Below are 57,062 nucleotides of genomic sequence, written 5' to 3'. Positions count from 1 at the left end.
AAGGTCCAACCCGGTCATCTCACAGTCGATCCAGACGAGGAGATCAGCCACCGGGACAGCCTACGCGCAGCCCACGCCCCACGGCTGCGCGCTCTGGACCGGACGGACCGCTAGGGTTTCTCAAGTGCCAGCCGAACCCGTCGCACCACCCGCCGTCACCGACGACGATCCCGGTGGCCGTACGGTCCGTCGGCTCGTCGCGATCGTGGCGCTGATCGCCGTGCTGCCGGCGCTCTACCTGCCCGGTCTGGTGCACAACTTCTTCGACCTGAAGATCTACATGTCGGCGATGGACTGGTGGACGGCGGGCCACCCGCTCTACGACTACGTCCAGCCGGACCGGGTGCAGGGTGAGCTGTACTTCACGTATCCACCCTTCAGCGCGCTGCTGCTGTGGCCGTTCGGGCTGATCCGGCTCGGCGCCACCGTGGTGATCTTCACGGTGCTCACGGTGGTGGCCGTGGTGGTGACCACCCGGTGGCTGGTGACGCCGGTGATCGCCCGGCACCACCTGCCGCGAACGTTCACCCTGACCGTGGCCGTGCTGCTGGTGCTGGCGGTGGAGAGCACCCGCGAGACGATCACGTTCGGGCAGATCAACATGCTGCTGGTCGTGCTGATCCTGGCCGACCTGCTGTTCGCCGTACCGCAGGCGCGGCGCTGGGCCGGGGTCGGCGTGGGGCTGGCGACGGCGCTCAAGCTCTTCCCGGGCATCTTCATCGTGTACCTGCTGGCCACCCGACGGTGGCGGGCCGCCGCGGTGGCGAGCGCGACGGCGGCGGCGGCGACCCTGCTCGCGGCGGCGGTCGCGCCCGGGGACTCGTGGCGGTTCTGGACGCAGGAGCTGTGGGACAACGACCGGGTGGGTCGCACCGACTACACCGGCAACCAGTCGCTCTTCGGGCTGCTCAGCCGGTTCACCGCGCCGGAGAAGCCGGACCGGCTGCTGTGGCTGCTGGTGGTCGTGGTGGTGGCCGGTTACGGCCTGTGGCGGGCGGTCCGCGCCGCGCGTGCCGGTGACGCGCTGACCGGCCTGACCCTGACCGGTCTGGTCGGCGCTCTGGTCAGCCCGATCACCTGGACCCACCACATCTACTGGTTCGTGCCGGCGGTGGTGCTGCTCGCCGATGCGGCGTTGAGCGCGAACCGGCCGGAGGAGTTCCGCCGACGGCGGTGGCTCGCCGGGCTCGCCGTGGGCACCGCCGCAGTGATCATCTACGGCGTGGTGTCGTTCCACGACTGGGGGGTGGCACCGGTCCGCACCGACGACCCGGTGGACTTCGTGCTGCGCAACGGCTACGTGCTGCTCAGCCTGCTGCTGCTGGTGGTCCTGCCGGTCCGGGTGGCCCGCCCGATCCGGACTGAGGAAAAGTCGCACCAAATGGACACAAGTCCCCAGTAGCCACCATCGGCGCTAATCTGGACTCACCTACCTCAAGCGTCGCTCGGGTAGCACCGATCCCCCGGTGAGAGTGGCCCTCCGCGTCGGCAGCGCGGAGGGCCACTCGCCGCTTCAGTCCGTCCGCACCGGCCGTGCCGTGGGCTCGGTGCCGGTGGGCGGCCACGCCAGGCTCAACGCCACCTCCGGCGGCCGGGGCAGCCGCGCCGGAGCGTCCAGGTCGGCGAGGGTGACCGGCCGGGCCGGTTCCGCACCGATCGCCGAGCGGGGCCACTCGGCCGCGCCGGAGCCGACCGGGGCGAGCTGTCGCACCGCCGGCAGCGGCGGGGACGACCCGGGATCCCGGGCGCCCAGGCCACTGAGCGACGTGACCCCGAGCCGGCCGGCGAGCACCGGCACCTGGTCCGGTTCGACCACGAAGACCACCTCGCGGGGACGCGGCGGGCGCAGCAGGAGCAGCACCGCGCACGCCACCAGCAGCACCCCCGCCGCCAGCAGGCCCCAGGTGACCGGGCCGACCCAACCCGCACGCAACTCGGCGCGCAGATCCAGGCTCAGGTCGGCGCGACCGTCCGGGCGCATCACCACCAGGCTCATCGACTCGCCGCTCAGCTCGTCGGCGCTCCACTCGAGGGTGCCGACACCCTCGCGTACCCAGAACGGGCGACCGAGCGGGGTGGGGGCCGCACCGGCGGTCGGGGCCGCCGCCGGGACCGCCGGGTCCGTGCGAACCGGCAGCGGACCTCGGGCCAACGCCACCCGGCGGACCGAGGCGTACGGCACGGACTCCAGCCACCGGCGCACCTCGGCGGTGGGCGCCAGCCCCACGAAGGCCGGGCCGTCGGGCGTACGGGCGTCGAGCCGCAGGCGGGTCTGCGCGCCACGCGCGAAGGGCGCCTCCCGCCGCAGCAGCCGGTCGAGATCGGTGACCACGACCGCGTGGCCGGGTGTGCGGACCGTCTCGAACCGGGCGGCGAAGGTCCCACCGGGGTCGGCGTGCCGGGTGACGAGCCACAGCCCGCCGCCGGCGAACAGCGCCGGAATCCCGATGACCAACAGCAGCAATCCGGTGATCACCCGCACGAACCGCATTCGCAGCGTCCCCCTCCGTAGCCAGATACCCGGCCGACCTTACCGACGTACACCGGCTGATCAGGGGATATCCACGGCACGGCCGACTTCGGTCCCGGGAAGCACGCTGGCCCGCCGGATTGTCCGGCGGGCCAGCGGGTGAGCGACGGGGTCAGGGCTTGACGACCGGGCCCCGGCGGGTCCGGGCGAACGCGAGCCCGCCGAGCACCAGACCGGCCAGGCCGGCGACCAGGCCGGCGATGCCGAGGCCGATCGCGGTGCCCTCGCTCTCGTCGTCGTCATCGTCTGCCGCGGCGACGGCCGTAGCGGCCGGGGCGGCCGACGCCGACGGCCCCGCGGCGGTGAGGGTGAGCACCGGAGCGGGCTTCTCCGGCTCCTCGCCGCCCGGCTGCGGCTCGTCGATCCAGCGCACGATGTTGCCGTCCGAGTACGTCTGCAGGGTCTTGAAGACCATGGACTCGACCTTCGGCAGCGGCCCCATGGAGACGCCGAACTCCTGGAACTGGCCCGGCTTGACCGCCGCGTCACCGGTCGCCGTCCAGGTGATCTTGGAGACCGCTTCGGTGAGCTGACTGCCGTGCACGTCGATCGGCGGGTCCACCTTGCGCTTCTCCGTCGCCACCGTCCAGCCGGGCACCGGGATGGTCGACACCGAGCCGATCGGCGCGTTCTCCGGCAGCACGACCTCCAGCTTGGTGGTCGACGCGGTGTCGCTCTCGTTGGGCACCCGGAACGCCACCCGGGCGTAGCCGCCCTGGGTCGCCTCCTTCGGGTTCACCGTCACGTGGGCGGACGCCGGCCCGGCGAAGCCGAGCACGGCGGTGGCGACGGCGGTGAACGCCAGGGCGGCAGCGGCGGTTGCGGTACGCCGGAAACGGGTCATGGGCTTGGGGAACCTCTCTAACGGATGGGCACGGTGGCGGTCACCGTGGCCTGGTCGATGTCGGACGTGCGAACGGTGATCTTCAACTGCCAGTCGCCGGCGGCCGGCAGGCTGATGTCGCCGTAGGAGTGGTTGTCGGTCAGCGGCAGCAGCGGCAGCTCGATCGGCTCGATCCCGGCCGAGGGCAGCGCGGCGGTCGCCCGCCACTCCGCCACCGGCTGCGGCTGGTTGTCCTTGGTGTACGCGTACAGGTGCACCGAGTTGTTGCCCCGCTCGGCCGGGTCCAGCTCGACCTGGAGGGTGAACAGCGAGCTGGTCAGGGTGGTGGAGAAGAGCCCGGCCTGGGTGCCGGACGGCCCGGCCACGGCGGTGCGGGCGGGCGTGGTCTGCACAAGCGTCGCCGACAGCCCCAGCACCACCACTGTGACGGCCAACTCGACCAGGACCGCCCGGCGCACCGGCGCCGGTCGCTGGGCCGCCGTGCGTCGACGGACCAACTGCCGGGAGTACGCGGCCACGGCGATCACGATCGCGAACAGCCCGATCTTGGCGAGCAGCAGCCGCCCGTACGTGGTGTTGAACAGGGCGTCCGGGGTGGCCACCTCGATCAGCGCCTGGACGGTGCCGGCTAGCAGCAGGGCCGACACGGCGAGCGCCGCCCAGCGTGACCAGATCGGCAGGATCGCGCCCAACTCCCGCTCGTCGGCCTGGTGCAGCAGGAAGACGGCGAGCATCAGCAGGCCGCCCAGCCAGACCGCCATGCTGCCCAGGTGCACCGCGTCGACCACCACGGAGACCGCCGGCGCCGGGGAGGCCGCCGGGTGCCCGGCCAGCGGCCAGGTCAACAGGGCCGCCCCGCCGAGCACGGCCAGGATGATCGCGTCGGCCCGGCCGGCCGGGCGGGCCAGCAGCGGGCGCAGCAGGAACGCCGAGGCCGCCAACAGGCCGAGCCGGACCAGGTGGGCGGCACCGAAGGCACTGCCGAACACGCTGCCGAACCCCTCGCCGGTCACCTCGAAGAGGCCACCACCGGCGGTGTAGGGCACCTGCAACCACAGGTCGGCGAGGGTGGCCACGGCCACCAGCGAGAGACCCACCCAGGCCAGCCGGGTGGGACCCCGCCGGGAGAGCCGGCGCGGCCACAGCGCGGCGAGCACCAGCGCCGGCCCGACCAGCAGCACCAGGCCGGCGTAGCCGAGGAAACGGGCCACCTTCACGGCGTTCTCCACCACCGGGTCGGCGCGACTGTCGTTGCCGGAATCGACCGGCGGCGCCGACGGCGCGCCCACCGAGTAGGTGAACGCGCCGGAGACCGGGTGGCTGTCGGCGGAGATCACCCGGAAGGTCACCAGGTAGGTGCCGCGCTGACCGGCCGGGTCGACCGGAATGGTGACCACGGCGCCCTCGAAGGACGGCTCGCCCCGGTCGGCCCGGGCGCCGTCCGGCGCGATGACCCGGATCTTGTCGGGGACCTTGCGGACCGACTCGCTGAAGGTGAGCACCACCTCGGCCGGCCCGCTCGGCACCACCGACGAGGCGGCCGGGCTGCTGCTCGACAGCACCGCGTGGGCGCTGGCCGGGGTGGCTGGCGCGATCAACAGGGCGACGACGGTGACCAGGAGGCCGGCGGCGGCGGCCAGCCGGGCGATCCAGCGGCGGGGTGCGACAGTCATGCCGGCCATGGTCGCCGACGGACCTGGATGTCGGCGACCCGAGGCGGAGGATCGGCTCACCTGCGGCCAGCCGCCAGCGCCGCGCAGGAGAGGTCGCGTGTCATGAGCAGGTAGTCGGCCGGCGGCGGGGAAAAGTTCCCGACGTGGCGCAGACCATCCAAGGGCCGAAGGACCCTGACGTCACACCCGGCGGCGCGTAGCCTGGTGTGTCGTGATCCCCGTCCCGCGTGACTCCGGTGCCGCCGGTGCGACAGGTGACGTCGCCCGGGACCCGGCGACCGAGTCGGCCCTGAGCGCGCGCGCCGGTGACGCCGCAGCCCAGGCCGTGTTCGTCCGGCTGACCCAGGCCGAGGTGTGGCGCTTCGCGGCCGTCCTGGTGGGCCCGGACAGCGCCGACGACCTCACCCAGGAGACGTACCTGCGGGCGTTTCGGGCCCTGCCGGCGTTCGAGGGCCGGTCCAGTGTCCGCACCTGGTTGCTCGGCATCGCCCGGCGGGCCTGCGCCGACCACCTGCGGACGGTGATCCGGCGTCGCCGTCTCGACGAGCGGCTGGCCGCGAACGCGTACACCGACCGTCCGCATCCCGACCCGGCCGGGCAGCTCGGCGCCGCCGACCTCGTGCGCCGGCTGAGCCCCGAGCGACGGGCGGCGTTCGTGCTCACCCAACTGCTCGGCCTGTCGTACGCCGAGGCCGCCGACGTCGAGGGGGTGCCGGTAGGCACCATCCGCTCCCGCGTCGCCCGGGCCCGCGACGAGCTGGTCGAGGCCGTCGGCGACGCCCTCACCGGTTGAGCCCGGAACTTCCGGAGCAGACGGGACGACAAATGACCATGACCGCACCCCCCATCCGGGCCGGCCGTTGGGCGGCCGTGCGCCCCTGGCTCAGCACGGCGGCCCGCCTCGGCCTCGCCGCCGTCTGGTTGGTCGCCGGGGCGTCGAAGGTCGGTGACCTGGCCGCCTCCGGCCGGGCCGTGAACGCCTACCAGGTGCTGCCGTACGACGTGGCGACCGTGATCGGCGCCGCGCTGCCGTTCGTCGAGCTGGCCCTGGGCGTGCTGCTGCTGCTCGGTCTGGCCACCCGGCTCAGCGCGGCCATCTCCGTCGCGCTGCTGCTGGTCTTCATCGCGGGGATCTCCTCGGCCTGGGCGCGTGGCCTGGCCATCGACTGCGGCTGCTTCGGCAGCGGCGGGCAGCTCGCCGAGGGACAGGCCCCGAGTTACCTCCCGGAGATCCTCCGGGACCTGGGATTCTTGGTGCTGGCCGGATTTCTGGCGATCTGGCCGCGTACGCCCGTCTCGGTGGACGGGTGGCTGTCCGCCGAACCGGCCGTGGAGGACGAGGATGAGTAGTCGCAAGGGGCAGCGGGACGCGGCCCGGGTGGTCCGCGAGCAACTGGCCCGCGAACGACGCCGCCGCCGTACGCTCTGGGTCTCCGCCGCCGCCGTCGCCGTGCTGGTCATCGCCGGCCTGGTCGGCTGGAGCGTCTGGTCCAGCCAGCGCTCGGACACCTTCACCACCCCGCCCGGCGTCAACGAGGCCGGCACCGGCATCGTCACCGGCGGCGGGCCGGTCACCGTCGACGTCTACGAGGACTTCCTCTGCCCGGTCTGCAAGCAGTTCGAGCAGAGCAGCGGCGCGACGCTGGAGCAGCTGGTGGCCGAGAACAAGGCGAAGGTGGTCTACCACCCGGTCGCGTACCTCAACCGCTTCTCCACGACCGAGTACTCCACGCGCTCGTCGGCCGCCTCCGGCTGCGCGGCGGCCGGCGGAAAGTTCCGCGAGTACGCCAAGGCGCTCTTCGCCAAGCAGCCACCCGAGGGCAGCGCCGGGCTCAGCGACGACGAGCTGATCGACACCGGCGTCGGCGTGGGGCTGGACCGGGGCTCGTTCGGGGGCTGCGTCTCCGATGGCACGTACAAGACGTGGACCGAGCACGTCACCGAGGAGGCCAGCCGCAGCGACGTCACCGGCACGCCCACCGTCCTGGTCAACGGCCAGCCACTCGCCGACCGCAGCCCGCAGGGCCTCACCGCGGCCGTGGCGGCGGCCGGCAGGTGATCCGTACCCTGCTGGCGGGCGCCACACTGATCGCCGCCACCGCCTGCGCGGCGACCCTGCTCAGCGCGGCGCCCGCCGCCGCGCACGGCGCGGACGCCCCGGACGGCTCCGACTACCGCACCCGCGTCATCGGCGTCACGCCGGCCCGGCCCGGCCTGACGGTACGGGTGATCGAGGCGGGCGCCCGACTGGAGCTGACCAACCGCACCGGCCGGGCGATCGAGGTAATCGGCTACTCCGGCGAGCCGTACCTGCGGGTCGGTCCGGACGGCGTGTACGAGAACAGCCGGTCCCCCGCCACGTACCTCAACCGCACCCTCGCCGGGGACACCGCGCTGCCGGCCGACGCGGACCCGGCCGCCCCGCCGTCCTGGCGGCGCGTCGACGACGGGGCCACCGTGCGCTGGCACGACCAGCGGGCCCTGTGGCAGGAGTCGGCACCACCCGACGCGGCACGCGTCGCGCCGGAGCGTGAGCACCGGGTCCGGGACTGGACGATCCCGCTGCGCGACGGCGCCGACCCCGCGCAGATAGCCGGCACGCTGGACTGGGTGCCACCGCCGGACGCGTACACCTGGTGGGCGGTGACCATCGTCGGTCTGCTCGCGGTGGGCGCGCTCGGCCTGCTCGCCGCCGCCTCCACGGCCGGCGCCCGGGCGCTGTCCGCGGTCGGCGTGCTGCTGGTCGTCGGCGGCGCGGTCGCCGTGCTCTACCCGGTGGGGCGAGAGCTGGACGCTGGCGCCCAGGGCGTCGGCGGAGTGCTCGCCGGGCTGCTGGGCGGTCAGGTCTGGGCACTGCTCACCGGCCTGGGCGCGCTCGCCGCCGGTGGTTACGCGCTGGCCCGCCGCCCGGCGGCCGACTTCGCGGTGGCGCTGGCCGGCGCCTGCCTGGCCCTCTTCGCGGGCGTGGCGAACGCTGCGGTGTTCAGCCGGTCGGTCGCCCCGGTGCCGTGGTCACCCGAGGTCGCCCGCGCCATGGTGGCCGCAGTCCTGATCACCGGCGTCGGCGCGACAGCAGCCGGAGTCCTCCGCCTGCACGCCGCCTCCCGCGCCGCGACACGATCAGCCGAGGCGGCGGACGCCCAGCGCGGGGCTACGCCCGCGGGGTGAAGCCGTAGGGGAGTTCCAGACGGTGGCGGGCCAGCAGGGGCTCGTTGCTCAGCAGGTCGACGGTGGGGGCGTCCGCGACGATCCGGCCGCCGTCCAGGATCACCGAGCGTTCACACAGCTCCGCCGCGTACGGCAGGTCGTGCGTGACCATCAGCAGGGTCACCGGCAGGCCGCGCAGGATCTCGGCCAACTCGCGCCGGGCCGCCGGGTCCAGGTTCGACGAAGGCTCATCCAGCACCAGGATCTCCGGGTGCATGGCCAACACGGTCGCCACCGCCACCCGTCGGCGCTGCCCGAACGAGAGGTGCTGCGGCGCCCGGGCCCGATGCTCGCTCATCCCGACGGCGGCCAGCGCCTCGTTCACCCGGGCGGCCAGCTCCGCGCCGCGCAGGCCCAGGTTGGCCGGCCCGAACGCCACGTCCTCCGCCACCGTGGGCAGGAAGAGCTGGTCGTCCGGGTCCTGGAAGACGATGCCCACCCGGCGTCGCACCTCGGCCAGGGTCGCCCGATCCGGCGTGACCGTCAGCCCGCCGACACTCACGCTGCCCTCGGTCGGGGTGAGGATGCCGTTGAGGTGCAGCACCAGCGTCGTCTTACCGGCGCCGTTGGGCCCGAGCAGCGCCACCCGCTCGCCGCGCGGCACCGTCAGGTCCACCCCGTGCAGGGCCACGTGCCCGTCCGGGTACGCGTACCGGACGCCACGAACGTCCAGCGAGAGGGCGGTCTGCACGACACCGATCATGTCAGCACGACGGCGGTCGCGGCGATGGAGGCCGCCACCACCGGCACGGTCGCCGCGACCAGCCACTGCCCGGCGGTCGCCGCGCCGTCGCCCTGCCACACCGCGGGCATCCGCCCCGTGTAGCCCCGCGACAGCATCGCCAGGTAGACCCGCTCACCGCGCTCGAAGGCACGCAGGAACAGCGCTCCGATGCCGGCGGCGAAGCCGCGCAGCTGCCACAGGAAGCGCGGGTCGTCACCCCGCGAGATCCGCGCCACCCGCATCCGTCGCGCCTCCCCGACCAGCACGTCGAGGTAGCGCAGCATGAACGTGGCGATCTGGGTGAGCACCTGCGGGCAGCGCAGCCGATCCAACCCGACGATCAGGTCCCGGGTGGTGGTGGTCGCCGCGAGCAGCAGCGAGGCGAGGACACCGAGGGTCCCCTTGGCCAGGATGTTCCACGCCCCGTGCAGGCCGTCCTCGGACAGCCGCAGCCCCAGCACCTCGACCCGCTCGCCGGTGCCCAGGAACGGCAGCGCCACCGCGAACAGCACGAACGGCAGCTCGATCAGCGCGCGACTGAGCAGCCAACGCGGCCCCACCCGGGCCAGCGCCGCCACCGCGGCCACCAGCAGGGCGTACGCGCCGAAGGCCCAGAACGCCTCGCGCGGGGTGGCCACCACGGCGATCGTGAAGACCACCATCGCGACGATCTTGACCTCGGGCGGGAGCCGGTGCACCGGCGAGGTCGACTCGCGGTACAGCACGTGCCCGTGACCGGCACCCATCCGCGTACCTCCTGCTCAGCCGGCCGCGCCGGCGCGGCGCGCGGCGGTGACCGCGTCGCCCGTCGCGTCGTCGTCGCCGGTGGTCGACACGGTGGACGTGTCGTCGCCGGTGGTCGACACGGTGGACGTGTCGTCGCCGGCGGTCGACGCGGTGGACGTGTCGTCGCCCCTGGTCGAGACGCCGCCCCGGCGGCGCAGCAGCCAGAAGCCACCGCCGCCGATCGCGAAGGTCACCAGCACCCCGAGCACCCCGGAGAGGCCGGTCGAGACGAAGCTGTTCCGGATGCCCCGCACGCCGTAGTCGGCGAGCGGACTGTCCCCCAGCTCGTGCTCACGGGCCTGCTGCGCCGGGCAACTGCCACCGACGATGTTGTCGTCGGCGTCGACGGTGCAGCCCTTGAGCAGGGAGGAGTCCAGGCCGTCCGGGTGCGACGAGGCGTAGTTGCTCACGACACCGGCGAGCAGCAGGGCGACCAGCAGACCGCCGGCCAGGAACGCCCAGGAACGGTTCTTCATCGGACACCTCCGGAGACCGGGACGGCGGGGGTGGCGGGAGTGGGCAGCGCGCGCAGCGCGTACACCAGGTCGGGGCGCACCTTCGCGACGGTGAGCACGGTGGTCGCGGTGATCAGGCCCTCGCCGATGCCGATCAGCAGGTGCACGCCGGCCATCGTGCCGGCCAGGCCGGCGAGGTTGCCGCCCAGGTCGGTGGTGCCGCCCAGCCAGTACTCGACGACGAAGCCCTGGGACGCGACCACCACGCTGAGAAGCGCCGCGACGAACGCGGTGACGGCCAGGCCGGCCCGCGTGCGGGGCAGCACCCGCAACAGCACCGCGATCAGCAGGTACGCCGCGGCGGTGCCGAGCAGCGCCATGTTGGTGATGTTCAGGCCGAGCATCGCCACACCGCCGTCGCCGAAGATCAGCGCCTGCACGACGAGCACCACGGCCACGCAGAGCGCGCCGACCCACGGCCCGACCAGCATCGCGGCGAGCGCGCCACCGAGCAGGTGACCGCTCACCCCGGCCGTGAAGATCGGAAAGTTGAGCATCTGGACGGCGAAGATGAACGCCGCGACCAGGCCGGCCATCGGGGCGAGCCGATCGTCCAGGTCCCGCCGGCCGCGTAGGACGCAACCGGTGAGCGCGGCGAGCGCCAGGGCCGCGAACACCGCCGCGACGGGACCGTCGATGATCCCGTTCGAGATGTGCATCGCCAGTGTTTCCACGCGACCTCCCACGCGTCAGCGGACCCGTTCGGGACCGGCGGGGTCAGCCTATTTCCTAGGAGTTGTTGTTGCCAGACTCTGGCAACAACGCATGGTCTTGATCACCTTTGGCAGGCCCGACGTCGCGGGCCGACCCGTTGATCGACTCGCCGTGCTTGATGTCGGGGGTCCACGTGACCGCATCGGCGCTGCACGCCCAACCGGCCGTCCGCTCCGAGATCTTGGACAGTTTCCGTCAGCGGCTGACGGAAACTGTCCAAGATCTGCTCATGCCGCTGCCACAGGATGGCGCGGATCCGACAAATCGTCCTGCCGGTGCCGGCGAGTGGCGTGCCACGGCTCGGGACCGCCGGCTCACCGGACGGCGAGTCGATCAACGGGCCGGCGCGCGCCGCCGACGCCGACACCGGCATGCCCGGCGGTAGGGTCGGGTCATGACCGCGCCCGACCGCCTCTCCCCCGGTGACCCCGCGCCCGAGTTCACCCTCCCCACCGATACCGGCGACCAGCTCTCCCTGGCCGACCTGCGAGGCCGCAAGGTCGTCCTGTACGCCTACCCGGCGGCGATGACCCCTGGCTGCACCAAGCAGGCGTGCGACTTCCGCGACTCGCTCGCCTCGCTCCAGGCGGCCGGCTACGAGGTGGTTGGCATCTCCCCCGACAAGCCGGAGAAGCTGGCGAAGTTCCGCGACCGCGACGCCATCACCTTCGGACTGGTGTCGGACGTGGACAGGTCGGTGCTCACCGCCTACGGCGCGTACGGCGAGAAGCAGCTGTACGGCAAGACCGTCACCGGCGTGATCCGCTCGACCTTCGTCATCGACGCCGACGGCAAGATCGAACGGGCGCTCTACAACGTCAAGGCCACCGGGCACGTCGCCAAGCTCCGCCGAGACCTCGGCCTGGACTGAACCTGTCGCACGGTCTCGTTACCGTGCGTGAATGGTTCGGTACAAATACGCGCCGGAGGCGCTCGCTCAGGCAGCAGCCGCAGCGCGCAACATCACCGAGGTGATGCGACTGCTCGGCGTCCGGGTCAGCGGTGGCTCGCACGCGCACATCAGCCGGCAGCTCAAGAGATTCGGCATCGACACCTCGCACTTCACCGGCCAGGCACACAACCGAGGCGTACGTTGGCGCCGGCGGTCTCCCGAAGATCTGCTCGTGGTGCTGCCCGCGGGCTCCCGTCGGATCCCAGGCATTCGACTCAAACGCGCCCTGGCAACAATCGGCCTTCCGGAAAGCTGCGAGGTGTGCGGCACCGGGTCGACGTGGCAAGGCGCCAAGCTGACACTGCACGTTGACCACATCAACGGCGACTTTCTCGACAACCGGCCGCGCAATCTCCGGCTGCTGTGCCCCAACTGCCACAGCCAGACCTCCACGTATGCCGGACAGCGACGGCCTGCCCTCGCCGATGACGAGGTGGTCTACGATCCTGAGGCGGTTACTCCCACGGGCTTCCGGATAGGCAGGCGGCTGCCTCATCGGCCAGAATGGCCCTGGACGCTGGTGGAGTACAGCTTCAAGGGGCCGTAGCCCAACGGCAGGAGGCATGCGGTTTAGGTCCGTACCAGTGCGGGTTCGAATCCCGCCGGCCCCACAAAACAACATCGTCGGTGGACGAATTAGCGCCGCTCGATCAGGGCTGGCTGTCGAACGCGTCACGATCATGGGCCGGGAGACTGGCCGCCGGGTCAGGATGGGCGCCGTGAGTCTGCGCTTCGTCCTTGATCCCGAACTGACCCCACGGCTGCGCGCCGACATCGTCGCCCTCTGGGTGGACGTCAGCAACGCCGGTGGCGCGGTGGGTTTCGTACCGCCGGTCACCGCCACCGATGTCCGTACGATCGCCGACCCGACGTTCGCGGGCATCGCGGAAGGGCCGGACCGGCTGCTGGTCGGCTACGACGGCGACCGGCTTGTTGCGGTACTGGTCTTCAGCGACAACCGGTTCGGCCTCAAGGCGCACTGGTGTGTGCTGAAGCGGGTGATGATCCACCCGGACACCCAGGGTGCGGGCCACGGGTCGGCGCTGATGCGCGAGGCCGCCCGGCTGGGTCGGGAGTTGGGCCACGAGGCGCTGCACGTGACGGTGCGCGACGGGTTGGGGCTGGACAATTTCTACCGTCGTCTCGGGTATCGGGAGATTGGTCGGCTGCCGGGCGCGTTGCGGGTGGCGCCGGGCGACGACCGCGACGAGATCCTCATGTGGCTCGACCTGACACCAACCGGCTGAGCGGCCAGCCGCTCCAGGCCGCCAGCGCACCAGGCCGGACAGCCACACCAAGCCGTCCGGCCGCACCACGCCAGTCCGCACCAAGAAGGCACCACACCGGCCAGCCGCACCACGCCAACCGGCACCAAGAAGGCCGGCAACAAGAAGGCCGGTCAGCCGCACCAGCGGGCGGTTGCCCCGGCCGGTCGGGTGGAGGGTCGGTCGGCGACCGGGGTGGCCGGGGCGCTCGCCTTCGCCACCTCGGCCGGCCGGCGTGCCGATGTCGGCGTACCGCTGGGTCGGGCCGCGGGCGGGCGGGCCGTCGCAGGCGGGCGCGACGTCCTGGCCACGACGCCACGCTCGTACATCCGCACCACACTGGACTGCACCTGACCGGGTGCCATCCGGATGCCTGACACGGTGACACGGTGTCCGTACACGTCGCTGACCCGCACGCTGTACGGGCCGGGGCCCGCGCCGGAGGCCAGCAGCCAGTAGTTGTAGTCCTGCCGGGCGGTTGCGCGCCACGGGCCGTCGTCGCCCTGGCGCACCTCGACGGCGCGCAGCGGATTGCCGTGGTTGCCGATCCGGACGGCGAACCAGAACTGCGACGCGCCCTCCTTGATCCGGAAGCTCAGCGGGCCGGGCAGGGGCGGGTTGACCACAGCGCGGTAGGTGACCTGGACGAGGCCCTGCACCGGGTCGGCGATGCGGGCGAACGCTTCCCGGGACAGGTCGAGGTGTCCCGGCTCGCACTCCGGGCACTGGTCCATGATCAGGACACGGACGGTGCCCTTCGGGCCGGTGACGTCGAGGAAACCGCCGCAGGCGGCGCCGGCGGCGTACTCGGTGGGGCCGAGCGCGACGTAGAGCCGGTTGGCTGGCGCCGCCGGGTTCGAGCAGTTGCCGCCGGCGCCCTTCGAGTCGTAGAAGGTCGCCTTGCCGCTGTGGGTGGCGGTGCCGGTGGGTGGCGCGGCGGCGAGCGTCCGGCCGGCGGCGCAGGCCGGGGCGGAGCCGGATCGCAGGGCCAGGGTGAGCCCGAGCACCGCCGCGAGCACGGTGACCCCGGCTGCGACCAGCCAGGGCACCGGGCCGGACGGGGACGCGGGCCGCTCGTCCGGAGCACGGTCCAGGTCGAGTTCGATGTCGACGTCCTTGACGCCGATGGCGGAACCGTCGATGCCCCTGCTGTCGACGCCGCCGGGAGCGCTTCCGTCGGTCACGTCGGCGATGCTGCCGGACCCACGTGCGGCCGGACAAGCCTGCTAAGCCAAAGCTAAGACAGCATCGACGGACGGTGACGGCCGGGACGCTGGCCGGTCAGGGTTCGACGACGACCGGGTCGCCGATCCGCAACGAACCACCGTCGACGGGCACCAGGTGCAGTCCGAAGAGGAGCTTCTGGCGGACGTTGCGGTAGCGGCCGAGTGTGCGCAACGGTTCCTTCGCGCGTACCCCGGTCTCCTGGTCGGTCGTGGTGACCACGCAGCGATCGCACGGTCCGGCGGCGCGCAGCCGCAGGTCGCCGATGCGCAGCGACCGGCCGGCCCAGCCGTCCTCGGCCCAGGCCGGCGCACCGTCGACGACCAGGTTGGGGCGGAACCGGGTCATCGGCACCGGCTCCTCCCCCGCGTCGGCGAGCCAGTCGTTGAGGGCGTCGAGGGAGGCGGCGTTCGTCAGCAGCAGCGGGTAGGTGTCGGCGAAACTCACCTGGTCGCCGGTGTCGTGCTCACGCGCGTCGGTAGCCAAGTGCCGAGCCGGGTTGGCCAGCCAGACGAGCCGGACGGGCCGGTCGAGCAGCGCGCCGAGCCAGGCGTCGGCCGCCGCGCCGGCGGGCAACGCCCGGACCCGGATCGTCCGGCTGCGGAAGGTCCGTACCGCCACCGGGTCGCCGCCGGCCGGCTCCGGCACGTCGAGGTCGGGCTGCCCGTCCACGCGCAGCACCAGGCCGCCCGGGCGCACGACGGCGCGCAGGTTGACAAGCCGCGTGGTCTCCCGCTGCGTGACGCCGACGCCGTCGGCGTCCACCACCATCCAGCGTCGGTCGCCGGCCAGGCCCCACGGCTGCACCAACGCGCCGTCGTGGTCGAGGCGGTGACAACCCTTGACGGGGTACGTGTGAATCGAGGTCAGCCGCACCCGGCCACCATGCCATGCCGATGCCGTCGCCGGGGCACCGGTGGCTGGCGTTGCACTGCCGGCGGGCGGCCAGGACGCAAATGCCCAGTGCCTTGTCGACACCCGTCTCGACCACGTGCGAGGGGCGGGTGGCGCGGACGATCGCGTATCCCGATGCGGCGGGCATAGTGGACCCGCTTGTCGGCCAGTTCGCGCCGGGTGGCCCCCGCGGCGGCCCGCTCGATTGCTGGCGCAGCTCATGGTCGGACTCGATCTTGTCGAGCCACCCGCGGACCGCCTTGACCGGCCGGTCACAGACCATGCTGACGAACCAGACCAGGTGGTTGCGGCTGAATATGGTCAGCTCGTACGTGTAGTTGTGATGCTCACGGGAGGTGGCCAGCCACCGGGCGGAGATGCGCAGCACCTTGGCGTCGTGGCGGGCGACCCGGGCGAACGGCGGCGACCGGCGCGAGATGTGTGCGGGCGATGGCCCGTCGGAGCTTCGTCGCGTCTACGGGTGGGTTCTTACCAGTTCCAACCGGACGATGGCTGGGAATGTCACCGATCGCCGGTCGACGGTCCTCCCACCATCGGCGGGCGTTCCTGGCCGGACGAGGGTACGCGGGCCGGAACGTGAATCAGTAGCATCGCCCCTATGGCGCGTGCAGACCAGACCGCAGAACTCAACCTCCCGACGAACTCGGGGCCGGTCGACCCTGGGCAGCCAGATGGTGGCGAGCAGATCGTTGCCCCGTCGCCGCGGCCCCGGCGGCGGTGGAAACGGATCGTCCTGATCACCCTCGTGGTCGTGGCGTTGCTCGCTGGCGGTGGCGTGGTTGCGAGCGGGCTCTACTTCCGATCCATCAACTCCGACATCGAGCGGGTGGACGCATTCGGCGACGTTCCCGAGGAGTCACGTCCCCAGCCCGTGGCGACCGGCGCCATGAACATCATGATTCTCGGCAGCGACTCCCGCGACACGGAGAACAGCTCGGGCTCCCGATCGGACACGATCATCCTGGCTCATCTCCCCAAGGACCGGTCCAGCGCTCAGCTGATCTCCATTCCCCGCGACACCTGGGTGCACGTGCCCAAGTCGAAGGAGGGGCGCGGCGGCACCGACGCCAAAATCAACGCGGCGTACGCGTGGGGTGGTGTCCCGCTGATGGTCCAGACGGTGGAGGAGTTCACAAACGTCCGCATCGACCACGTGGCGATGGTCGACTTCTCCGGCTTCAAGGAGATCGTCGACGCGCTGGGCGGCGTCGAAATCGACGTGGAGCAGAGCTTCACCTCGACCCACTCGCTCAATCCCGATGGTCGGCGCGAGTTCACCAAGGGCCGGCAGACGATGGACGGGGCCGCGGCCCTGGACTACGCCCGCGAGCGTTACGCCTTCGCCAACGGCGACTTCACCCGGATCAAGCATCAGCAGCAGGTCATCAAGGCCATTCTGGACAAGGCAGCCTCCGGCGGTGTGCTCGCCAATCCCGCCAAGCTGAACTCTTTCGTGAAGGCCACGGCCAACTCGGTGGCCGTCGACCGTTCCCTGTCCCTGGTCGACCTGTCGATGGAGCTTCGTCATCTCCGGGGCGGCAACCTCGCGTTCTTCACCTGCCCCACCAAGGGGACGGGCCAAATCGGCAGTGAAAGCGTCGTGATCGCCGACAAGGGCAAGGCGCAACGTGTCTTCGACGCGGTTCGCCGCGATTCGGTGGCCGACATCGCGTCCGCCGCAAAGTAGGAGACAGGATTGCCGTGCCGGCTCTGGTGGTGCAACTGACGCGGTCGTAACCTGCGATCGCCCCCTGGCTATGAATTTGCGCCGGAGGGCTCACGGGGGAGGATCACCATGTCGAGCCAACCGGTCATGAGTTATCCGGGTGCGAGACGGACGGAGTTCGGCGACGCGCCGCCGCAGGCGGAGGCGCACCACGATGCGGACAGCAGCTCTGTCGCCGACCCGCCGAGGGTGTCGGCGAGAGCGTCCGTCCGCTCCGGTATGGACACGACAGCGGTTCTGCCGTACGCGGGATCCCGCGCATCGAAGAGGACGCGCTGGCTGCGGGCGTGGATGTTGACGGCACCCATCGACGTCGCCGCGCTGCTGGTCCCCTTGCTGCTGAGCCAGAACTACTGGCGGGGGACGCTGGCCAACGCGGCGCTCGCCGTGGCCATCTTCGCGTCCGGCGGGCTCTACCGGGCCCGGCGGCACGTCGGCATTCTGGACGAACTGCCGAGCATCTGCGGACGGTTGCTGGCCTCCGCCGCCGTGGTCGCCATCATCGCGGCCGAGCGTCACGACTCGGTGCACTACGTGGGCGGGTTCATGCGCGGCGTCGCGCTCTCCGCCAGCCTGGTGATCGTCGGCCGGGCCTTCAGCAGGGCGTTCACCATCGTCGCCCGCAAGCGCCGGTGGGTGGAGCACAACACCATCATCATCGGTAGCGGCCCGGTCGGTCTGGAGCTCGCCCGGCTGCTGCGTCGCTACCCGCAGTACGGCCTGCGGTTCGTCGGTTGCGTCGACGTCGCACTCGGCGAGGGCGTCGGGTCGGTTCCGTTGATCGGCACCCTGGACGATCTCGAAAAGCTCACCGACATGCTCGAATGCGATGTCCTGATCATCGCCGATCCGGATTGTTCCGAGTCGGCGTTGATGGACATCCTGCTGCGGGCGGTCAATTCGCGCTCCGACCTCTGGGCGGTGCCGCGTCTCTGGGGATCCCGGTCCCTGGGCGGATATCCCGACCACATTGGCGCGATACCGATCGTCAAGATCGGTGATACCAAGCTCTCCGGCCCGCGATGGGCTGTCAAACGGGCGTCCGATGTGGTCTTCGCCGCGGTGGCGTTGCTCGTCCTCAGCCCGGTGCTGCTGCTCTGCGCGATTGCGACGTTCCTCGACGGTGGGCGGGGCATTTTCTTCTACCAGGAACGGATCGGCCGATACGGCAGGCCATTCAAGGTCATCAAGTTCCGTTCGATGCAGCCCACCGACGAGAGCGAGTCGCAGACGAACTGGTCCATCGCGCACGACCAGCGGGTGGGATTGGTCGGCCGGTTCATGCGCCGGACGTCGCTCGACGAGCTGCCCCAGCTCTGGAACATCCTGCGCGGCGAGATGAGCGTGGTCGGCCCCCGGCCGGAACGGCCGCACTTCGTGGAGAAGTTCTCGGTCGAGTACCCCACCTACGCGATGCGCCACCGGGTGCCCGTCGGGCTCACCGGGCTCGCCCAGGTCAGTGGCCTGCGCGGCGACACCCCGATCTCGGACCGGGCGAGGTTCGACAATTACTACATCGAGAATTGGTCGCTGTGGCTGGACTTCAAGGTCGTGCTCCGCACCGTTGCCGAGGTGTTCCGCGGTGGTGGCCGCTGACGGCCGGCATCAGCGCACGAGCAGCGGCAGCAACTGGGCCCGGTAGCCACCGAGGTAACGGTCCGGGTCGCCGGCCAACACGCTGGCGAGCACGGTGCCGAAGACGTCCCTGAAGTCCGTCGTCGCCTTAAGATCGCCGTCATCCAGGTCGGTCAGGCTCGGTTGCTCACCATAGAGCCCGCCGGCCACGTCATGTCCGAGGACGAACATCGGCCCGGCCGTGCCGTGGTCGGTTCCGTCGGAGGCGTTCGCCCGGACCCGCCGGCCGAACTCGCTGTAGACCACGACGGTGACCCGTCGGCCGGCCTCGGTGCGGCCCATCCGGTCCACGAAGCCGCTCAACGCCTCGTCGAGGTTCTTGAGCAGCGTCTCCTGCCACACGCGCTCGCCCGCGTGCGTGTCGAACCCGCCAAGACTCACCGAGTAGACCCGGGTGGGCACCTGGAATTCCACGCACCGGGCAACGAGCGCCAACTGGGCGACGAGTGCGTTGTCGCCGCCCGTGCCGGTCGCCTGGACGGCACTCCCACCGGTATGGCCATGCTCGTCGGTTCCGGACGCGGCTTCCTGCACCACACGGTTCATCGTGATGAGGTCCGCGTAGCTGGCCGCTGCCCGCGCCTGCATCTCCGACTCGCAGGGCTCAGCCCGGCCGAGTGCCGAGACGACGGCGGGCGGGACGCCCGGCGGCAGGGTGAGCCCTCGGTAGCTCACGCAGGCGCCGACGCGGGACTTACCCACCAGCATTGGCGGTAGGGCCGGTTCGAAGCTGACGGCCGTCTCGGTGGCGGCGTTCGTCGCGTCGAGCCAGCGCCCCACCCAGCCGGTTGGAGCGGGAGTGCCGGGCGACGCGGTCTGCCAGATGTCCATCGACTTGAAGTGGCTCCGGTCCGGCTTCGGGTAGCCGACGCCACGCACGATTGCCATCTTCCGGTCGTCCCAGAGCCGTCTCATTCCGCGCAGCACCGGGTTGAGGCCCAACGCGTCGTCGAGGTGCAGCACCTGCCCAGGCGCGTACGCCAACTCCGGCCGGGCGCTGTGGTAGGCCGGGTCCGCGTACGGGATGACCGTGTTGAGACCGTCGTTGCCGCCGTAAAGGGTGACCAGAACGAGCGTGGGCAGGCCCTCCTGGGCATCACCGGCCCTGGTCTTCTCACCGCTCTTGAGCAGTTCGTGAAAGCCCAGCACTCCCGCGCCGGCCGCCAGCGCGCCACCGGCGACAACCCCGGACGAGATGAGGAACCGCCGTCGGGTCAACGCATCCATGTCCACACATCCACTCTGGTCAGGTCACCAGGTACTCGGGACTGACCAACCCGAGTGTCAGCTTCATTCGGTCATCTCGGGCGTCGCGCAGCACGGCGTACGTCCGGTTGGTCCATCGTTCGACGCAGAGCAGTTGCGCCACGGCTTCCGGTGTCAGGGAGCCGGGCTGCACCAGGCCGACAAGCATGCTGGCGATCTTCAACCGGACCTGGGCTGCGGCCGAGGTCAGCCAGGCAGCACCTGCCGGCCACCCGCCGACGCTCGGCGGCGCGAACGGACGCTGACCCAGCGCTTCCATCGCCCAGTAGATCTGCGTGAACACCTGCGCGGGCATGGCGGCCGGCCGGACCCCCAGCTGACGCATCGCGCCGACCAGCCACTCGACGGGTTGCAGGACCATCGTCCCGCGAGTCGCCTGGAACGCCTCGTCGGCGAAGAGCACTCGCAGCATCGCCATCGGCGCCGGGAAGGCCTCCGCCATCGCGTCACGGGTGCGCTCCGGGATGGGCTGGGTTGGCGAGGCGTACCGGAACCACAGCCGGGACGCGATGAACCGCCGGCAAGTCGGTTGTTCCAGCAGAAGGTCGACGAGACTGTTCGCGTCGAAGTTCGCGGTGACGCCGAGGACCTTCTTGCGGCCGGTGTCGCGGTGCTGGGGATCGGAGACCAACGACTCACGGTCAAGGACGACCCGCCAGCCGGTCAGTGCGCGGCCAGCCTCCTTGACGTCCTGCTCGGTGTACCGCCCCACACCGAGCATGAACAGCTCGAACAGTTCCCGGGCGAGGTTCTCGTTCGGTGCCGTCTTCTTGTTGTGCTGCCCGTCCAGCCAGTAGACCAACGCCCGGTCGAGCACCATGTGGTGGGCCAACTCCGCGAAGTCGCGTGCCTCCCGGAACGCGTGCAGTTGCCCGAGCATGAGCTGCGGGCTGCGGACCTTCGCCACCGAGGTCGCCCAGTGCCCGTGCCAGAAGAACACCAACTTCTCGACCGCCTGGTGGTCTGCCACGGTCATCCGATCGAGCCACCAGCGCGCGAGGGACACCGTCTGCTCCGTACGCCGACGGTCTCCCTCAGCCCGCTGAGCGTCCGTCGGCCGGGGCAGGCGGGTGAACGGATCGGGGCCCAGGTCGGGAACCGGTGCGCTGGTCGCGCCGACATCGGGCCCGGCAGGGGCGACCACCCCCGTCAGCGTCGCCGCGTAGCCGAGTTGCCTTCCGGCGCCCACCTCCGCCGCGGTGGGGCCGAAACCGGCCCGCCGAAGCAGAAGGACGATGTCGTCGGTCATACGTCCACAGTAAGGAGTGTCACCGTTGTCCGGCGACAGGCCCGGACCGTTCCCACGCCGACAGGATCTGACCAAAGAGCTATTTCCTCCGTGCTCCGAGTAGCCCATCTGATCCCAAAAGCCTACAGAAGGATTGAGTAGCGTTCTGACGTAGCTTCTCGGCATCGTCACCGGACGGTCCGGCAGTCCGGTCCATCATTGACAGAACGGCCGGCACTGAGGTCTATTAACCCCGGCTTGACGGGGCGGCCCTCGCTGCCGTCGTCTGCGGGTGCGCCCGGCCACCGTCGCGACTGGCGAAACGCACCCAACCGAACGGGGATCGGGTTGTAGCGGAGTGCGTCCTGTCGTGCACGCACCACCGCTGCCGCGCGGTCTGCACACCTGCGGCCGCAGCGCGAACATGTGGCCGGACGAATCCGGAAGAGACACGTGACGACACCACCTTCGCCGCCGGACCCCCTCTCCGGAGCCGGGTCGGCAGCACCGACGATCCTCGTCCTGGGCACCGCCGAGTGGAATGCTGAGATCGCCACGAACCAGCACTACGTCGTACGGGAACTGGCCCGTGACTCGGACACCTACTTCGTGGAGTCTCTGGGTCTACGTCGAGTGAGACTCGACTCGAAGGACGTCACCCGCATCGCCAAGCGGCTGCGACACTCTGTCGTCGGCCATCAGAAGACGGCGGCCTACCGTCCCATCCCCGAGCGGGCCACGGTCATCTCGCCGCTCATCGTGCCGATCCATCAGGGGCCAACCCGCTTGCCGAACCGACTCCTCCTGGAACGTGCCGTGGCCGAATGGCGACGAAGCCCGAGCCCTCGGATTCTTTGGACGTTCACGCCCGTCACGTACGGCCTGGAGCAGTACGCGGACTTCACCCTCTACCACTGCGTCGACATCCTTCAGGCCTTTCCCGGCATCGACGCCTCGGCCGTGTCCGCCGGCGAGCGGCACCTGGCGGAGCTGGCCGACCTGACCATCGGCACCAGCCGGGCCGTCACCGCCCACCTGAGCGACGTCGGGTTCACCGAGGTCCTCACGCTGCCGAACGTCGCCGAGATCGATGTCTTCTCCGCCGCGAGCCAGCCGGCGGCGCAGCGGCTTCCCGCAGCACTGTTCGCGGGCAACCTCTCGCCACACAAGCTGGACTTCGAACTGCTGCGCACGTTGACCACCGCACTTCAGGGGCACGGCGAGCTTCTTCTCGCCGGCCCGATCGCGGCGGGCGGCGGCGGGTTCGACCGCGAACTGGCCCAACTCGAACGGCTCGGCGCCAGGTACCTGGGAGTACTGACCCTCGACGAACTCGCCGCCGCCGCGGGCACCTGCAGCGTCGGGCTAATCCCGTACGCGCTGAACGACTACACCGTCGGCGTCAGCCCGCTCAAGTGCTATGAGTACCTCTCATCCGGCTTGAACGTGGTCAGCACCCCCATCCCCGACGTCGTACAGGCGGCGCGGGCCACCAAGCACATCACCGCCGCGAGCTCCACCGGCGACTTCGTCGGCCAGGTGCTGGCGACGATCCGCCCTAGCACGGACGACGTGATCGAGGCCCGTGTCCGGTATGCCGGCGACTTCGGCTGGCGCTCGCGGGGTGGCCTCCTGCGGGACATCGCACATCGCATGCCACGACGCGCCGCCGAGGTCGTGGCGTGGCCTGCCGGCGAGACTGGAGGCACCCGTGGCTAGGGCACGCTCGGCCGCATCCTGGGCGATCGCGACCGGATCGACGCCGGCGGCCGCGGCCTGCCTGGTGCTCTTTCTCGCCCTGCCGCAGTTCTACCTCTTACCCAAGGGCAGCACCGACATCGCTGCGTCGACGGTGGTCACCATCCTGCTGGCTCCGGGAGTCCTCCTTGCGGCCCGTCGCGGCTCCGGCGTCGACCTGCTCCGCCTCGGCTTCTTCCGCGTCCTGGTGGCGCTGCTCGTGGTACGGATGCTCGCGCTGGTCTGGTCGCCGGATCCACGGGCCGGTCTGCCGCTGATCGCGCTGCTCGGCCAGTTCATCGTCACGCTGACGCTGATGCTCCAGGCTGTCCGTCAGGACGCCGATCTGCTGCGCCGATTGGCGCGCTGGTACTGGCCCTGGGTCATGGTGGAGGCGGCGATGGTGCTCACCTTCCGGGTCCTACCTGGCGTGGAGGACGCGTTCCTGCGTTCCGTCGGTGGGATCGTCGCCGGGCAGAACACCGTCGCCGCCCTGTTTGGGGACAGTCCCAACAACGTCTTCGACGAGGCGAAGTCCGGCGGGGTGTTCGTGAACGCGAATGTCGCCGGGCTGTTCCTCGGTGTGAACGCGATTGCCGCGTTCGCCGTCGCGGCTGTCACCCGGGATCGGTGGACGCGGGTGGTGGGCTTCGTCGCGCTGGCGGCGGTGCCGATCACCGGCTCGAAATCGGCGACGATCCTCGCGGTCGCCCTACCCGCGACCGTGCTCGCCGTCCAACGTCTCGCCCCTACGCGCGGGTCGGGGCCGGCCCGACAGAGCGTCCGCCACTGGCCGACCGGCCGCAGGCGCCGTCAACTGTTGCTCGGGCTGGGCGGTGCCGGTCTGCTCGGCGCGGTCGCGGCCGTGCTGCTCGCCGTCAACCTCGGCTTCACCGATGCGCTGGCCAAGTCCTTCGGCGACCGGGCGGCCATTTGGGGCTTCGGCGCGGAGGCGTTCCTGCGTGACCCGCTGCTCGGCCTCGGCTACGGCGGCTGGGACGCCGGCTTCGGGACATACGCGCGAGAGCACGGCATCTACCGCAGCTTCCCGCCGCACAACGTCCTCCTCGCGGCGTGGGCCGCGACAGGTCTGGTCGGCCTGGTGTTGACCGCCGCGTTCTTCACGCTCGCGTTGCGGCTCGCCGTCCGCGTCGTCACGAACGGCGAGCCTCGACACCGAGCGTTCGCGCTCTGGACCACCGCGGCCATCGCCTGGACGCTCATTCATGGGCTGGGTGACAACACCGAGATTTTCGGTGACATCCACCTCATACCTATCCTTTCGCTGCTGGTCGCCTTCCTCATCGGGGGCGGCCGCGAGGAGTCGAACGATCATGCGACTACCCGCCGTTGGAATCCTTCGACATCAACAGTTCCTGCCCTCGGAGACGTTCATCCCGAGCCAGGCGCTGGCGATGCGCAGCTTCCGACCGCTGTTCGTGGGCCGGGATCTGGTTCCGGACCGGCCTGGGACCGAATCGCTTAGCGTCGCGGAGTTCGGCAAGCCGGCCGTCCTGTCGTACACGCTGACGCGCCGCTCCGAGGCACTGGCCGGCGCCCTCGCGGAGCGCGGCACCGCCTTGCTGCACGCCCACTTCGGCGTCGAGGGGGTGTACGCGGTCCCCACCGCGAAGGCGCTGGGAGTACCGCTGGTCACGACCCTGCATGGCTTCGACGTCACGGTCACCCGGGCGAAGATGCTCGCCTCGAAGAAGCCGTCGTGGTTGAACTACGTCACCTTCCGCAACTCCCTCTTCACTGAGGGCGCGGTGTTCGTCTGCGTGTCCGAGCACATCCGCCGCCGCGCGGTGGAGTGGGGATACCCCGCGGATCGGTGCCGCGTACTGCCCATCGGCGTGGACGTCGACGCCATCCAGCCCACCGGTCCTGTCGAGGTGCCCCGCATCCTGCACGTCGCGCGGCTGGTGGAAAAGAAGGGAACGCAATACCTGCTGCGGGCCTTCGCTGACGTGCGGAAGGCGATTCCCGGTGCGGAGCTGACGCTCATCGGTGAGGGTCCGCTCCGCGACCCGCTCGGCGCGCTCGCCCGGGAACTCGGCATCGAGGCATCGGTGCGCTTCCTGGGCACCCAGAAGCACAGCGTTACCCTCCAGTGGCTGAGCCAGTCGACGTTGCTCTGCCTGCCGAGCGTGACGGCGCAGGACGGTGACCAGGAGGGGCTGGGCATGGTCCTCCTGGAGGCGGCCGCCTCCGGCAAGCCGGTGATCGGCACTCTCCACGGCGGGATACCGGAAGCGGTGACCGACGGGGCGAACGGCTTCCTGGTGCCCGAGCGGGATGTCGCCGCGCTCGCGGACCGGCTGATCGAACTGCTGCGGGACAAGCACCTCTGCGACCGGTTCGGGAAGGTCGGGCGGCAGACCGTCGAGGACCGGTTCAACCTGCGCCGGCAGACCGAGAAACTCGAGTCGTTGTACAGGGATCTGCTGTGATCGAGTCAATTCTCATCCATTCCCGGTCGACGCCGCACCATCACACCGGCGGGATGGAAACCCTCGCCTGGCGACTGGCCGCCGAGTGGGCCAGGAACGTACCGCGGGTGCACATGGTCACCACGGCGATTCCGGGCCGGACCGGCGCGTTCACAGAGGACGGCGTCCAGGTGACGCCGCTGGCCGGCACCCGGCCGGGCCACTACTCCCGCGCCTGGTGGGAGGAGTCCCGGGCCCACTGGGCGGCGATCGGCACCCCACCGGGGGTGGTTCTCTCGGTCAGCGCCGGCTCCTACTCAGTGGTCCGGGAGCGGGCCCTGCACCCGCACACGCCGTTCGTGCTCCAGGCCCACGGCACGTCCGCCATGGAACTCGGGTCGAAGCTGCGGACACCCACCGCGCGTTCCCTGGCCGGTACGCCCAAGAACGCCCTCTCGCTGGTCCGCGACCTTGCCCGGTATCGCGACTTCGACCGCCTGATCGCGGTCGGCGAAAACGTGGTCGAGTCGCTGACCGCGGCGCCACAGAACTGGTCGACGCTGCCAGGCAAGATCCGCCTGATTCCGAACGGCGTCCGGGCCGAGGACCACGCCTTTGACCGCGCGGCCCGGGACCGGATCCGACGCGCTCTGGGAATCGACGAGGCGACGGTACTGGTCGGCTATATCGGCCGACTGCACGTGCAGAAGCGGGTCGACCGTGCCCTGCAGGCGGCAGCGGCCCTCCGTGACCGTGGCCTCGGCGACCGGTTCCGGTTCCTCATGGTGGGCGATGGCCCGGACGACGGACGGCTGCGCGGCCTGGTCCGCAAGCTCCAGTTGGAGAAGATGGTCGTTTTCACCGGACGGGTGGACGCGGACGCGGTGCCCGACTACTACTCGGCCGCGGACGTGTCACTGCTCACCACCGCGCGACTGGAAGGGCTTCCGATGGCGGTGCTGGAGGCGTTGGCCGGCGGCCTGCCCTGCGTCGTCACGGCCGGGTCGATCCGATCCGAAGCGCTGAGCCAGGTGATGCACGAGGTCGACACGTCGAACTCAGACGCTCTTGCCGACGTGCTGCTGAAGGTGACCGCGGACCGAGCGCCGCGGGAAAATCTGCTGCCCCCGGCCTTCCTGCTCGACCAGTGTGCCCGGGACTACCTGGCGGAGTTTGCGCACCTGATCACACAGCGCCGAGCCTGACCATGGGCAAGATCTTCTTCCGTCTGGTCCTCGGCGGCATCGCCGGCAAGATCCTCGGCCTGCTCCGCGAGGTGCTGCTGGCCGCGCTCTTCGGGGCGGGGCGGGTGGTGGCAGCCAACCGTATCGCGCTGACTGCGACGTTGGTTCCGATCAACTTCTTCACCGCCGACGCGCTGACTGCGGGATTCCTTCCCCTGTACGTGCAGTACCGCCAGGAGCGGCCGGCGATGGCGCGGACATTGCACCGTGCGGTGCACCTGCTGTTGGCCGCCTTCTCCCTGCTTCTGGCCGTGGCGCTGATCTTCGGGCGGGACCTGTGGGTTGGGCTCCTGGGGCCGGGGCTGGATCCGCACACGGCGGACATCGCCGCGACCATGCTCGGCATCGCCGCGCTAGGGGTTCCGTTCTACGTCCTGTACAACCTCAACACCCTGGTCGGCCTGGCCAACGACGACGTCCGCCTGATCAACCTGCGGCCCTCGTGCCAGAGCGTCGGGCTGATCCTCGCCACGGTGATCGCCTGGAGGACCGGGCACGTTTCCGTGCTGGCGTGGGGCTTCACGGTGCCGTACATCGTGCTGTGGGGTTGGGGCGCCTACTGGATCCGCCGTCAGGGCTACCTGCACGGAGGCGACGACACTGGTTCGCACCGCCCGGATCGGGCGGCCGCCAAGGTGGCCCTCGGGATGTTCTGGCGGCGCCTGCGGCCACTGCTGCTGATTCCCGTGATCCTGCAGGGCTCGATCGCGGTCGAGCGGGCCGTCGGCTCGCTGCTCGGCGTCGAGGTGGTAGCGGCCACCGAGTACGCACGCTTCGTGGTCGACTCGTGCATGGCCCTGCTCGCCGCCCCGCTGGGTCTGGCCGGCCTGGCGTCGTTCGCCCGCATGAAGGCCGATGAGGTGGGTGACGGGCTCGGCCGACTGATCCCGCCGGTGATCCTGGTGGCCGTGCCCCTCGCCCTGATCCTGTCGCTGAACAGCCGGGGGATCGTCACCCTTCTTTATGCCCGAGGCCAGTTCGACGAGCGGGCCGTGGACGTCTCGTCGGTGCTGCTCATGGGCTTCGCGCTCGGGATCTGGGCACACGTCCTCGGCTACACCTTCGTAAAAGTGCTGAACGCCCGAGGGGCCAACTTCCAGGTCGCGATCGTGATGGCGCTGTCCTTCGGCATTCCGATCGCCGTGAACCTCCTGCTGTACAGGCAGTGGGGGGCCTTCACGATCGGCGCGGCGTCCTCGATCGGCGGCGTCCTGATGTTCCTCATCTCGGCGAGGTGGCTGTCGGTGCTGGGCTACAGCACACGCCTGCTCGCCCTCGCGCTGCCCGGCGCGGCCGTCGCCGCAGTAGCCGGATATCTGCTGGCCGGCGCCGGGCCGCTACGCCTCATCGCATCGTGCGTGGCCATCCTGCTGATCTGGGTGGGCTACGTAACGGCCGTGCCCTCGCTTCGGCGTACGTTCCTGTCGTTCGTCCTGAAGAAGCTCGGCCACGGCACGGACGAGCCTCAGCAGGACGGCCTGGTGGCGATCAAGTGAGGACCCGATGGCGATGCACACCGGCCTGGTGACCGGCATGGACGACACCTCGGAGCGGGAAGCACCGCAGCCGGCCAACGAATCCGGCGACTCGACCCCTGTCCCGTCGAACTGAAGATCTACCTGCTTTTCGCGGTCGTCGTGTGGTACAGGTTGACGTACAAGCGAGTCGTCCTCATCTACGTACAGTGGATGATCGCTGCTCTTTCCGCGGAGTACTCGCAGGTCCGGCCCATCATTCAGTTCGTGGAGGCGGGCTTCGCGCCGCACTTCGTCGCCGCCCGGGTGCTGCGCCGGAGGTTGCAGTAGGGCTACGCGCAGATCAGAGCGCAACAGGCGAGCAGCGACCATCTCGGCTGGCCGGTACGGCCGGACGCCGGCGTCCCCACGGCATGAGGAGCAACCAGTGGTAGACGATCTTTCCGCCCATCCTGAGGCCGACGGGACGCGCCCGCTCGACCATCTGACGAGCAGGCGGGTGGCGCTCGTGCACGAGTGGTTCGGGGCGACCGGCGGCTCCGAGAACGTCTTCCGGCAGATCAGCAACCTGCTGCCGGAGGCTGAGCGCTTCGTGTTGTGGAAGGACCACGACGCCGTCGAGCCCAACCTGCGGGAATCGTGGTTGGCGCAGACACCGTTGCGCCGTACGAAGGCAGGCGCGCTGCCGTTGATGCCGCTGGTCTGGCGGACCCTCAGCCGGGAGCGGTTCGACCTCGTCATCTCGTCCAGCCACGCGTTCGCCCACACCGTACGGCTCGGCTCGACGGAACACACCCGGTACCTGAGCTACGTGCACTCCCCCGCCCGATACATCTGGAGCCCGAACTTCGACGGGCGGGGCTCCAACCCGCTGCTGACCCTGCCGCGGCGTGTGCTGCAGACCGCCGATGTGCGGCTCAGCCGCCACGTGCACGGGTACGCCGCGAACTCCGAGGAGGTGCGTGCCCGGATCGCCCGGTACTGGCGGCGCGACGCGGTCGTCATCAACCCTCCGGTGGACGTCGACTACTTCGCTGCCGCGCCTGCTGCAGACCAGAGCCAGTCCCGCGACTACCTGCTCGGGGTCGGGCGGTGGATCCCGTACAAGAACTTCGACCTGATCATTCAGATCGCCGAGGCGGCCGGTCTGCCGGTGGTCATCGCCGGCTCGGGTCCCGAGGAGACCGCGCTCCGCCACGCCGCCGAGCGAGCCCGGGTGGCGGTGACGTTCGAGGTACGCCCCTCGAAGGAGCGGCTGCGCCAGCTCTACTGGGGTGCGCGGGCGCTGCTGTTCCCGGTCCATGAGGACTTCGGCATAATCCCGGTCGAGGCACAGGCCTGCGGTACCCCGGTGCTGGGTCTGCGCCGCGGCGGTCTATTGGAGACCGTCAACAACGGCGAGACCGGCTTCCTCGTCGACTCCGTCGACCCACGCAGCTTCGTACCGCTGGTCCACCGCCTGCCGGAACTGTCGCCGGAGCGCATCCGGGCACATGCCGCCGCGTTCTCCGAGCAGCAGTTCGCCGCGCGTATGACGGACTGGATCGCCGAAGCCCGGCGCTGAGTGCGATTTACGTGGATACGCGTGCCGGTCGGCACGCGTATCCACGGCAGGTTCAGAAGACCACGACGTCCCGCAGGTAGGTGGCGACCCGGCGCAGTTGCTGGGCCTCCGGCACCGGGCTGGTCATGCGGAGCACGAGCTGCCGGTCGACGACACCGTCCCCGCTGCGGAAGTAGGCGACGACGACCAGGGCGTGCCGCTGCTCGCCGTCGGCGTTGATGAGCGCCTCGGCGTAGGTGGCGTACTGCCCGCTGCGGATCCACCGCGCGCCCCACGCCTCCTCGCTCATCCGCATCGTGGTCTGGCGTTGCTCGTCACACGGCTCAGGGCAGTTCCGAACGATCAGCTCACCACCGATCGGCGACCCCCCGGAGGCTGTCATGCCGCAGTTGTACTTGACGAACCCCTCGGCCTGACCGGCAAGTGTGCAGGACCAGTCCATCGGAACCTTCACCGGGAACCCGAGCCCTTCGAGGCCGGTCAGCGTCCGCACGTTGTCCCGTTCGGTGAACCCCGGCCACTGTGCCGGCCACTTGCCTCCGTGCGGCGGCTCGATTCCCGGCGACTGTGGCGGGGCGGTAGGCATCGGTGGCGATTCGGCGGTGGCGGTGGCGGTGGCGGTGGCAGCGGCGTTCAGGTCGGCCGGGTTGTCGTCGTCAGCCCGGCCGGCCCAGGCGACGAGGCCGCCCCCGCCCGCCAGCACCACCAGTACCAGCGCTGCGGCTCCGACCCAGAGGCCGGTCCGCCGTTTGGGCGGTGCGGAGGGGGTGATGCGACGCACTGGCGAGGCGAACAGGTCGGCGTTCGTCGGACCGTGGCTGTAGGTGTCGGGTGGTGCCGAGTTCACCGGCGCGGGAGGTGCCGACATCACCGGGGCGGGTGGCGCCGACGTCACCTCGGCCGGCGAAATGGGTACGCCGGAGATCGGGTGCGGGATCGCGGACACCAACTTGCCGGGGACGGGACCTGTCTGCACTGCCCACGGGGCCTGCGGCACAGCGGAGACCGGCTGCGGCGGGCTCGACACGGGCGGGGCGGACACCGACGGCGGGGCGGACGTGGGCGGCGCAGCCGTCGGAGCGGGGGTGTATTCGACGCCGAGGGCCCGGAACAGCTTTTCGGCCCCGGCACCCGCCTCGGCCGGGTACGCCACCCAGGGGGCGTCGGCCGAGAAGTCGGCGTACGTGTAGGCCGGCCCACCCGGAGCCTGCGCCAGCGAATCGGCGACTCCGGCAAAGGACTCGCGCCAGCCTGGCGCTGCGGCCACAGTGGCGTCGAGCACCGCCACTGTGACGAACCGGCCCTGCTCGTCGATCGCGGCCCACGCCTTCCCCACCGGAGACCCGCCGAGCGCGTGGGTGAACCTGTAGGGGCCTTCCGGCTGCATGCGCACTCCTCCGTTGTACCGCCGTGCGGATAGTACCGGCCATTCGCACACCTGACCCTCCTCGGCCGGCATCCGCCGGTGATCGAGCCACTACTTGCTTCGTGAAAGTTTTCATGCATACAGTCGCGGAGTGAATGACGGAGCGGTCCAGGCGTCGGCCGAACAGGTGTTCAACCTGTTCGACGGCGTACGGCTCACCCCGACCCAGCGTCGGATCGCGCACTGTCTCGTGCAACACGCCCCGGCCGTGGCGTACCTCTCCGCGGCGGAGGTCGCCGAACTGGCCGGGGTCAGCCAGCCCTCGGTCACCCGGTTCGCCGTCGCGCTCGGCCATGACGGCTATCCGGCGCTGCGCCGCCGGCTGCGCGACCTCACCAGCACGACGCCCGGCGGGCCGACGGACGCCGGCAACGAGCTCCAGCAGGCGGTACGCGCCGAGATGGGCAACCTGGACCGGCTGGCCGGTCAGCTCGCCGACACCGACCGGATCGCCGAGACCGGCCGGCTGCTCGCGACCAGCCGCCCGCTGCCGGTGCTCGGCCTGCGCGCCGCCGCGCCGCTGGCCGCGTACTTCGCCTACTTCGCCGCCAAGGTGCACCCGGACGTACGGGTACTCGACGACGGCGGCAGCCTGCTCACCGACCGCCTGGAGCAGGCCGCCGAGGCCGGGGCGTCCGCCGTGCTCGCCTTCGTGCTGCCCCGCTACCCCCGGGAGACCCTGGACGCGCTGCGCGACGCGCGTGCCGTCGGGCTGACCGTCGTGGCGATCACCGACTCGCCGGTCAGCCCGGCCGCCGAACACTCCGACGTGCTGCTGCCGGCCGCCGTCGGCGCCCAGCTCGTCTTCGACCTGCACACCGCCCCGATGACCCTGGCCATGGTGCTGTTGCAGGCGATCTGCGACGCCGCGCCGGCCGACACCCAACGCCGTCTGGAGGCGTTCGAAGCCTCCGCGGCCCGCCGACAGTTGTTCCTCGGTTGACCGGAGGAGACCGCAGATGACCCAGCCCATCCGTGCCGCACGGGGCAGCCAGCTCACCACCCGCGGGTGGCAGCAGGAGGCCGCCCTGCGGATGCTGATGAACAACCTCGACCCGGAGGTGGCCGAACGCCCCGACGACCTGGTCGTCTACGGCGGCACCGGCAAAGCGGCGCGGGACTGGCCGTCGTACCACGCGTTGGTCCGTACGCTGACCGACCTGCGCGAGGACGAGACGATGCTGGTGCAGTCGGGGCGCCCGGTCGGGGTCATGCGCACCCACGAGTGGGCGCCCCGGGTGCTGCTGGCCAACTCGAACCTGGTCGGTGACTGGGCGACCTGGCCGGAGTTCCGCCGCCTCGAACAGCTCGGCCTGACCATGTACGGGCAGATGACCGCCGGATCGTGGATCTACATCGGCACCCAGGGCATCCTCCAGGGCACCTACGAGACGTTCGCGGCGGTGGCCGCCAAGAGGTTCGGAGGAAGTCTCGCCGGCACGCTGACGCTGACCGCCGGCTGCGGCGGAATGGGTGGCGCGCAGCCCCTCGCGGTCACCATGAACGACGGCGTCTGCCTGATCGTGGACGTGGATCGCACCCGGCTCGACCGTCGCGTGCACGACCGCTACCTGGACGAGGTCGCCGACTCGCTGGACGACGCCGTCGAGCGGGCCCTCGCGGCGAAGCGGGACCGGCGGGCGTTGAGCGTCGGCGTCGTCGGCAATGCCGCCGAGGTCTTTCCCGAGCTGCTCAGCCGGGGCGTCGAGATCGACATCGTGACCGACCAGACCAGCGCGCACGACCCGCTGGCGTACCTCCCGGTGGGGGTCGAGCTGGCCGACGCCCGCGACTACGCCGCAGCGAAGCCGGCCGAGTTCACCGACCGGGCCCGAGCGTCGATGGCGAAGCACGTCGAGGCGATGGTGGGCTTCCTCGACGCCGGCGCCGAGGTGTTCGACTACGGCAACTCGATCCGGGGCGAGGCTCAGCTCGGCGGCTACCAGCGGGCCTTCGACTTTCCCGGTTTCGTGCCCGCGTACATCCGGCCGCTGTTCTGCGAGGGCAGGGGCCCGTTCCGGTGGGCGGCGCTCTCCGGCGACCCGGCCGACATCGCGGCCACCGACCGGGCCATCCTGGACCTGTTCCCGGAGAACGAGTCGCTGGCCCGGTGGATCAAGCTGGCCGGCGAGCGGGTCGCCTTCCAGGGCCTGCCGGCCCGGATCTGCTGGCTCGGTCAGGGCGAACGGGACCGGGCGGGTGTGCGGTTCAACGACATGGTCGCCTCCGGTGAACTCTCCGCCCCGGTGGTGATCGGCCGCGACCACCTGGACACCGGCAGCGTCGCCAGCCCGTACCGGGAGACCGAGGGGATGGCCGACGGCTCCGACGCCATCGCCGACTGGCCGCTGCTCAACGCGCTTGTCAACACGGCCAGCGGCGCGTCGTGGGTGTCGATCCACCACGGCGGTGGCGTCGGCATCGGGCGGTCGATCCACGCCGGGCAGGTCTGCGTGGCCGACGGCACCGCACTCGCGGGGCAGAAGATCGAGCGGGTGCTCACCAACGACCCGGCGATGGGCGTCATCCGGCACGTCGACGCCGGCTACGACAGCGCCCGCGAAGTCGCCGAGCGCACCGGGGTCCGGGTGCCGATGGCCGAGGGTGGCAACTCGTGACGGACCACCTTCCCGGCCGGTTCCGGGCGTTGTGGGACGAGATCACGCCGGTCGGACGGGACGCCGGCAGCGGCGGCTACCTGCGCTACGCGTTGACCGAGCCGGAGCAGGAGCTGCGGTCCTGGTTCCGTGCGCAGGCACAGCGGCGGGGCCTGCCGGTCACCGAGGACGGCAACGGCAACCTGTTCGCCCACTGGGGCGACCCCGAGGGCTCCGACGCGGTGCTGACCGGCAGCCACTTCGACTCGGTGCCGCACGGCGGGGCGTACGACGGGCCGCTCGGCATCGTCAGCGCGTTCCTGGCCGTGGACGAGCTACGCGCCGCCGGCGTCACCCCCGTCCGACCGCTGGTGCTGGGCGCGTTCGTCGAGGAGGAAGGCGCCCGTTTCGGCGTACCCTGTCTGGGGTCGCGGCTGCTCACCGGCGCGCTGGCGGCCGACCGCGCGGGCGGCCTGGGCGACGCGGGCGGGGTGTGCTGGGCCGACGCGCTCGGCGCCCGGCCGGCGGGCGCCCGACCGGAGCTGCTGGGCCGGTTCGGCGCCTTCGTGGAACTGCACGTCGAGCAGGGCCGCGCGCTGATCGACACGGACGCTCCGGTCGGTGTGGCCAGCGCGATCTGGCCGCACGGCCGCTGGCGCTTCGAAGTGGTCGGCGAGGGCAACCACGCGGGTACGACCCGGATGGCCGACCGCCGCGACCCGATGCTCACCTACGCGTTCACGGTGCTGGCGGCCAACAAGGAGGCCCGGCTGCGCGGCGCGCACGCCACCGTGGGCCGGGTCGCCGTCGAGCCCAACGCCACCAACGCCATTCCGTCGAAGGTGACCGGCTGGCTGGACGCCCGCGCCGCCGACCCCGAGACGCTGGCCGGGCTGGTCGACGCGGTCCGGGGCAAGCTCACCGAGCGGGCCCGCCGCGACGGTACGGAGGTGACCGTCACCGAGGAGTCGGTGACCCCGCTTGTCGCCTTCGACGGCGGGCTGGCCAGACGCCTGGCCGCGCTGCTCGACGCGCCGGTGCTGCCGACCGGCGCGGGGCACGACGCCGGGGTGCTCGCCGCGCACCTGCCCACCGCGATGCTCTTCGTGCGCAACCCGACCGGGGTGTCGCACTCCCCCGCCGAGGCCGCGACCGACGACGACTGCGCCGCCGGGGTGCGCGCGCTGGCCCGCGTGCTGGAGGAGCTGACATGCCGCTGAGTCCGACCCGCTGGCTCGCCGAGTACGCCTGGCTGCCCAATCTCGCCCAGCCCACGCCCGACGTGCTCATCGAGACGGACGCAGGGGTGATCACCGGTGTGACCGCGTTGGCCGCGCCCGGTCGGCCGAGCGCCGGTGTGGACGTGTACGCCGACGCGGTGCCGCTGCCCGGCCTGACCCTGCCCGGCCTCGCGAACGTGCACTCGCACGCCTTCCACCGGGCTCTGCGCGGGCGTACCCACGGCGGCCGGGGCGACTTCTTCAGCTGGCGGGACCGGATGTACGCGGTGGCGGACCGGCTGGACCCGGACACCTACCTGGCGCTGGCCCGCGCCGTCTACGCCGAGATGGCCCTCGCGGGGATCACCTGCGTCGGCGAGTTCCACTACCTGCACCATCGACCCGACGGCGGCGCGTACGACGACCCGAACGCGATGGGGGCGGCGCTGGTCGAGGCCGCCGCGCACGCCGGCATCCGGCTCACCCTGCTGGACGCCTGCTACCTGAGCGCCGGAGTGGACGGCCGGCCGCTCGCGGGGCCGCAGCGGCGCTTCGGCGACGGCGACGCGGCCCGCTGGGCGCAGCGGGTGTCGGCGTTCCAGCCGGCGGACCCGCACGCCCGGGTGGGCGCGGCCGTGCACTCGGTGCGGGCGGTCCCGGCGGAGCAGTTGCGCGCGGTCGCCGACTGGGCCCGGGAGCGGCGCGCACCGCTGCACGTACACCTCTCCGAGCAGCCTGCCGAGAACGACGAGTGCCGGGCCGTGCACGGGCATACGCCCACCGCGCTGCTCGCCCAGCACGGCGTGCTCGGGCCGGAGACCACCGCCGTGCACGCCACCCACCCGACCAGCGGAGACCTGACGCTGCTCGCCGACAGCCGGACCGGGGTGTGCCTCTGCCCCACCACCGAACGCGACCTCGCCGACGGCATCGGCCCGGCCCGGCGGATGGCCGACGCGGGGATCCGGCTGAGCCTGGGCAGCGACAGCCACGCCGTGATCGACCTGTTCGAGGAGGCCCGGGCGGTGGAGCTGGACGAGCGGCTGCGCACCCGCCGCCGCGGCCACTTCACGCCGGCGGGCCTGCTGACCATGGCGACCGCCGCCGGGCACGCGGCGCTGGGCTGGGCCGACGCCGGGCGGATCGCCGTGGGCGCCCGCGCCGACCTGGTCACGGTACGACTCGACAGCGCCCGCACCGCCGGGGTGCCGCCGGTGGGGACGTTCTTCGCAGCCGGGGCGGCCGACGTCGACCAGGTCGTGGTGGACGGCCGCGTGGTGGTGGCCGAGGGCCGGCACCTGAGCGTCGACGTGCCGGCCGAACTGTCGGCGTCGATCGAGGCGGTGATCCCACAGTGAGCGCGAGGAGTGAGCCGGGTTTGCGAGCCCCGCAGTCCCGAACGGAAGAAGGCGCCGCATGAGCGCCCTGCTGGTCGACAACATCGGCGAGCTGGTCACCAACGGCGTCGGCGAGGGCCCGCTGGGCATCCGCCGCGAGGCGGCCGTGCTGATCGAGGAGGGCCGGGTGGCCTGGGTCGGGCCGGCCGCGTACGCGCCGGCCGCCGACCGGCGGATCGACGCCGCTGGCGCCGCCGTGCTGCCCGGCTTCGTGGACAGCCACGCGCACCTGGTCTTCGCCGGGGACCGGGCCGCCGAGTTCGCCGCCCGGATGGCCGGCGAGCCCTACACCGGCGGTGGCATCCGGACCACTGTCGGCGCGACCCGGGCCGCCAGCGACGACGAGCTGCGGGCCACCGTGCGCCGGCTGCGCGGGGAGGCGCTGCGCCAGGGCACCACGACCATCGAGATCAAGAGTGGGTACGGGCTGACCGTCGCCGACGAGGCCCGTTCGCTGCGGATCGCCGCCGAGTTCACCGAGGACGCCACCTTCCTGGGTGCCCACGTGGTGCCCGCCGAGTACGCCGACCGCCCCGACGACTACGTCGGACTGGTCTGCGGGCCGATGCTGGCCGCCGCCGCGCCGCACGCGAAGTGGATCGACGTCTTCTGCGAGCGGGGTGCCTTCGACGTGGACCACGCCCGCGCCATCCTCGCCTGCGGGCAGGCCGCCGGGCTGGGCGTACGGCTGCACGCCAACCAGCTCGGCCCCGGCCCGGGTGTGCGGCTCGGCGTGGAGCTGGACGCGGCAAGCGTGGACCACTGCACCCACCTGTCCGACGCCGACATCGACGCGCTCGCCGGCACGGCCCACAGCGACGGGTCGGGCACCCGCACTGTCGCCACCCTGCTGCCCGGCGCCGAATTCTCCACCCGCTCGCCGTACCCGGACGCCCGCCGGCTGCTCGACGCCGGGGTCACCGTGGCCCTGGCGACGGACTGCAACCCCGGCTCGTCGTACACCTCGTCGATGCCGTTCTGCATCGCACTCGCCGTCCGGGAGATGCGGATGACCCCGGCGGAGGCGCTGTGGGCGGCGACCGCCGGCGGCGCACGGGCCCTGCGCCGCGACGACGTCGGCGTGCTCACCCCCGGCGCACGGGCCGACCTGGTCGTCCTGGACGCGCCGTCGTACCTGCACCTGGCCTACCGGCCCGGTGTCCCCCTGATCCACCAGGTAATACGCAACGGAGTTCCACAGTGACGACCGTGATCATTCAACCCACCGGTATCACCGCCGACGACGTCCTCGCGGTGGCGCGCGGCACCGCGACGGTGACCCTCGACCCGGCCACCCGCGACGCGATGGCGACCAGCCGCGCGATCGTGGACGGCATCGAGGCCGCCGGGCGGCCCGTGTACGGCGTGTCGACCGGGTTCGGCGCGCTCGCCAACACGTTCGTCGCGCCGGAGCGGCGGGCCGAGCTGCAACACGCGCTGATTCGCTCGCACGCCGCCGGGGTGGGCGCCCCGATGCCGCGCGAGGTGGTCCGGGCCATGATGCTGCTGCGGGTACGCTCGCTCGCCCTGGGCCGCTCCGGGGTCCGCCCGCAGGTCGCCGAGGCGCTCGTCGACCTGCTCAACCACGACATCACCCCGTGGGTGCCGGAGCATGGTTCGCTGGGCGCCTCCGGCGACCTCGCGCCGTTGGCGCACTGCGCGTTGGTGCTGCTCGGTGAGGGCTGGGTGCTCGGCCCGGCCGGCGAGCGGCAGGACGCCGCCGAGGCGTTGACCGCCGCCGGGCTCAAGCCGATCGAGCTGGCCGCCAAGGAGGGGCTGGCGCTGATCAACGGCACCGACGGCATGCTCGGCATGCTGCTGCTGGCCATCCACGACGCGGCGCACCTGTTCGCCATGGCGGACGTGACCGCCGCGCTGGCCATCGAGGCGATGCTCGGCTCGGAGCGGCCGTTCCTGCCCGAGCTGCACGCCATCCGTCCGCATCCCGGCCAGGCGGCGTCGGCGGCGAACATCCACCGGCTGTTGCAGGACTCCCGGGTCATGGACTCGCACCGCGACGACCTGGCGCACGCCGTGCAGGACGCGTACTCGATGCGCTGCGCGCCGCAGGTGGCCGGCGCGGCCCGGGACACCCTGGACTTCGTCCGCACGGTCGCGGCCCGGGAACTGGTGTCGGTAGTGGACAACCCGGTGGTGCTGCCCGACGGCCGGGTCGAGTCCACCGGAAACTTCCATGGCGCGCCGCTGGGCTTCGCCGCCGACTTCCTCGCCATCGCCGCCGCCGAGGTGGGCGCGATCGCCGAGCGGCGGGTGGACCGGCTGCTGGACGTCACCCGCTCCCGGGAGCTGCCCGCGTTCCTCTCTCCCGACGCCGGGGTCAACTCCGGCCTGATGATCGCCCAGTACACGGCGGCCGGGATCGTCGCGGAGAACCGTCGGCTCGCCGCCCCCGCCTCGGTGGACTCGCTGCCCACCAGCGGCATGCAGGAGGACCACGTCTCGATGGGCTGGGCGGCGGCCAAGAAGCTGCGGACCGTGTTGGACAACCTCACCAGCCTGCTCGCGGTCGAGTTGCTGGCCGGCGTACGCGGGTTGCAACTGCGCGCGCCGCTGGTGCCGTCGCCGGCCGGCCGGGCCGCCGTGGTCGCCCTGGGCACGGCGGCTGGCGAACCCGGCCCGGACGTGTTCCTCGCCCCGGTGCTGGAGGCCGCCCGCGCGGTGCTGGCCGGGCCGGAGCTGCGCGCCGCCATCGAACGGGAGGTCGGCCCACTGGGCTGACCTTCGCGGGTCGCTGTCGTCCGCCGCGGGTCAGGCGGCGGGCGGCAGCACCTCCGCGACCGTCAGGCGGCGGGCGGCAGCACCTTCGCGACGAGCTTGGCCAGCTCCCGCAGCGCCTTGCCCCGGTGGCTGACCGCGTCCTTCTCCTGCGGGGTCAGCTCGGCGTTGGTCCGGTCCTGCCCGTCGCCGAGGAAGATCGGGTCGTAGCCGAACCCGCCGTCGCCGCGCGGCGCGCGCAGCACCCGACCGGACTGCCGGCCGTCGACCAGGTGCTCCTTGCCGCCGGGCAGTACCAGCGCCACAGTGCAGACGAAGGACGCGGCCCGGTGCTCGTCCGGCACGTCGGCGATCTGGTCGAGCACCAGGCGGAGGTTGGCCCCGTCGTCGCCGTGCCGACCGGACCAGCGGGCGCTGAACACGCCCGGCATCCCGTTCAGCGCGTCCACGGCGAGCCCGGAGTCGTCGGCGATCGTCGGCAGCCCCGTACGCCGGCAGCCCTCCCGCGCCTTGATCAGCGCGTTCTCGCCGAAGGTGAGGCCGGTCTCCGGCAGCTCCGGGTACTCGTCGACGTCGTCGAGGCCGAGCAGGGCGATCCGGTGCGCGCCGAGCGCGCCGTCCAGGATCCGCTGAAGCTCCACCAGCTTCTTACGGTTACGGGTGGCCAGCAGGACCTTGTTCATGCCAGTGCCTTCCGCTGGGCTTCGGCCAGATCCGCGCACCCGGCCACGGCCAGGTCGAGCAGGCTGTCGAGCTGGTCGCGGGCGAACACGCCCGCCTCGCCGGTGCCCTGCACCTCGACGAAGTCGCCCGCGCCGGTGCACACCACGTTCATGTCCACCTCGGCGGCCACGTCCTCCTCGTAGCAGAGGTCCAGTCGCGCCTCGCCGGCGATGATCCCGACGCTGACCGCCGCCACCGACCGGTGCATCACCTTCTCCGGCTTGCCGGCCAACGCCTTGCGGGCGGCCAGCCAGCCCACCGCGTCGTGCAGCGCCACGTACGCGCCGGTGATCGCAGCCGTGCGCGTGCCGCCGTCGGCCTGGAGCACGTCGCAGTCGAGCACGATCGAGTTCTCGCCGAGCGCCTTGAGGTCGATGCTCGCGCGCAGGCTGCGCCCGATCAGGCGGGAGATCTCGTGGGTACGGCCACCGACGCGGCCCTTGACGCTCTCCCGGTCCGAGCGGGTGTTGGTGGCCCGGGGCAGCATCGCGTACTCGGCGGTCACCCAGCCGAGCCCGGAGCCCTTGCGCCAGCGGGGCACGCCCTCGGTGACGCTCGCCGTGCAGAGCACCCGGGTGCCGCCGAACTCGACGAGCACCGAGCCCTCCGGATGGGTGCTCCAGCCCCGGGTCAGGGTCACCGGTCGGAGTTGAGAGGGCCCTCGCCCGTCAGGTCGCGCCATGCCCTGCACCCTATGCGGTGCGGCGATCCGCCTCCCCCGGGGTGTCCCGAGCAGCCTCCGCGTCGTGCACCCGCAGGAATCCGGCGACCGCCGCCGGCCAGCCGAACTCCTGGGCCCGAGCGCGGGCGGCCCGCCGCCGCGCCGCCTCCGGCGGTCAGATGTCGTAGCTGGCGCCGGCCCGGACCACCTCGAGCGGCCCGGTGTACGCGGCGGCAGCCGACTCCAACGTGTGCGCCTCGCTGCCCCACGCCGCGACCAGGTGGGTGAGCAGCAGCCGGCCCACCACCGCCTTGGTCGCCGTCTCGCCCGCCTCCCGGCCGGTCAGGTGCAGGTCCGGAGGATTGTCCACGCCGTCGAGGTAGCTGGCCTCACACAGGAACACGTCGGCATTCTGCGCCAGGCGCAGCAACGCGTCGCAGGGCGCGGTGTCCGACGAGTAGCACAGCGACCGACCGCCGTGCTCCAACCGCACGCCGTACGTCTCGACGGGATGGTTGACCCGGTCGACGGTGACGGTGAACGGCCCGATCGGGAAGGTGCCCGGCTGCAAGGCGTAGAACTGGTAGACGTCCTCCACCGTGCCGTCGTCGCCGTACGCGGCGCTGAGCCGGTCCGGTGCGCCCGAGGGCGCGTACACCGGCAACGGCGGGTACGGGCCGTCCGGGGCGTACCGGCGGACCACCACGTACGACACGGCGTCGAGGATGTGGTCACAGTGCAGGTGGGTCAGCAGGATCGCGTCGGGGGCGTGCAGCCCTACGTAGCGCTGGAGGCTGGACAGCGACCCCGAGCCGAAGTCGACCAGGAGGCGGAAGCCGTCCGCCTCGACGAGATAGGCGGAGCACGGCGACTCGGGGCCGGGAAAGCTACCGGCACACCCCAGGACAGTCAGTCGCATCGGGTCGTCTCACTGTCACTGTCAGTAGTATCTATGCCGGCGGTCGTCCCGGCCATGATCTCTACCGACGCGTACGCCACGCTGCGCAGCCTACGCTGGGGTGCCCGAGGACAAGAATCATCCGTTGGAAGTTGTCACGAACGTGACACCCGCTCACAGCGGCGCGGGCGACGAACGGGCCACCGACGCGTACGCCGATGGCCCGTTCGCGCAAGACCCCTGCGGTCAGGCCCAGAGCTGACCCTCCAGCGCGTCCTCGGCATCCGCGAGGGTGCCGCCGTACGCGCCGGTGGACAGATACTTCCAGCCGCCGTCGCAGACCACGAACGCCACATCGGCCCGCCGGCCGTCGCGGACCGCCTCGTGCGCCACCGCGAGCGCGGCGTGCAGGATCGCGCCTGTGGAGAAGCCGGCGAAGATGCCCTCCACCTCGACGAGCTGACGGGTCCGCAGCACCGCGTCCCGGGTGCCGACCGAGAAGCGCCGCGACAGCACCGAGGCGTCGTACAGCTCCGGCACGTACCCCTCGTCGATGTTGCGCAGGCCGTAGACCAGCTCGCCGTAGCGCGGCTCGGCCGCCACGACCTGGATGCCCTCGACCTTCTCGCGCAGGTAGCGCCCGGTGCCCATCAGGGTGCCGGTGGTGCCCAACCCGGCCACGAAGTGCGTGATGGTGGGCAGGTCGTGCAGCAGCTCCGGACCGGTCGTCTCGTAGTGCGCCCGCGCGTTGGCCTCGTTGCCGTACTGGTAGAGCATCACCCAGTCCGGGTGCTCGGCGGCGATCTGCTTGGCCGTCGCGACGGCCTGGTTGGACCCGCCCGCCGCCTCCGAGAAGATGATCTCCGCCCCGTACATGCGGAGCAGCTGGACCCGCTCGGTGGAGACGTTCTCGGGCATCACGCAGACCAGCCGGTACCCGCGCAGCTTGGCCACCATCGCCAGCGAGATGCCGGTGTTGCCGCTGGTCGGCTCCAGGATGGTGTCACCCGCCCGGAGTCGGCCGGCCTCCTCCGCCGCGCGGACCATGAACAGCGCCGCGCGGTCCTTGATGCTGCCCGTCGGGTTCCGGTCCTCCAGCTTCGCCCAGAGCCGCACCGGCGGCGCGCCGTCGGGCACCGTCGGCGAGAGCCGGGGCAGACCAACGAGCGGCGTGCCCCCACAGGCGTCGAGCAGGCTGTCGTACCGCGCCATGGCGGCCGCCCTCAGCGCGCGGCGACGGCGGTCGCCGCGCGGTGCGAGCTGATCGCCGCGGTGTGCGAGCTGATCGCCGCTGCCGCGGCGCTGTGCGAGCTGATCGCCGCGGCCGCGGCGAAGCCGAACGCGCCGCCGGCCACGGCCGGCAGGATGGTGACGCTGTCGCCGTCGGAGAGCTTCGCGTCGAGCGCACCGAGGAAGCGGACGTCCTCGTCGTTGACGTAGACGTTCACGAAACGGTGCAGCACGCCGGCCTCGGTGACCAGGCGGCCACGCAGCCCGGCGTGCCGGGAGTCCAGGTCGGTGAGCAGGTCGCCCAGGGTGTCGCCGGCGCCCTCGACGACCTTGGCGCCGCCGGTGTAACTGCGCAGGATGGTGGGGATGCGAACCTCGATGGCCATGATGTCGTGCTCCTCAAACGGGTGTGCCAACGGTGACGGGACGGAACGGGTGCGAACGCTGACGGGTCAGCGGCCGGAACACTCGTAGTCGACCGTCGCCGGGCTCTGCCCGAACATGTAGGACTGCACGGCGTGCGGGTCGACCCCGGCCTCCACGATCTGGACCGGCTCCTCGGTCACCACGCCGTCGACGATCCGGAACGACCGGATCTCCTCCGAGTCGGGCTCACGGGTCGAGACGAGCAGGTAGTGCGCGCCCGGCTCGCCGGCGAAGGAGACATCCGTCCGGGACGGGTACGCCTCGGTGGCGGTGTGCGAGTGGTAGATGACCACGGGCTCCTCGTCCCGGTCGTCCATCTCCCGCCACACCCGCAGATGCTCCATCGAGTCGAACTCGTAGAAGGTCATCGACCGGGCGGCATTGTCCATCGGGATGTGCCGGGTCGGGGTGTCGCTGCCGACGGCACCGGCGACGACGCCGCACGCCTCGTCGGGGTGGTCCCGGCGCGCGTGGGCGACGATCGCGTCGATGATCGACCGGTCGATGCTCAGCACGTGCACCAGCCTAACGCCTACCGGGCAGGCCCTGAAGTGGTGCCGGTCACGCCTCGTCGATCAAGGCGTTGAGCAGCGACTCCTGTAGATACCCGAGGTACGCGTAGACCGACAGTTGGAACACCCGGCTGGAGCCGGGATCCTCGGTCACCGCGTCGTCCAACTCCTCACCCAGGTCAGTGCCGTCCTTGATCTCCAGCCGGACGCCCATCGCCAGCCGCGCGTCGTTGAGCGCCCGCAGCCACGCCTCGGCCGCCTCGGCGTCCAACCGCACCTCGCCGCCGGCCTCGTCGGGCAGCGCGGCCAGAATGGCCCCGGCCTGGTCGATCTTGGCAGTCTTCAGATCACCCTCGGTGTAGCGGCGGAACTCGGCGGTGCCGCTCGCATCCTTCGGGTAGACCGCCGGGAACAGCCGGCCCACGACCGGGTCGGTGTGGTCGAAACCGTCGGTGAGCAGACCGACCACCTCGGAGGCGACCTTCCGCAGCACCCGCACTTCGTCCACGGCGAAGGTGGCGACATAGCGGCCGGCCTGCCGCCGGAACATGCTCACGAGCGGTCCACCGTCGCCCACAGCCCGTACGCGTGCAACTGCGACGCGTCGTGCTCCATCCGCTCCCGGGCGCCCGTGGAGACCACGGCGCGGCCCTTGTGGTGCACGTCCAGCATGAGCTGCTCCGCCCTCTCCCGGCTGTAGCCGAACAGCTTCTGGAAGACCCAGGTCACGTACGTCATCAGGTTGACCGGGTCGTCCCACACGATCGTCACCCATTGCCGGTCGGGCGCCGGCACCTCGTCAGTGGCCGGCGTCTCGACCGGTGCAACCTGTGGAGCCGCCATGCCCCCCATCGTGCCACCGGTTTCCCGGAACCGAGGAACCGGAACGCCGGGCGAACCAGGATCACCCGCCGTGGCCACCCCGGAGCCGGCCCGCACCCCGTCGGACGCGAGGCGCGGGGCGGGCCCGAGCCGGGAGATGGCCACGCCGTCAGGCGAGCAGGATGCCGTGGTCGACTGCATCGGAGAGCACCACGCCCAGCGAGAGGCGGATCACCTCGAACCGTCGGGAGATCTCCCGGGAAAGCTCCAACTCGACCTCCCGCAACGCCCGCTGGGACCAGGCGCGCGCGGCGCTGTGGTCATCGTTGCCCGGGGTACGCCACTGCTGCCAGCACCCGCCGGAGAGCGCCACCGCGACCGGCGGAAGCACCTCGTCACGGGTCGCCGTCGGATAGCCGGCGAGCGCGTCGATCGCCTCCGCGCCGGTCAGCCCGGCCACACCCGCCGTACTCGTGATCAGCAGGACCCGGTCCAGGTCGCGCCCGGAGCGGTGGTCGGCCAGGCCGTACTGGACGGCGGTGGCGATCCGGCGGCGGACGCCCTCGGTCGGTGTCGCGCCGAGCACCTGGGCGGCGGTGTCGGCCACGATGCCCCGCACCGCGTGGTCGCACTGCGCGGTGGCCAGCAGCGACAACGCCGCCATCTCCCGGTCGAGCAGGTCCGGCAGGCCGGCGCAGCCGACCCCGAAGACGATCTCCTGGACGGCCCGGAGATGGACGTTCGCCAACTCCAGTGCCAGGTGCTGGCGGATCCGCTGGGAGCAGGACCGGACCTGTCGGTCGAGCCGCTCGGACCAGTCCCCCGGGTCGGCGGACACCGCCACCCGGTCGTGCTGCCCCGGCAGCACGGGCGGATCGGCGCTGGCCCGCTGCAACCCCTCGTTCGCCGACCAGCCCACCAGCGCCCGGCGCAGGTCGGCGGCGGAATCGGCGCCGTCGACCGGGAACCACCGCGCGCCGGCCAGGGAGGGGACCGCGGCCAGCAGCGCCGCCCGGTGCGCCTCGACGATCACCGCCACCGGGTCCACCTCATCCGGCCGGCCGTCGGGCGGCGAGACGGACGCCCCCGCGTCCTCCGTCAGCACCCCGCCGTCGGCCGGCGGCGCCCAACCGGCCGCACCCGGGGTGACCGCGAAGACGACCTCCACCGGGGCAGCGGCCACGTCGGCGAGCAGATTCAGCTCCTGGGCCGTGAACGCCTGGTCGGCCGCGATCACGAAGAGCAGCGCGCCGGCCCGGCCGACGGCCTCGCGCAGCACCCGGACGCCGGCCACGCCGAGCGCGCCCGTGTCCGGTGTGTCGACCAGGGTGAAGTGGCGCAGCAGGGGCTCGGGCACGCTCAGCTCGACCCGCCGGGGTGGGCGGGCCAACGCCGGGCCGGCGGCGTCCCGGTCCGCGCCGTACGAGTGCGGCTGGCGGTAGCCGGGGACGAATGCCGCCCGCGTGGGCACCTGGGCGTGCCGGACCAGCAGCCAACTGCCCGCCGGCACGGTGAGCATCACCGGGTCGAGCCCGACGAGGCTGGCGAGGACCGCACGCCGGTCGGCGCCGGCCGGGCCGACGGCGACCACGCCGAGCGGCTCGTCCGCCCGGGGACGGGGCACGCCGAGGTCGGTGGGCAGCGGGCTGCAGCTCGGCAGGTCGGCTGAGCTGGCCATGTCGCCGGGCGAGTCGAGCGAAGGGAGAGGGCCCTGCTGCATCGGGTGGCCTCCCGGGGCAGGCGACCGGCGCGCCGGTCGCGTGGAATTCCGGTGACACTACCCGGATGCCGGAAGAGTACGTTCGGCCGGCCGACCAGGCGGAACAGTTCGGATACTCACCGGTAATTGTGCGACTACTCAACTTCGGTGCGTGACGGTGCGGGCGCGGACGGAATTCGATGGATATGCTGCGCGGATGAGTCGATGGAAGTTCGTCGGCCGAACCGATGAGCTCAACCGCCTGCTGGCGGCGGTGACCGGCGAGGCCGGCCGAGGGCTCTTCTTCAGCGGCAGCGCGGGCATCGGCAAGAGCCGGCTGCTACGCGAGGGCGTCAACACCCTGCCCACCGACCGGTACGCGATCTGGTCCATCGCGGCCAGCGCCACCACGGCGGCGCTGCCCTTCGGCGGGCTGGTGCAGGTCCTCCCGGCGGAGCAGCCCCAGGGCCTCTCCCCCGCCGGCATACTCCGCTGGGCGCTGGGCGTTCTGCAACAGCAGGCCGCCGGCCGCCGGATCGTGCTCGCCATCGACGACGCGCACCTGCTCGACCCACCCTCCGCGGCGCTGGTGCATCTGGTCGCCCGCGCCGACAACGCCACAGTCGTGGGCACCCTGCGCGACGGCGAACAGATCCCGCTGCCGATCCGCGCACTCTGGACCGACGACCTGGTCGAGCACGTCGAGCTGACCCCCATGCCACCGTCGGAGACCGCCGGCCTGCTGGCGGCGATCCTGGGCGGCCCGGTCGACGCCGGCTCCGCCGACCGGCTCGGCCGGCTGTCGGCCGGCAACCCGCTGCTGCTGCGCGAGCTGGTGCACGCCGCCAGCGGCAGCGAGGAGTTGAAGCGCACCTACGGGATCTGGAAGTGGACCGGGCGGCTGGAGCTGGCACCCAGCCTCACCGAGCTGATCGACACCCGCGTCGGGCAGCTCACCGACGGCGTTCGCACGGTCGTCGAGCTGGTCGCCTTCGGCGAGCCACTCGGCCTTCACCTGCTCAACCAGGCCGCCGAGCAGTCCGATGTGGAGTACGCCGAGGAACGCGGCCTGATCACCGTCGTCCAGCACGACCGGCGGACCAACGTACGCCTGGCCCACCCGCTCTACGGCGAGGTGATGCGTCGCCGGTGCCCGGTCAGCCGCACCCGACGCCTCCAGGCGCACCTCGCCGAGCTGCTGGAACAGGTCGGCAAGCGCCGCCGCGACGACCTGCTGCGGGTGGCGGTCTGGCGGCTCGACTCGGGCACCGCACAGGACGCCGCCCTGCTCGTGGACGCCGCGATGCAGGCGTTCACCCGCTACGACGTACCGCTGGCGACCCGGCTGGCCCGGGCCGCGCTGAACGCCGACGGCGGCTCGGACGCGGCGGAGCTGCTGGCCACGATTCTGATGTTCGCCGACCGACCGGACGAGGCGATCACCGTTCTCGACGCGGTGACTCCAAAGGCCGGGGACGAGCGGCGGCTCTGCCGGTGGCTGACCGTCCGCGGCATGGTCAGCTACTGGGGGCTCAGTCAGGAGTCCACGGTGGAGGAGATCGCGAGCCGGGTCGAGGAGCTCGGCGACTCGGCCGACCGCGCCCGGGTGCACGCCTTCGAGGCGATCATGCGGCTGCACCGGCTCGACACGGTCACCGCCGTACGGCTCAGCCAGACCGTGCTCGATCGGCCCGCCGCCGGCATCGCCGCCCGTGAACTGGCCCGCAGCACCATCGCGTACGTCCAGGCCGCCCAGGGTCAGCTGTCGCGCAGCGGCGCGGCCATCGCGCAGGTGCACTCCGCCGCGGCCAGCTGGCGCACCGACATGCCGTACCTGCAACTGGCCCTGGAGCTGGCCCGCGGCACCCGGCTCATGCTCACCGGCGACCTCGTCGGGATCGACGCGATCGTGGCCGACGAGTTCGCCGACCTGGCCGGTGCCGGTGACTTCCGGCTCGGCACCGGATACCTGGCCATTCTCCAGGCGTACGCCGCGCGGCTGCGCGGGCAGAGCGACTCGGCGATGCGGACGTCGTTGGGCGCCTGCGCGGTGCTGGCGACCAGCCGGGTCTACGCCGGTCTGGCCCAGGCCGAGCGGGCCCAGGCGGCGGCGCTGCGCGGCGACGCGGCGCAGGCCGCCGAGGCGATGGCCGAGGCCGACCGCACCCACGCGCCGGGCATGGCGGTGCTCTACCCGTGGCTGGAGCAGGCCCGGGGTGCGGTGCTCGCCGCGTCGGGTGACCTGCCGGGCGCCGTGAAGCAGCTCAACGACCTGGCCGACCGGCTGCGCGCGGACGGTTTCGCCGGGCACGAGGTGCACGTTCTGCACGACCTGGTCCGGTTGGAGCAGGCCGGCGCGCCCGTCGGGCCCACCTGCTCCGACGGTGGGCGGCGCACCGTGGCGCAGCGCCTCGCCGAGCTGTCCGAGCAGGTGGACGGCGTGCTCCCACCGCTGCTGGCCCGGCACGCCCGGGCCGCGGTGACCGACTCCGCCGCGGATCTGCTCGCGGTCGCCGACGACTACGCCGCGCTGGAGCTGACGGTGTACGCCGCCGAGGCCACCGCACAGGCTCTGCACCGGCTGCGCCAGCAACACTCGGTGGCGGCCGGCGAGGCCCGCGAGCGTCTGGCGGGGCTGCTCAGCCGCTGCGACCTGATCCGCACGCCGGCGCTGCGGGCCGGGGCGCCGGTGCTTACCGAACGCGAGTGGCAGGTGGCCCGCCTCGCCGCGCACGGTGCGACCAGCAAGGCCATCGCCGAGCGGCTCTACCTCTCCGCCCGCACCGTGGAGAACCACCTGCAGCGGATCTACACCAAGCTCGGCGTGACCGGCCGGTCGGAGCTGTGGGCCGCGCTGCGGTCGATCCCGGGCCACGAGGGCGGCGGCGCGGGCTGAACCTTAGGCTGGGGCGGTGAGCACCCTCCGCCCCGCGCTGCTGACCGACCACTACGAGCTGACCATGGTCAGTGCGGCACTCAAGGACGGCACCGCCGACCGCCGCTGTGTCTTCGAGGTGTTCAGCCGTCGGCTGCCCAGCGGCCGGCGCTACGGCGTGGTCGCCGGCACCGCGCGGCTGATCGAGCTGATCCGCGACTTCCGATTCGACCCGGCGGAGGTCGATTTCCTGCGCCGCACCGGAGTGGTCGACGAGGCGGCGGCGGCCTGGCTCACCGACTACCGCTTCACCGGCGACATCGACGGGTACGCCGAGGGTGAGCTGTTCTTCCCCGGTTCGCCGATCCTGACCGTCTCCGGCGGCTTCGCCGAGTGCGTGGTGCTGGAGACGCTGGCGCTCTCCGTGCTCAACCACGACTGCGCGGTGGCGGCCGCCGCGGCGCGGATGGTCACCGCCGCCCGGGGCCGGGCGCTGATCGAGATGGGATCGCGCCGGGCACACGAGGAGGCGGCGGTGGCGGCGGCGCGGGCCGCGTACCTGGCCGGTTTCCGGTTCACCTCCAACCTCGCCGCCGGCGAGCGCTACGGCATCCCGACGGCGGGCACGGCGGCACACGCGTTCACCCTGCTGCACGACGACGAGCGGGCCGCGTTCGCCTCGCAGGTGGCCACGCTGGGCAAGGACACCACGCTGCTGGTCGACACGTACGACATCAGCCAGGGCATCCGCAACGCGATCGCGGTGGCCGGGCCGGAGCTGCGGGCGATCCGGATCGACTCGGGTGACCTCGCGGTGATCGCGCAGCAGTCCCGGGAACTGCTGGACTCACTGGGCGCCACCGAGACGAAGATCATTGTCTCGGGCGACCTGGACGAGTACTCGATCGCGGCGCTGGCCGCCGAGCCGGTCGACATGTACGGCGCGGGAACGGCAGTGGTCACCGGCTCCGGGGCGCCCACGGCGGGGCTGGTCTACAAGCTCGTCGAGGTCGAGGGCCGCCCGGTGGTGAAGCGCTCCGAGCACAAGGCGACCATCGGTGGGCGCAAGGTCGCGGTCCGCCGGCACAAGCCGACCGGCACCGCCACGGAGGAGATCATCGTCCCCCAGGGTGTGCCCGACCGGCAGGCCAACGACCGGATGCTCCAGCGCTCGTACGTGATCGACGGCGAACCCGTGGGTCTGCCCACCCTCGACGAGTCCCGGGAGCACCTGCGCGAGTGCCTCATCTCCATCCCGTGGGAAGGGCTGAAGCTCTCGGCCGGCGACCCGGCCGTGCCGGTCACTGTCGTACCCGCCGCCTGAGCCCGCCGATCCGACCTCGAAGGGACCCCCGATGGCCGACGCGCTGATCATCGTGGACGTGCAGAACGACTTCTGTGAGGGCGGCTCGCTGGCCGTCCCGGGTGGCGCCGGGGTGGCCGCCGGGATCTCCCGGCTGCTCGCCGCCGAGCCGGACCGGTGGCGGCACGTGGTCGCGACGAAGGACTATCACATCGACCCGGGCGCGCACTTCGGCGATCCGCCGGACTTCGTCGAGTCGTGGCCCCGGCACTGCGTGGTCGGCACCAGCGGCTCCGAGTTCCACCCCGAACTGGAGACCGGTCGGGTCGAGGCGATCTTTCACAAGGGCGAGCACGCGGCGGCGTACTCCGGATTCGAGGGGCACGCCGACGACGGCGAGTGCCTGGCCGACTGGCTGCGTCGGCACGACGTGGACCGGGTCGACGTGGTCGGCATCGCCACCGACCACTGCGTCCGCGCCACCGCGCTCGACGCCGCCCGGGAGGGCTTCGCCACCACCGTCCTGCTGGAGTTGACCGCCGCGGTCGCTCCGGAGACGACCGACGTGGCGCTGCGGGCGATGGACGGCGCCGGCGTGATCCTGCACGGCGAGCCTGTGATCAGGGCCGCATGAGGCGGTAATTTATTGGCCAATGGTCCACCCTCCGTCGAGGATGTCGCCGGAGGTACGGACCAACGTGAACATGAAGCCTTACCGCGCAGCTCTCGCCCTGCCCGGCCTGCGGTCGCTGCTGCTGGTCGCCGTCCTCGCCCGCATCCCGCTCACGGCGACCGGGGTCACGCTGACCTTCCACGTCGTGCTCGACCTCGACCGGGGCTACGGCGCGGCCGGCCTGGTGGGCGCCGCCATCACCGTGGGCGCGGCGATCGGTGGGCCGCTGCTCGGCCGACTGGTCGACCGGCGTGGTCTGCGTCCGGTTCTGGTGCTCACCGCCATCGCCGAGGCGATCTTCTGGTCCACCGCGCCCACGCTGCCGTACCCCGTGCTGCTGCCGGCCGCCTTCGTGGCCGGCTCCTTGGCTCTGCCCATCTTCTCGGTGGTCCGCCAGTCGATCGCCGCGCTGGTCCCGGAAGATCAACGACGGCCGGCGTACGCGTTGGACTCCATGTCCGTCGAGCTGTCCTTCATGATCGGCCCGGCGCTGGCGGTGGCCCTGGTCACCGCGATCTCGGCGCAGACCACCATGTACCTCGTCGGCGGCGGCATCGTCGCCGCCGGGATCGCCCTGTGGCTGGTGAACCCGCCGATCCGCGGCGCCGCCGAACCCGCCGGCCCACGGCGCCAGGTGCCTCGGCGGGAGTGGCTGACGCCCCGACTGCTCGCCGTGCTGGCGCTCAGCGCCGCCGCCACCCTGGTGCTCGGCGGCACCGACGTCGCGGTGGTCGCCGTCCTGCGGGCCAGCGGCGAGGTCGGCTGGACCGGCGTCGTGCTGGCTGGCTGGGCGATCGCCTCCCTGGCCGGCGGCTTCGCCTACGGGGCGGTACACCGCTCGCTCTCCCCGCTGGCCCTCACCGCCGCACTCGCGCTCTGCACCATCCCGGTCGGGTTGGGCGGCGCGCACTGGTGGCTGCTCTGCCTGGCGCTGATCCCGGCCGGCGCGCTGTGCGCGCCGACCATCGCGGCCTCCTCCGACGCCGTCAGCCGTCTGGCCCCGGCCGAGGTACGCGGCGAGGCGATGGGCCTGCACGGTTCGGCGGTCACCGTCGGCATCGCGGTCGGCGCACCGCTCGCCGGCGCGGTGATCGACGGCAGCGCGCCGCTCTGGGGCTTCGTGGTGACCGGAGCGCTCGGCGCGCTGGTCACCCTGATCGTGCTCCCCGGCGAGCTGCGCCGCCGTCGCCACGCCGACGCGGCCACCCCGCCGCCGGTCGAGGCCGATCTCGCCCCCGCCGCCCGCTGACTGCCGCTGGCTACCTCGGGCGACGGCCAGTCGCGGCGGGCGATGGTGCCGGTGGCAGGACCCCTCGGACGTCGGTTGACGGCATGCATACACACACGGATATACCTGTGAGGCATAAATATGTCTCACAGGTATATCGCTCGTCAGTACGGTCGCCTCCGGAAGCCGGCCGAGCGGTGCGACGCCGGCCGCGCAAAGGAGGGCGGGGAGTAGAACGGCGGGGGTTGAGCCCGGCCAGAGCAGGCCATCGCCGAGCGGGGCCATCAGCGCCGAGCGCGCAGCACGGTAGGGCGGACCGTCGGAGCCGGGTCGGACCGGGGCTGGGCCAGCCAGGGCGGGACATGGCGAAGGGCGCCGCTCCCGGTGGTCCCCCGGGGGCGGCGCCCTTCGTACGGTCGAGCGGGTTGAGCGTCAGTGCCGGTCGATGTCGCTGGCGATGTCCTCGCTGTAGCGAGCACCGCCATCCGACTCGCTGGTGAGCGGCTTGGAGCCACCCTCCGGCGGGCCGGCCAGGCTCTGACCGGCGGCCAGCTCCGGGAACTTCGCGTCGAACGCCGGCCGCTCGGAGCGGATCCGGGGCATCCGGTCGAAGTTGCGCAGCGGCGGCGGGCTGCTGGTCGCCCACTCCAGCGAGTTGCCGTGACCCCAGGGGTCGTTCACCTCGACCACTGGACCGGTCTTGTACGACTTCCAGCAGTTGTAGATGAACGGCAGCGTGGAGATACCGGTGATGAACGCGCCGACCGTGGAGATCGTGTTCAGCGTGGTGAAACCGTCGCCGGGCAGGTAGTCGGCGTACCGGCGGGGCATGCCCTCGGCGCCGAGCCAGTGCTGCACCAGGAAGGTGGTGTGGAAGCCGATCATGGTGAGCCAGAAGTGCACCTTGCCCAGGCGCTCGTCGAGCATCCGGCCGAACATCTTCGGGAACCAGAAGTAGATGCCGGCGAAGACGGCGAACACGATGGTGCCGAAGAGCACGTAGTGGAAGTGCGCCACCACGAAGTACGAGTCCGACACGTGGAAGTCGAGCGGCGGGCTGGCCAGCAGCACACCGGTGAGACCGCCGAAGAGGAAGGTGACCAGGAAGCCGACCGCCCACAGCATCGGCGTCTCGAAGCTGATCTGGCCCCGCCACATGGTGCCGATCCAGTTGAAGAACTTCATGCCGGTCGGCACCGCGATCAGGTAGCTCAGGAAGCTGAAGAACGGCAGCAGCACCTGGCCGGTGGCGAACATGTGGTGCGCCCAGACGCTCATCGAGAGCGCCGCGATCGCGACGGTCGCGGCGACCAGGCCCTTGTAGCCGAAGATCGGCTTACGGGAGAAGACCGGGATGATCTCGCTGATGATGCCGAAGAACGGCAGCGCCACGATGTAGACCTCGGGGTGCCCGAAGAACCAGAACAGGTGCTGCCAGAGCATCGGCCCGCCGGTCGCCGGGTCGTACACGTGGGCGCCGAGGATGCGGTCCGCAGCGAGCGCGAACAGCGCGGCGGCCAGCAGCGGGAAGACCAGGATCACCAGGAGGCTGGTGACCAGGATGTTCCACGTGAAGATCGGCATCCGGAACATGGTCATGCCGGGCGCACGCAGGGTGAGCACCGTGGTGATCATGTTCACCGCGCCGAGGATGGTGCCCAGGCCGGAGATGGCCAGACCCATGATCCACATGTTGGCGCCGACGCCGGGCGAGTGCTCGACGCTGCTCAGCGGCGCGTACGCGAACCAGCCGAAGTCGGCGGCGCCGCCCGGGGTGATGAAACCGGCGGTCGCCATCGTGCCGCCGAACAGGTACAGCCAGTAGGCGAAGCTGTTCAGGCGGGGGAAGGAAACGTCGGGCGCGCCGATCTGGATCGGCACGATGTAGTTCGCGAAGGCGAACACGATCGGCGTCGCGAAGAACAGCAGCATGATCGTGCCGTGCATCGTGAAGAGCTGGTTGTACTGCTCGGGCGACAGGAACTGCAGCCCGGGTCGGGCCAGCTCAGCCCGCATGATCAGGGCCATCAGGCCGCCGACCATGAAGAACACGAACGCGGTGACCATGTACATGATCCCGATCTGCTTCGCGTCCGTGGTACGCAGCAGCCGCGCGATGGCCGACCCCTTGACCGGCTCCCGGACCGGCCAGGGCCGGGTCACGACCGGCTTGGGTGCGACGGTGGTCACGAGTGGCCTCCGGTTCTCGGTTGTCCCGCTCGGCACACGCTGTTTATCGGCGGGCCGTCATCCGCAAGGAGGATAGTCCCCGGCAGGTCGCAGCGCCGCGTGGGGTGGCGTGACACGATCTACTACGGGCCTACAGCGGGCCGACCAGCAACCGGTAATGCTCCCCGAAGATCCGTCCGCCACGTCCGCGCAGCAGCGGGTCGCGCAGCGCCGGCGGCACGTCCCTGGTCCGGTTGCGGTCCCGGGTCCGGTCGGCCACCCAGCGGGTACGCGGGCGACGACGACTCTCGTACGCCACCAGCGCCGCCTCCACGCTGCCGGCGGCGCGCAGCGACTCGGCCAGCACCACGGCGTCCTCCAGGGCCATCGCGGCACCCTGGGACAGGGTCGGCGCGGTGGCGTGCGCGGCGTCGCCGACCAGCAGCACCCGGCCCCGGTACCAGCGGCCCAGCTCGACCTCGTCGGTGATCCCGGCGTGCACCCGGTCGAGCATCGCCAGCACCTCGGGCACCGGGCCCCGGTAGTCGGCGAAGAGTTCGCGCAGCCGGGCCAGCGGGTCGGCGGGCGGCTCGGTGCCCGCCTCGTCGGCGTAGCAGTGCAGCCGCCCCTCCCCGATCGGCACCAGCAGCAGGCCGGAGCGCTGCCCGAGCAGGGCGGTCCAGTCGGTGACGGGCGGGCCGTCACGCAGGACGGCCCGGTAGACGACGTGCCCGGCCGGGCGGGGCGGCCCGCCGAGCGCGGCCAGGGCCCGGACCGAGGAACGCGGCCCGTCGGCGCCGATGACCAGGTCGTACTCGGTGCTGGTGCCGTCGGTGAAGGTGACCCCGACGGCGCGCGGAAGCAGATCGAGGGTGCGGACCTCGGCGCCGTGTCGGACGGCGCCGCCGGCGCCGCTGAGCAGCACCCGGTGCAGGTCCGCCCGGGGCAGCGCCCGGCACTCGCCGACGCCGGCCCAGAGGGCGTCGAGGTCCACCTCGCAGAGGGGCAGCCCAGCGGCGTCGAAGAAGCGCTGCCGGTGGATCACCTGCCCGAGCGGTCGGACCGGGTCGTGCAGGTCCAGCCGGTGCAGCGCGCGGGCGGCGTTGCCGGGCAGGTACAGGCCGGTCTCGGTCGACTCCCCCGGCGGCAGCTTGTCGGTGACGTCCGGCCGGAAACCCGCCAGGCGCAGGGCCCGAGCCACGGCCAGGCCGGCGATGCCCGCGCCGACGATGAGAATGCGCAGGGGGGAGCTACGCATGGTGGTGTACGCCTCCGGAGGGGGAACGGCACGCGTCGGAGGCAACACGCTACTCGGAGCGATCGGCGCACACCAGAGCCCGATCGGCCCGCCCGAGCGGCTCCTCGGCCGTCCGCGCCGCTTAGCTGGCCGCCCTTGGACGCCCGTTCGGCGGCAGGATGGCGATCCTCACAATTCACCAGTTTGACGCGGGCGGTTGCGCCTCGGTTTCAAGCATGTAAATGTGTCGTTGAGCGTGGGAGCGCTCCCGCACCACCCCACCACAGCCGGCGCCCGGCACGCGCCGAGTCAAGGAGCGTCATGAAACGTCAACTTCGGGTCCTGGCCGCCGCCGGGCTGCTGGTCGCCAGCTCGCTCGTCGCCGTGGCCCTCAGCGGCAGCGCCTCCGCCGACACGCAGATCTGCGAACAGTACGGCTCGACCGTGATCCAGGGTCGCTACGTCGTGCAGAACAACCGCTGGGGCACCTCCGCCCAGCAGTGCATCAACGTCACCAGCAACGGCTTCGAGATCACCACGCAGAACGGCAGCAGCCCCACCAACGGGGCGCCCACGGCGTACCCGTCGATCTTCTTGGGTTGTCACTACACCAACTGCTCCCCCGGCACGAACCTGCCGATCCAGGTGAGCCAGATCAGCAGCGCCACCAGCAGCATCTCCTACCGGTACGTCAGCGGCGCCACCTACGACGCGGCGTACGACATCTGGCTGGACCCGTCGCCCAAGCGGGACGGGGTGAACCAGATGGAGATCATGATCTGGCTCAACCGTCAGGGCCCGATCCAGCCCATCGGCTCGGTGGTCGGCACGACCAACCTGGCCGGCCGGACCTGGGAGGTGTGGCGCGGCAGCAACGGCTCCAACAACGTCATCTCCTACGTCGCGTCGTCGGCGGTCTCCAGCCTGAACTTCAGCGTGCTGGACTTCATCAACGACACCCGCAACCGGGGCGCGATCACCAACTCCTGGTACCTGACCAGCATCCAGGCCGGCTTCGAGCCGTGGCAGGGGGGCGTCGGTCTCGCGGTGACCTCGTTCTCGGCCAACGTCAACGGCGGCGGCACCCCGCCCACCAACCCGCCGCCGACCACCCGGCCACCGACCACGCCCCCGCCGGGCGGCAGCTCGGGCTGCGCGGTGAAGTACACGGCGAACTCGTGGAACAACGGCTTCACCGCCGACGTGCAGATCACCAACACCGGGTCCAGCGCGATCAACGGCTGGACGCTTACCTACAACCTGCCCGGCGGGCAGACGGTCACCAACGCCTGGAACGCCACGGTGAGCCAGAGCGGATCCGCGGTGACCGCCCGGAACGTGAGCCACAACGGGTCGATCGCGCCCGGCGGCACGGCCAGCTTCGGCTACCAGGGCACGCTGAGCGGGTCGTATTCGTCCCCGACCAGCTTCTCGCTCAACGGCACCAGCTGCTCCCGCGCCTGAACTGTCGTGGGGGGGGGGGGCCGGGGGGGGGGCCCCCCCCCCCCCACCGAAAAACCCCGGGGGGTGGAAGAGGGGGGCGGCCCCCCCACGGGGGGCCCCCCCCAACGGGG

51 protein-coding genes, 1 tRNA gene and 1 pseudogene (1 of these 53 running past the window's edge) are annotated in these 57,062 nt (G+C 71.7%); 29 read left to right on the top strand and 24 right to left on the bottom strand.

The genetic code is table 11. The annotated features are described in order from the left end of the window. Nucleotides 1–51 carry the 5' portion of an oligoribonuclease gene (orn, locus tag ABZU46_RS05040; protein WP_354855169.1) on the bottom strand. It extends 540 nt beyond the left edge of the window, so 51 of the gene's 591 nt are visible here — the first part of the coding sequence; the start codon lies at nt 49–51; its stop codon lies off the left edge, out of view. A 73-nt stretch (nt 52–124) separates the two neighbouring features. Here orn and ABZU46_RS05035 point away from each other — a divergent pair, with 73 nt between their 5' ends. Beyond that, nucleotides 125–1,402: a glycosyltransferase 87 family protein gene (locus ABZU46_RS05035; protein ID WP_354855168.1), complete on the top strand. Its 1,278-nt coding sequence runs from the start codon at nt 125–127 to the stop codon at nt 1,400–1,402. 282 nt (nt 1,403–1,684) lie between these two features. On the opposite strand, the pseudogene ABZU46_RS05030 reads toward ABZU46_RS05035, so the two are convergent. The 3 genes and pseudogenes from ABZU46_RS05030 to ABZU46_RS05020 form a co-directional block, all read right to left on the bottom strand. Continuing rightward, nucleotides 1,685–1,963: pseudogene (locus ABZU46_RS05030) on the bottom strand (hypothetical protein); the annotation flags it as partial. Nucleotides 1,964–2,642: 679 nt separating this feature from the next. Continuing rightward, nucleotides 2,643–3,374 (bottom strand): YcnI family protein, encoded by a 732-nt coding sequence (locus ABZU46_RS05025; protein ID WP_354855167.1) that lies wholly within the window; start codon nt 3,372–3,374, stop codon nt 2,643–2,645. Between the two features lie 17 nt (nt 3,375–3,391). Beyond that, entirely contained in the window at nt 3,392–5,056 is a 1,665-nt protein-coding gene (locus ABZU46_RS05020; RefSeq protein WP_354855166.1) for a copper resistance protein CopC, read from the bottom strand. A gap of 202 nt (nt 5,057–5,258) precedes the next feature. Between ABZU46_RS05020 and ABZU46_RS05015 the strand changes: the two genes are divergently transcribed. The 4 genes from ABZU46_RS05015 to ABZU46_RS05000 are packed head-to-tail and all read left to right on the top strand — an operon-like array spanning nt 5,259 to nt 8,215. Next, a complete protein-coding gene (locus ABZU46_RS05015; protein ID WP_354855165.1) occupies nt 5,259–5,840 on the top strand; it encodes a sigma-70 family RNA polymerase sigma factor in 582 nt (193 codons plus the stop codon). Nucleotides 5,841–5,872: 32 nt separating this feature from the next. Next, entirely contained in the window at nt 5,873–6,397 is a 525-nt protein-coding gene (locus ABZU46_RS05010) for a MauE/DoxX family redox-associated membrane protein (protein WP_354855164.1), read from the top strand. Beyond that, nucleotides 6,390–7,106, top strand: coding sequence for a thioredoxin domain-containing protein (locus ABZU46_RS05005; protein ID WP_354855163.1), 717 nt, complete (start codon nt 6,390–6,392; stop codon nt 7,104–7,106). Before ABZU46_RS05010 ends, ABZU46_RS05005 begins: the two co-directional genes overlap by 8 nt. After that, complete coding sequence (locus ABZU46_RS05000) at nt 7,103–8,215, top strand: hypothetical protein (protein ID WP_354855162.1); 1,113 nt, start codon at nt 7,103–7,105, stop codon at nt 8,213–8,215. The genes ABZU46_RS05005 and ABZU46_RS05000 overlap by 4 nt, the downstream gene beginning before the upstream one ends. On the opposite strand, the gene ABZU46_RS04995 is transcribed toward ABZU46_RS05000, so the two are convergent. Genes ABZU46_RS04995 through ABZU46_RS04980 form a run of 4 tightly spaced genes read right to left on the bottom strand, consistent with a single transcriptional unit; the run spans nt 8,199 to nt 10,953 of the window. After that, nucleotides 8,199–8,957, bottom strand: a complete 759-nt coding sequence (locus ABZU46_RS04995; RefSeq protein ID WP_354855161.1) for an ABC transporter ATP-binding protein — start codon at nt 8,955–8,957, stop codon at nt 8,199–8,201. The two genes, ABZU46_RS05000 and ABZU46_RS04995, sit on opposite strands and share 17 nt — an antisense overlap. Beyond that, nucleotides 8,954–9,724, bottom strand: a complete 771-nt coding sequence (gene cbiQ, locus ABZU46_RS04990; RefSeq protein WP_354855160.1) for a cobalt ECF transporter T component CbiQ — start codon at nt 9,722–9,724, stop codon at nt 8,954–8,956. Before cbiQ ends, ABZU46_RS04995 begins: the two co-directional genes overlap by 4 nt. A 15-nt stretch (nt 9,725–9,739) precedes the next feature. After that, a complete protein-coding gene (locus tag ABZU46_RS04985; protein ID WP_354855159.1) occupies nt 9,740–10,240 on the bottom strand; it encodes a PDGLE domain-containing protein in 501 nt (166 codons plus the stop codon). Next, nucleotides 10,237–10,953: an energy-coupling factor ABC transporter permease gene (locus ABZU46_RS04980; protein ID WP_354855158.1), complete on the bottom strand. Its 717-nt coding sequence runs from the start codon at nt 10,951–10,953 to the stop codon at nt 10,237–10,239. The genes ABZU46_RS04985 and ABZU46_RS04980 overlap by 4 nt, the downstream gene beginning before the upstream one ends. Nucleotides 10,954–11,387: 434 nt before the next feature. Between ABZU46_RS04980 and bcp the strand changes: the two genes are divergently transcribed. From bcp to ABZU46_RS04960, 4 genes are all read left to right on the top strand, one after another. Further along, nucleotides 11,388–11,864: a thioredoxin-dependent thiol peroxidase gene (gene bcp, locus ABZU46_RS04975; RefSeq protein ID WP_354855157.1), complete on the top strand. Its 477-nt coding sequence runs from the start codon at nt 11,388–11,390 to the stop codon at nt 11,862–11,864. Nucleotides 11,865–11,895: 31 nt separating this feature from the next. Further along, on the top strand, nt 11,896–12,492 hold the full coding sequence (locus ABZU46_RS04970; protein ID WP_354855156.1) for an HNH endonuclease: 597 nt from the start codon (nt 11,896–11,898) through the stop codon (nt 12,490–12,492). Beyond that, nucleotides 12,483–12,556: transfer RNA gene (locus tag ABZU46_RS04965), tRNA-Leu, on the top strand. Before ABZU46_RS04970 ends, ABZU46_RS04965 begins: the two co-directional genes overlap by 10 nt. Before the next feature lie 108 nt (nt 12,557–12,664). Then, a complete protein-coding gene (locus tag ABZU46_RS04960) occupies nt 12,665–13,192 on the top strand; it encodes a GNAT family N-acetyltransferase (RefSeq protein WP_354855155.1) in 528 nt (175 codons plus the stop codon). Nucleotides 13,193–13,344: 152 nt separating this feature from the next. On the opposite strand, the gene ABZU46_RS04955 is transcribed toward ABZU46_RS04960, so the two are convergent. Both ABZU46_RS04955 and ABZU46_RS04950 read right to left on the bottom strand, forming a co-directional pair. Then, the gene (locus tag ABZU46_RS04955; RefSeq protein ID WP_354855154.1) at nt 13,345–14,394 is read right to left on the bottom strand and encodes an expansin EXLX1 family cellulose-binding protein; all 1,050 of its coding nucleotides are present in this window, start codon (nt 14,392–14,394) and stop codon (nt 13,345–13,347) included. A 97-nt stretch (nt 14,395–14,491) separates the two neighbouring features. Further along, nucleotides 14,492–15,310 carry an MOSC N-terminal beta barrel domain-containing protein gene (locus ABZU46_RS04950; protein WP_354855153.1) on the bottom strand — a complete coding sequence of 273 codons (819 nt, stop codon included), beginning with the start codon at nt 15,308–15,310 and terminating at the stop codon, nt 14,492–14,494. A gap of 637 nt (nt 15,311–15,947) precedes the next feature. Between ABZU46_RS04950 and ABZU46_RS04945 the strand changes: the two genes are divergently transcribed. Both ABZU46_RS04945 and ABZU46_RS04940 read left to right on the top strand, forming a co-directional pair. Further along, nucleotides 15,948–17,036 (top strand): LCP family protein, encoded by a 1,089-nt coding sequence (locus ABZU46_RS04945; RefSeq protein WP_354855152.1) that lies wholly within the window; start codon nt 15,948–15,950, stop codon nt 17,034–17,036. 330 nt (nt 17,037–17,366) lie between these two features. Further along, nucleotides 17,367–18,671 carry a sugar transferase gene (locus ABZU46_RS04940; RefSeq protein WP_354855151.1) on the top strand — a complete coding sequence of 435 codons (1,305 nt, stop codon included), beginning with the start codon at nt 17,367–17,369 and terminating at the stop codon, nt 18,669–18,671. Between the two features lie 9 nt (nt 18,672–18,680). On the opposite strand, the gene ABZU46_RS04935 is transcribed toward ABZU46_RS04940, so the two are convergent. Continuing rightward, nucleotides 18,681–19,937 carry a DUF1501 domain-containing protein gene (locus tag ABZU46_RS04935; RefSeq protein ID WP_354855150.1) on the bottom strand — a complete coding sequence of 419 codons (1,257 nt, stop codon included), beginning with the start codon at nt 19,935–19,937 and terminating at the stop codon, nt 18,681–18,683. 19 nt (nt 19,938–19,956) lie between these two features. Continuing rightward, nucleotides 19,957–21,225: a DUF1800 family protein gene (locus ABZU46_RS04930; RefSeq protein WP_354855149.1), complete on the bottom strand. Its 1,269-nt coding sequence runs from the start codon at nt 21,223–21,225 to the stop codon at nt 19,957–19,959. A gap of 432 nt (nt 21,226–21,657) precedes the next feature. On the opposite strand from ABZU46_RS04930, the gene ABZU46_RS04925 reads away from it, so the two are divergent. From ABZU46_RS04925 to ABZU46_RS04895, 7 genes are all read left to right on the top strand, one after another. Beyond that, complete coding sequence (locus ABZU46_RS04925) at nt 21,658–22,923, top strand: glycosyl transferase family 1 (RefSeq protein WP_354855148.1); 1,266 nt, start codon at nt 21,658–21,660, stop codon at nt 22,921–22,923. After that, on the top strand, nt 22,916–24,427 hold the full coding sequence (locus tag ABZU46_RS04920) for an O-antigen ligase family protein (RefSeq protein ID WP_354855147.1): 1,512 nt from the start codon (nt 22,916–22,918) through the stop codon (nt 24,425–24,427). Before ABZU46_RS04925 ends, ABZU46_RS04920 begins: the two co-directional genes overlap by 8 nt. After that, nucleotides 24,357–25,394 carry a glycosyltransferase gene (locus ABZU46_RS04915; protein ID WP_354855146.1) on the top strand — a complete coding sequence of 346 codons (1,038 nt, stop codon included), beginning with the start codon at nt 24,357–24,359 and terminating at the stop codon, nt 25,392–25,394. The genes ABZU46_RS04920 and ABZU46_RS04915 overlap by 71 nt, the downstream gene beginning before the upstream one ends. After that, nucleotides 25,391–26,578, top strand: a complete 1,188-nt coding sequence (locus tag ABZU46_RS04910; protein WP_354855145.1) for a glycosyltransferase family 4 protein — start codon at nt 25,391–25,393, stop codon at nt 26,576–26,578. The genes ABZU46_RS04915 and ABZU46_RS04910 overlap by 4 nt, the downstream gene beginning before the upstream one ends. A 71-nt stretch (nt 26,579–26,649) precedes the next feature. Next, entirely contained in the window at nt 26,650–28,113 is a 1,464-nt protein-coding gene (locus tag ABZU46_RS04905; RefSeq protein WP_354855144.1) for a lipid II flippase MurJ, read from the top strand. Nucleotides 28,114–28,266: 153 nt separating this feature from the next. Beyond that, nucleotides 28,267–28,422, top strand: coding sequence for a hypothetical protein (locus tag ABZU46_RS04900; protein ID WP_354855143.1), 156 nt, complete (start codon nt 28,267–28,269; stop codon nt 28,420–28,422). Nucleotides 28,423–28,591: 169 nt separating this feature from the next. Next, nucleotides 28,592–29,656, top strand: a complete 1,065-nt coding sequence (locus tag ABZU46_RS04895) for a glycosyltransferase (protein WP_354855142.1) — start codon at nt 28,592–28,594, stop codon at nt 29,654–29,656. 52 nt (nt 29,657–29,708) lie between these two features. Here ABZU46_RS04895 and ABZU46_RS04890 read toward each other — a convergent pair whose 3' ends face one another. Beyond that, nucleotides 29,709–31,043 carry a hypothetical protein gene (locus ABZU46_RS04890; protein WP_354855141.1) on the bottom strand — a complete coding sequence of 445 codons (1,335 nt, stop codon included), beginning with the start codon at nt 31,041–31,043 and terminating at the stop codon, nt 29,709–29,711. A 130-nt stretch (nt 31,044–31,173) separates the two neighbouring features. Here ABZU46_RS04890 and ABZU46_RS04885 point away from each other — a divergent pair, with 130 nt between their 5' ends. Genes ABZU46_RS04885 through hutH form a run of 6 tightly spaced genes read left to right on the top strand, consistent with a single transcriptional unit; the run spans nt 31,174 to nt 39,035 of the window. Beyond that, complete coding sequence (locus ABZU46_RS04885) at nt 31,174–32,025, top strand: MurR/RpiR family transcriptional regulator (protein ID WP_354855140.1); 852 nt, start codon at nt 31,174–31,176, stop codon at nt 32,023–32,025. Between the two features lie 16 nt (nt 32,026–32,041). Further along, nucleotides 32,042–33,700, top strand: coding sequence for a urocanate hydratase (gene hutU, locus ABZU46_RS04880; protein WP_354855139.1), 1,659 nt, complete (start codon nt 32,042–32,044; stop codon nt 33,698–33,700). Then, complete coding sequence (locus tag ABZU46_RS04875; protein ID WP_354855138.1) at nt 33,697–34,899, top strand: allantoate amidohydrolase; 1,203 nt, start codon at nt 33,697–33,699, stop codon at nt 34,897–34,899. Before hutU ends, ABZU46_RS04875 begins: the two co-directional genes overlap by 4 nt. Beyond that, on the top strand, nt 34,890–36,257 hold the full coding sequence (locus tag ABZU46_RS04870) for a formimidoylglutamate deiminase (protein WP_354855137.1): 1,368 nt from the start codon (nt 34,890–34,892) through the stop codon (nt 36,255–36,257). Before ABZU46_RS04875 ends, ABZU46_RS04870 begins: the two co-directional genes overlap by 10 nt. Nucleotides 36,258–36,315: 58 nt before the next feature. Continuing rightward, nucleotides 36,316–37,500, top strand: coding sequence for an imidazolonepropionase (hutI, locus tag ABZU46_RS04865; protein WP_354855136.1), 1,185 nt, complete (start codon nt 36,316–36,318; stop codon nt 37,498–37,500). Further along, a complete protein-coding gene (gene hutH, locus ABZU46_RS04860) occupies nt 37,497–39,035 on the top strand; it encodes a histidine ammonia-lyase (RefSeq protein WP_354855135.1) in 1,539 nt (512 codons plus the stop codon). The genes hutI and hutH overlap by 4 nt, the downstream gene beginning before the upstream one ends. A 62-nt stretch (nt 39,036–39,097) precedes the next feature. Here the strand turns inward: hutH and rdgB are convergent, their stop codons facing one another. From rdgB to ABZU46_RS04815, 9 genes are all read right to left on the bottom strand, one after another. Further along, the gene (rdgB, locus tag ABZU46_RS04855; RefSeq protein WP_354855134.1) at nt 39,098–39,715 is read right to left on the bottom strand and encodes an RdgB/HAM1 family non-canonical purine NTP pyrophosphatase; all 618 of its coding nucleotides are present in this window, start codon (nt 39,713–39,715) and stop codon (nt 39,098–39,100) included. Beyond that, nucleotides 39,712–40,437: a ribonuclease PH gene (gene rph, locus ABZU46_RS04850; RefSeq protein WP_179782378.1), complete on the bottom strand. Its 726-nt coding sequence runs from the start codon at nt 40,435–40,437 to the stop codon at nt 39,712–39,714. The genes rdgB and rph overlap by 4 nt, the downstream gene beginning before the upstream one ends. Before the next feature lie 154 nt (nt 40,438–40,591). Further along, complete coding sequence (locus ABZU46_RS04845; protein ID WP_354855133.1) at nt 40,592–41,335, bottom strand: MBL fold metallo-hydrolase; 744 nt, start codon at nt 41,333–41,335, stop codon at nt 40,592–40,594. Nucleotides 41,336–41,560: 225 nt separating this feature from the next. Continuing rightward, nucleotides 41,561–42,526: a cysteine synthase gene (locus tag ABZU46_RS04840; RefSeq protein ID WP_354855132.1), complete on the bottom strand. Its 966-nt coding sequence runs from the start codon at nt 42,524–42,526 to the stop codon at nt 41,561–41,563. An 11-nt stretch (nt 42,527–42,537) separates the two neighbouring features. After that, nucleotides 42,538–42,930, bottom strand: coding sequence for a MoaD/ThiS family protein (locus ABZU46_RS04835; RefSeq protein WP_354855131.1), 393 nt, complete (start codon nt 42,928–42,930; stop codon nt 42,538–42,540). A gap of 66 nt (nt 42,931–42,996) precedes the next feature. Continuing rightward, nucleotides 42,997–43,485, bottom strand: coding sequence for a M67 family metallopeptidase (locus ABZU46_RS04830; protein ID WP_354855130.1), 489 nt, complete (start codon nt 43,483–43,485; stop codon nt 42,997–42,999). A 46-nt stretch (nt 43,486–43,531) separates the two neighbouring features. Then, on the bottom strand, nt 43,532–44,032 hold the full coding sequence (locus tag ABZU46_RS04825) for a DUF2017 domain-containing protein (protein WP_354855215.1): 501 nt from the start codon (nt 44,030–44,032) through the stop codon (nt 43,532–43,534). A gap of 2 nt (nt 44,033–44,034) precedes the next feature. Next, the gene (gene clpS / locus ABZU46_RS04820) at nt 44,035–44,325 is read right to left on the bottom strand and encodes an ATP-dependent Clp protease adapter ClpS (RefSeq protein ID WP_234581506.1); all 291 of its coding nucleotides are present in this window, start codon (nt 44,323–44,325) and stop codon (nt 44,035–44,037) included. A 148-nt stretch (nt 44,326–44,473) separates the two neighbouring features. Continuing rightward, a complete protein-coding gene (locus ABZU46_RS04815) occupies nt 44,474–46,024 on the bottom strand; it encodes a hypothetical protein (protein WP_354855129.1) in 1,551 nt (516 codons plus the stop codon). 196 nt (nt 46,025–46,220) lie between these two features. Between ABZU46_RS04815 and ABZU46_RS04810 the strand changes: the two genes are divergently transcribed. Genes ABZU46_RS04810 through ABZU46_RS04795 form a run of 4 tightly spaced genes read left to right on the top strand, consistent with a single transcriptional unit; the run spans nt 46,221 to nt 52,103 of the window. Continuing rightward, nucleotides 46,221–48,899 carry a LuxR C-terminal-related transcriptional regulator gene (locus ABZU46_RS04810; RefSeq protein ID WP_354855128.1) on the top strand — a complete coding sequence of 893 codons (2,679 nt, stop codon included), beginning with the start codon at nt 46,221–46,223 and terminating at the stop codon, nt 48,897–48,899. A gap of 16 nt (nt 48,900–48,915) precedes the next feature. After that, entirely contained in the window at nt 48,916–50,202 is a 1,287-nt protein-coding gene (locus ABZU46_RS04805) for a nicotinate phosphoribosyltransferase (protein WP_354855127.1), read from the top strand. 31 nt (nt 50,203–50,233) lie between these two features. Further along, entirely contained in the window at nt 50,234–50,815 is a 582-nt protein-coding gene (locus tag ABZU46_RS04800) for a nicotinamidase (protein ID WP_354855126.1), read from the top strand. Nucleotides 50,816–50,855: 40 nt separating this feature from the next. Further along, the gene (locus ABZU46_RS04795; RefSeq protein WP_354855125.1) at nt 50,856–52,103 is read left to right on the top strand and encodes an MFS transporter; all 1,248 of its coding nucleotides are present in this window, start codon (nt 50,856–50,858) and stop codon (nt 52,101–52,103) included. Nucleotides 52,104–52,514: 411 nt separating this feature from the next. Here ABZU46_RS04795 and ctaD read toward each other — a convergent pair whose 3' ends face one another. Together ctaD and ABZU46_RS04785 are read right to left on the bottom strand one after the other, a co-directional pair. After that, entirely contained in the window at nt 52,515–54,272 is a 1,758-nt protein-coding gene (gene ctaD, locus ABZU46_RS04790) for a cytochrome c oxidase subunit I (protein WP_354855124.1), read from the bottom strand. 130 nt (nt 54,273–54,402) lie between these two features. Beyond that, complete coding sequence (locus ABZU46_RS04785; protein ID WP_354855123.1) at nt 54,403–55,509, bottom strand: FAD-dependent monooxygenase; 1,107 nt, start codon at nt 55,507–55,509, stop codon at nt 54,403–54,405. A 300-nt stretch (nt 55,510–55,809) separates the two neighbouring features. On the opposite strand from ABZU46_RS04785, the gene ABZU46_RS04780 reads away from it, so the two are divergent. Beyond that, nucleotides 55,810–56,952: a cellulose binding domain-containing protein gene (locus tag ABZU46_RS04780; RefSeq protein ID WP_354855122.1), complete on the top strand. Its 1,143-nt coding sequence runs from the start codon at nt 55,810–55,812 to the stop codon at nt 56,950–56,952. Nucleotides 56,953–57,062 lie beyond the last annotated feature (110 nt).

This window comes from Micromonospora sp. NPDC005197 (assembly GCF_040608295.1).
Taxonomy (GTDB): domain Bacteria; phylum Actinomycetota; class Actinomycetes; order Mycobacteriales; family Micromonosporaceae; genus Micromonospora.
The sequence above is the reverse complement of the archived record's forward strand: the minus strand, read 5'-3'. Positions and strand labels throughout refer to the sequence as shown.

Excerpts from the sequence above, each read along its gene's own strand:
- ABZU46_RS05025 (WP_354855167.1), bottom strand. The coding sequence starts at position 3,374 with ATGACCCGTTTCCGGCGTACCGCAACCGCCGCTGCCGCCCTGGCGTTC.
- ABZU46_RS05020 (WP_354855166.1), bottom strand. The coding sequence starts at position 5,056 with ATGGCCGGCATGACTGTCGCACCCCGCCGCTGGATCGCCCGGCTGGCC.
- ABZU46_RS05010 (WP_354855164.1), top strand. The coding sequence starts at position 5,873 with ATGACCATGACCGCACCCCCCATCCGGGCCGGCCGTTGGGCGGCCGTG.
- ABZU46_RS05005 (WP_354855163.1), top strand. The coding sequence starts at position 6,390 with ATGAGTAGTCGCAAGGGGCAGCGGGACGCGGCCCGGGTGGTCCGCGAG.
- ABZU46_RS04995 (WP_354855161.1), bottom strand. The coding sequence starts at position 8,957 with ATGATCGGTGTCGTGCAGACCGCCCTCTCGCTGGACGTTCGTGGCGTC.
- cbiQ (WP_354855160.1), bottom strand. The coding sequence starts at position 9,724 with ATGGGTGCCGGTCACGGGCACGTGCTGTACCGCGAGTCGACCTCGCCG.
- ABZU46_RS04985 (WP_354855159.1), bottom strand. The coding sequence starts at position 10,240 with ATGAAGAACCGTTCCTGGGCGTTCCTGGCCGGCGGTCTGCTGGTCGCC.
- bcp (WP_354855157.1), top strand. The coding sequence starts at position 11,388 with ATGACCGCGCCCGACCGCCTCTCCCCCGGTGACCCCGCGCCCGAGTTC.
- ABZU46_RS04970 (WP_354855156.1), top strand. The coding sequence starts at position 11,896 with ATGGTTCGGTACAAATACGCGCCGGAGGCGCTCGCTCAGGCAGCAGCC.
- ABZU46_RS04945 (WP_354855152.1), top strand. The coding sequence starts at position 15,948 with ATGGCGCGTGCAGACCAGACCGCAGAACTCAACCTCCCGACGAACTCG.
- ABZU46_RS04940 (WP_354855151.1), top strand. The coding sequence starts at position 17,367 with ATGTTGACGGCACCCATCGACGTCGCCGCGCTGCTGGTCCCCTTGCTG.
- ABZU46_RS04935 (WP_354855150.1), bottom strand. The coding sequence starts at position 19,937 with ATGGATGCGTTGACCCGACGGCGGTTCCTCATCTCGTCCGGGGTTGTC.
- ABZU46_RS04930 (WP_354855149.1), bottom strand. The coding sequence starts at position 21,225 with ATGACCGACGACATCGTCCTTCTGCTTCGGCGGGCCGGTTTCGGCCCC.
- ABZU46_RS04915 (WP_354855146.1), top strand. The coding sequence starts at position 24,357 with ATGCGCAGCTTCCGACCGCTGTTCGTGGGCCGGGATCTGGTTCCGGAC.
- ABZU46_RS04890 (WP_354855141.1), bottom strand. The coding sequence starts at position 31,043 with ATGCAGCCGGAAGGCCCCTACAGGTTCACCCACGCGCTCGGCGGGTCT.
- hutU (WP_354855139.1), top strand. The coding sequence starts at position 32,042 with ATGACCCAGCCCATCCGTGCCGCACGGGGCAGCCAGCTCACCACCCGC.
- ABZU46_RS04870 (WP_354855137.1), top strand. The coding sequence starts at position 34,890 with ATGCCGCTGAGTCCGACCCGCTGGCTCGCCGAGTACGCCTGGCTGCCC.
- hutI (WP_354855136.1), top strand. The coding sequence starts at position 36,316 with ATGAGCGCCCTGCTGGTCGACAACATCGGCGAGCTGGTCACCAACGGC.
- rdgB (WP_354855134.1), bottom strand. The coding sequence starts at position 39,715 with ATGAACAAGGTCCTGCTGGCCACCCGTAACCGTAAGAAGCTGGTGGAG.
- rph (WP_179782378.1), bottom strand. The coding sequence starts at position 40,437 with ATGGCGCGACCTGACGGGCGAGGGCCCTCTCAACTCCGACCGGTGACC.
- ABZU46_RS04845 (WP_354855133.1), bottom strand. The coding sequence starts at position 41,335 with ATGCGACTGACTGTCCTGGGGTGTGCCGGTAGCTTTCCCGGCCCCGAG.
- ABZU46_RS04840 (WP_354855132.1), bottom strand. The coding sequence starts at position 42,526 with ATGGCGCGGTACGACAGCCTGCTCGACGCCTGTGGGGGCACGCCGCTC.
- ABZU46_RS04835 (WP_354855131.1), bottom strand. The coding sequence starts at position 42,930 with ATGGCCATCGAGGTTCGCATCCCCACCATCCTGCGCAGTTACACCGGC.
- ABZU46_RS04825 (WP_354855215.1), bottom strand. The coding sequence starts at position 44,032 with ATGTTCCGGCGGCAGGCCGGCCGCTATGTCGCCACCTTCGCCGTGGAC.
- clpS (WP_234581506.1), bottom strand. The coding sequence starts at position 44,325 with ATGGCGGCTCCACAGGTTGCACCGGTCGAGACGCCGGCCACTGACGAG.
- ABZU46_RS04815 (WP_354855129.1), bottom strand. The coding sequence starts at position 46,024 with ATGCAGCAGGGCCCTCTCCCTTCGCTCGACTCGCCCGGCGACATGGCC.
- ABZU46_RS04810 (WP_354855128.1), top strand. The coding sequence starts at position 46,221 with ATGAGTCGATGGAAGTTCGTCGGCCGAACCGATGAGCTCAACCGCCTG.
- ABZU46_RS04800 (WP_354855126.1), top strand. The coding sequence starts at position 50,234 with ATGGCCGACGCGCTGATCATCGTGGACGTGCAGAACGACTTCTGTGAG.
- ABZU46_RS04795 (WP_354855125.1), top strand. The coding sequence starts at position 50,856 with ATGTCGCCGGAGGTACGGACCAACGTGAACATGAAGCCTTACCGCGCA.
- ABZU46_RS04785 (WP_354855123.1), bottom strand. The coding sequence starts at position 55,509 with ATGCGTAGCTCCCCCCTGCGCATTCTCATCGTCGGCGCGGGCATCGCC.
- ABZU46_RS04780 (WP_354855122.1), top strand. The coding sequence starts at position 55,810 with ATGAAACGTCAACTTCGGGTCCTGGCCGCCGCCGGGCTGCTGGTCGCC.